The 56,439-nt window shown below is 68.1% G+C and carries 44 protein-coding genes and 15 pseudogenes (1 of these 59 running past the window's edge); 25 read left to right on the plus strand and 34 right to left on the minus strand.

What is annotated here, in order from left to right:
• Positions 1-144: 144 nt before the first annotated feature.
• Complete coding sequence (locus ACWD26_RS19950; RefSeq protein ID WP_451271779.1) at positions 145-492, minus strand: hypothetical protein; 348 nt, start codon at positions 490-492, stop codon at positions 145-147.
• Positions 493-583: 91 nt separating this feature from the next.
• Positions 584-946: a DUF6479 family protein gene (locus ACWD26_RS19955; protein ID WP_451271781.1), complete on the minus strand. Its 363-nt coding sequence runs from the start codon at positions 944-946 to the stop codon at positions 584-586.
• Between the two features lie 176 nt (positions 947-1,122).
• Here ACWD26_RS19955 and ACWD26_RS19960 point away from each other — a divergent pair, with 176 nt between their 5' ends.
• Together ACWD26_RS19960 and ACWD26_RS19965 are read left to right on the plus strand one after the other, a co-directional pair.
• Positions 1,123-1,500 (plus strand): four-helix bundle copper-binding protein, encoded by a 378-nt coding sequence (locus ACWD26_RS19960; RefSeq protein ID WP_451271783.1) that lies wholly within the window; start codon positions 1,123-1,125, stop codon positions 1,498-1,500.
• Between the two features lie 87 nt (positions 1,501-1,587).
• A complete protein-coding gene (locus ACWD26_RS19965) occupies positions 1,588-2,766 on the plus strand; it encodes an acyl-CoA dehydrogenase family protein (protein WP_451271785.1) in 1,179 nt (392 codons plus the stop codon).
• Positions 2,767-2,834: 68 nt separating this feature from the next.
• Here the strand turns inward: ACWD26_RS19965 and ACWD26_RS19970 are convergent, their stop codons facing one another.
• Entirely contained in the window at positions 2,835-3,437 is a 603-nt protein-coding gene (locus ACWD26_RS19970) for a hypothetical protein (RefSeq protein ID WP_451271787.1), read from the minus strand.
• Between the two features lie 249 nt (positions 3,438-3,686).
• Between ACWD26_RS19970 and ACWD26_RS19975 the strand changes: the two are divergent.
• The 3 genes and pseudogenes from ACWD26_RS19975 to ACWD26_RS19985 all read left to right on the plus strand — a co-directional run bounded on the left by ACWD26_RS19975 (position 3,687) and on the right by ACWD26_RS19985 (position 6,978).
• Positions 3,687-4,904: pseudogene (locus ACWD26_RS19975) on the plus strand (IS256 family transposase).
• A gap of 611 nt (positions 4,905-5,515) precedes the next feature.
• The gene (locus ACWD26_RS19980) at positions 5,516-6,391 is read left to right on the plus strand and encodes a dioxygenase family protein (RefSeq protein WP_451271789.1); all 876 of its coding nucleotides are present in this window, start codon (positions 5,516-5,518) and stop codon (positions 6,389-6,391) included.
• Between the two features lie 215 nt (positions 6,392-6,606).
• Complete coding sequence (locus tag ACWD26_RS19985; RefSeq protein ID WP_451271790.1) at positions 6,607-6,978, plus strand: nuclear transport factor 2 family protein; 372 nt, start codon at positions 6,607-6,609, stop codon at positions 6,976-6,978.
• Between the two features lie 528 nt (positions 6,979-7,506).
• Here ACWD26_RS19985 and ACWD26_RS19990 read toward each other — a convergent pair.
• The 5 genes and pseudogenes from ACWD26_RS19990 to ACWD26_RS20010 all read right to left on the minus strand — a co-directional run bounded on the left by ACWD26_RS19990 (position 7,507) and on the right by ACWD26_RS20010 (position 11,313).
• A complete protein-coding gene (locus tag ACWD26_RS19990) occupies positions 7,507-7,758 on the minus strand; it encodes a hypothetical protein (protein ID WP_451271792.1) in 252 nt (83 codons plus the stop codon).
• A gap of 252 nt (positions 7,759-8,010) precedes the next feature.
• Positions 8,011-9,195 (minus strand): annotated as a pseudogene (locus ACWD26_RS19995) (LLM class flavin-dependent oxidoreductase).
• Positions 9,165-9,536, minus strand: a complete 372-nt coding sequence (locus ACWD26_RS20000; protein WP_189943513.1) for a DoxX family protein — start codon at positions 9,534-9,536, stop codon at positions 9,165-9,167. The pseudogene ACWD26_RS19995 and the gene ACWD26_RS20000 overlap by 31 nt, the downstream one beginning before the upstream one ends.
• Positions 9,537-9,636: 100 nt before the next feature.
• Positions 9,637-10,320, minus strand: a complete 684-nt coding sequence (locus ACWD26_RS20005; RefSeq protein ID WP_451271794.1) for an SDR family NAD(P)-dependent oxidoreductase — start codon at positions 10,318-10,320, stop codon at positions 9,637-9,639.
• 48 nt (positions 10,321-10,368) lie between these two features.
• Complete coding sequence (locus ACWD26_RS20010) at positions 10,369-11,313, minus strand: NADP-dependent oxidoreductase (protein WP_451271796.1); 945 nt, start codon at positions 11,311-11,313, stop codon at positions 10,369-10,371.
• 144 nt (positions 11,314-11,457) lie between these two features.
• Here ACWD26_RS20010 and ACWD26_RS20015 point away from each other — a divergent pair, with 144 nt between their 5' ends.
• Positions 11,458-12,156 (plus strand): TetR/AcrR family transcriptional regulator, encoded by a 699-nt coding sequence (locus ACWD26_RS20015; RefSeq protein ID WP_189944439.1) that lies wholly within the window; start codon positions 11,458-11,460, stop codon positions 12,154-12,156.
• Positions 12,157-12,456: 300 nt separating this feature from the next.
• Positions 12,457-12,966 (plus strand): hypothetical protein, encoded by a 510-nt coding sequence (locus tag ACWD26_RS20020; protein WP_451271895.1) that lies wholly within the window; start codon positions 12,457-12,459, stop codon positions 12,964-12,966.
• Between the two features lie 157 nt (positions 12,967-13,123).
• Here ACWD26_RS20020 and ACWD26_RS20025 read toward each other — a convergent pair whose 3' ends face one another.
• On the minus strand, positions 13,124-13,435 hold the full coding sequence (locus ACWD26_RS20025) for a hypothetical protein (protein ID WP_451271901.1): 312 nt from the start codon (positions 13,433-13,435) through the stop codon (positions 13,124-13,126).
• Here ACWD26_RS20025 and ACWD26_RS20030 point away from each other — a divergent pair.
• A pseudogene (locus ACWD26_RS20030) lies at positions 13,332-13,610 on the plus strand (transposase family protein); the annotation flags it as partial. The gene ACWD26_RS20025 and the pseudogene ACWD26_RS20030 sit on opposite strands and share 104 nt — an antisense overlap.
• Before the next feature lie 455 nt (positions 13,611-14,065).
• Here ACWD26_RS20030 and ACWD26_RS20035 read toward each other — a convergent pair.
• The 4 genes and pseudogenes from ACWD26_RS20035 to ACWD26_RS20050 all read right to left on the minus strand — a co-directional run.
• The gene (locus ACWD26_RS20035; RefSeq protein ID WP_451271798.1) at positions 14,066-15,418 is read right to left on the minus strand and encodes a serine hydrolase domain-containing protein; all 1,353 of its coding nucleotides are present in this window, start codon (positions 15,416-15,418) and stop codon (positions 14,066-14,068) included.
• Between the two features lie 229 nt (positions 15,419-15,647).
• Entirely contained in the window at positions 15,648-16,331 is a 684-nt protein-coding gene (locus ACWD26_RS20040; protein WP_451271794.1) for an SDR family NAD(P)-dependent oxidoreductase, read from the minus strand.
• Between the two features lie 376 nt (positions 16,332-16,707).
• The gene (locus tag ACWD26_RS20045; protein WP_451271800.1) at positions 16,708-17,766 is read right to left on the minus strand and encodes a lipocalin-like domain-containing protein; all 1,059 of its coding nucleotides are present in this window, start codon (positions 17,764-17,766) and stop codon (positions 16,708-16,710) included.
• 147 nt (positions 17,767-17,913) lie between these two features.
• A pseudogene (locus ACWD26_RS20050) lies at positions 17,914-18,273 on the minus strand (SDR family NAD(P)-dependent oxidoreductase); the annotation flags it as partial.
• A gap of 140 nt (positions 18,274-18,413) precedes the next feature.
• Here ACWD26_RS20050 and ACWD26_RS20055 point away from each other — a divergent pair.
• Complete coding sequence (locus ACWD26_RS20055; protein WP_451271802.1) at positions 18,414-18,992, plus strand: acyl-CoA-like ligand-binding transcription factor; 579 nt, start codon at positions 18,414-18,416, stop codon at positions 18,990-18,992.
• A 260-nt stretch (positions 18,993-19,252) separates the two neighbouring features.
• Here ACWD26_RS20055 and ACWD26_RS20060 read toward each other — a convergent pair.
• Positions 19,253-19,577, minus strand: a pseudogene (locus ACWD26_RS20060) (transposase family protein); the annotation flags it as partial.
• Between ACWD26_RS20060 and ACWD26_RS20065 the strand changes: the two are divergent.
• A pseudogene (locus tag ACWD26_RS20065) lies at positions 19,575-20,254 on the plus strand (Tn3 family transposase). The pseudogenes ACWD26_RS20060 and ACWD26_RS20065 sit on opposite strands and share 3 nt — an antisense overlap.
• A 319-nt stretch (positions 20,255-20,573) precedes the next feature.
• Here the strand turns inward: ACWD26_RS20065 and ACWD26_RS20070 are convergent.
• From ACWD26_RS20070 to ACWD26_RS20085, 4 genes and pseudogenes are all read right to left on the minus strand, one after another.
• Positions 20,574-21,206, minus strand: coding sequence for an NAD(P)-dependent oxidoreductase (locus ACWD26_RS20070; protein ID WP_189943813.1), 633 nt, complete (start codon positions 21,204-21,206; stop codon positions 20,574-20,576).
• A 5-nt stretch (positions 21,207-21,211) separates the two neighbouring features.
• Positions 21,212-22,762 carry an MFS transporter gene (locus ACWD26_RS20075; RefSeq protein ID WP_451271804.1) on the minus strand — a complete coding sequence of 517 codons (1,551 nt, stop codon included), beginning with the start codon at positions 22,760-22,762 and terminating at the stop codon, positions 21,212-21,214.
• 275 nt (positions 22,763-23,037) lie between these two features.
• Positions 23,038-23,274 carry an SDR family oxidoreductase gene (locus ACWD26_RS20080; RefSeq protein ID WP_451271897.1) on the minus strand — a complete coding sequence of 79 codons (237 nt, stop codon included), beginning with the start codon at positions 23,272-23,274 and terminating at the stop codon, positions 23,038-23,040.
• 44 nt (positions 23,275-23,318) lie between these two features.
• Positions 23,319-23,916: pseudogene (locus tag ACWD26_RS20085) on the minus strand (SDR family NAD(P)-dependent oxidoreductase); the annotation flags it as partial.
• Between the two features lie 209 nt (positions 23,917-24,125).
• Here ACWD26_RS20085 and ACWD26_RS20090 point away from each other — a divergent pair.
• Complete coding sequence (locus ACWD26_RS20090) at positions 24,126-24,737, plus strand: TetR/AcrR family transcriptional regulator (RefSeq protein WP_229911513.1); 612 nt, start codon at positions 24,126-24,128, stop codon at positions 24,735-24,737.
• Positions 24,738-25,286: 549 nt separating this feature from the next.
• On the opposite strand, the gene ACWD26_RS20095 is transcribed toward ACWD26_RS20090, so the two are convergent.
• A complete protein-coding gene (locus ACWD26_RS20095) occupies positions 25,287-25,970 on the minus strand; it encodes a TetR/AcrR family transcriptional regulator (RefSeq protein WP_189943816.1) in 684 nt (227 codons plus the stop codon).
• Positions 25,971-26,302: 332 nt separating this feature from the next.
• Here ACWD26_RS20095 and ACWD26_RS20100 point away from each other — a divergent pair, with 332 nt between their 5' ends.
• From ACWD26_RS20100 to ACWD26_RS20120, 5 genes and pseudogenes are all read left to right on the plus strand, one after another.
• Complete coding sequence (locus ACWD26_RS20100) at positions 26,303-27,046, plus strand: NADPH-dependent F420 reductase (protein WP_451271807.1); 744 nt, start codon at positions 26,303-26,305, stop codon at positions 27,044-27,046.
• A 259-nt stretch (positions 27,047-27,305) separates the two neighbouring features.
• On the plus strand, positions 27,306-28,250 hold the full coding sequence (locus tag ACWD26_RS20105) for an NmrA/HSCARG family protein (protein ID WP_451271809.1): 945 nt from the start codon (positions 27,306-27,308) through the stop codon (positions 28,248-28,250).
• A gap of 298 nt (positions 28,251-28,548) precedes the next feature.
• A pseudogene (locus ACWD26_RS20110) lies at positions 28,549-28,857 on the plus strand (NADPH-dependent F420 reductase); the annotation flags it as partial.
• 110 nt (positions 28,858-28,967) lie between these two features.
• Positions 28,968-29,336: pseudogene (locus ACWD26_RS20115) on the plus strand (zinc-binding dehydrogenase); the annotation flags it as partial.
• Positions 29,337-29,841: 505 nt separating this feature from the next.
• The gene (locus tag ACWD26_RS20120) at positions 29,842-33,036 is read left to right on the plus strand and encodes a glycosyl hydrolase family 95 catalytic domain-containing protein (protein WP_451271811.1); all 3,195 of its coding nucleotides are present in this window, start codon (positions 29,842-29,844) and stop codon (positions 33,034-33,036) included.
• Positions 33,037-33,452: 416 nt separating this feature from the next.
• Here the strand turns inward: ACWD26_RS20120 and ACWD26_RS20125 are convergent, their stop codons facing one another.
• From ACWD26_RS20125 to ACWD26_RS20145, 5 genes and pseudogenes are all read right to left on the minus strand, one after another.
• The gene (locus ACWD26_RS20125) at positions 33,453-34,202 is read right to left on the minus strand and encodes a dienelactone hydrolase family protein (RefSeq protein ID WP_375803630.1); all 750 of its coding nucleotides are present in this window, start codon (positions 34,200-34,202) and stop codon (positions 33,453-33,455) included.
• Between the two features lie 284 nt (positions 34,203-34,486).
• Positions 34,487-35,400 (minus strand): annotated as a pseudogene (locus tag ACWD26_RS20130) (SDR family NAD(P)-dependent oxidoreductase).
• 119 nt (positions 35,401-35,519) lie between these two features.
• A complete protein-coding gene (locus ACWD26_RS20135; RefSeq protein ID WP_451271813.1) occupies positions 35,520-36,746 on the minus strand; it encodes a cytochrome P450 in 1,227 nt (408 codons plus the stop codon).
• A 41-nt stretch (positions 36,747-36,787) separates the two neighbouring features.
• Entirely contained in the window at positions 36,788-38,278 is a 1,491-nt protein-coding gene (locus tag ACWD26_RS20140; protein ID WP_451271815.1) for an FAD-dependent oxidoreductase, read from the minus strand.
• A complete protein-coding gene (locus ACWD26_RS20145; protein ID WP_451271816.1) occupies positions 38,275-38,901 on the minus strand; it encodes a TetR/AcrR family transcriptional regulator C-terminal ligand-binding domain-containing protein in 627 nt (208 codons plus the stop codon). The genes ACWD26_RS20140 and ACWD26_RS20145 overlap by 4 nt, the downstream gene beginning before the upstream one ends.
• 264 nt (positions 38,902-39,165) lie before the next feature.
• Here ACWD26_RS20145 and ACWD26_RS20150 point away from each other — a divergent pair, with 264 nt between their 5' ends.
• Complete coding sequence (locus tag ACWD26_RS20150; protein WP_451271818.1) at positions 39,166-39,747, plus strand: TetR/AcrR family transcriptional regulator; 582 nt, start codon at positions 39,166-39,168, stop codon at positions 39,745-39,747.
• Positions 39,748-39,770: 23 nt separating this feature from the next.
• Here the strand turns inward: ACWD26_RS20150 and ACWD26_RS20155 are convergent.
• Positions 39,771-39,977: pseudogene (locus tag ACWD26_RS20155) on the minus strand (hypothetical protein); the annotation flags it as partial.
• 28 nt (positions 39,978-40,005) lie between these two features.
• Between ACWD26_RS20155 and ACWD26_RS20160 the strand changes: the two are divergent.
• Both ACWD26_RS20160 and ACWD26_RS20165 read left to right on the plus strand, forming a co-directional pair.
• On the plus strand, positions 40,006-40,152 hold the full coding sequence (locus tag ACWD26_RS20160; protein WP_451271820.1) for a hypothetical protein: 147 nt from the start codon (positions 40,006-40,008) through the stop codon (positions 40,150-40,152).
• A 293-nt stretch (positions 40,153-40,445) separates the two neighbouring features.
• A complete protein-coding gene (locus ACWD26_RS20165) occupies positions 40,446-42,500 on the plus strand; it encodes an alpha-L-fucosidase (RefSeq protein WP_451271822.1) in 2,055 nt (684 codons plus the stop codon).
• Between the two features lie 566 nt (positions 42,501-43,066).
• On the opposite strand, the gene ACWD26_RS20170 is transcribed toward ACWD26_RS20165, so the two are convergent.
• Positions 43,067-43,489, minus strand: coding sequence for a DUF6069 family protein (locus ACWD26_RS20170; protein ID WP_451271824.1), 423 nt, complete (start codon positions 43,487-43,489; stop codon positions 43,067-43,069).
• Positions 43,490-43,520: 31 nt separating this feature from the next.
• Complete coding sequence (gene lgt / locus ACWD26_RS20175) at positions 43,521-44,387, minus strand: prolipoprotein diacylglyceryl transferase (protein ID WP_451271826.1); 867 nt, start codon at positions 44,385-44,387, stop codon at positions 43,521-43,523.
• A gap of 178 nt (positions 44,388-44,565) precedes the next feature.
• On the opposite strand from lgt, the gene ACWD26_RS20180 reads away from it, so the two are divergent.
• Together ACWD26_RS20180 and ACWD26_RS20185 are read left to right on the plus strand one after the other, a co-directional pair.
• Complete coding sequence (locus tag ACWD26_RS20180) at positions 44,566-45,789, plus strand: sensor histidine kinase (protein ID WP_451271828.1); 1,224 nt, start codon at positions 44,566-44,568, stop codon at positions 45,787-45,789.
• Entirely contained in the window at positions 45,786-46,433 is a 648-nt protein-coding gene (locus tag ACWD26_RS20185) for a response regulator (protein ID WP_451271830.1), read from the plus strand. Before ACWD26_RS20180 ends, ACWD26_RS20185 begins: the two co-directional genes overlap by 4 nt.
• Before the next feature lie 176 nt (positions 46,434-46,609).
• Here the strand turns inward: ACWD26_RS20185 and ACWD26_RS20190 are convergent, their stop codons facing one another.
• The 5 genes and pseudogenes from ACWD26_RS20190 to ACWD26_RS20210 form a co-directional block, all read right to left on the minus strand.
• On the minus strand, positions 46,610-46,975 hold the full coding sequence (locus tag ACWD26_RS20190) for a thioredoxin family protein (RefSeq protein WP_451271831.1): 366 nt from the start codon (positions 46,973-46,975) through the stop codon (positions 46,610-46,612).
• Positions 46,976-46,991: 16 nt separating this feature from the next.
• Positions 46,992-47,141 (minus strand): annotated as a pseudogene (locus ACWD26_RS20195) (thioredoxin-disulfide reductase); the annotation flags it as partial.
• A 62-nt stretch (positions 47,142-47,203) separates the two neighbouring features.
• Positions 47,204-47,692 (minus strand): tyrosine-type recombinase/integrase, encoded by a 489-nt coding sequence (locus tag ACWD26_RS20200; protein WP_451271833.1) that lies wholly within the window; start codon positions 47,690-47,692, stop codon positions 47,204-47,206.
• Entirely contained in the window at positions 47,677-48,162 is a 486-nt protein-coding gene (locus tag ACWD26_RS20205) for a helix-turn-helix domain-containing protein (protein ID WP_451271899.1), read from the minus strand. The genes ACWD26_RS20200 and ACWD26_RS20205 overlap by 16 nt, the downstream gene beginning before the upstream one ends.
• 168 nt (positions 48,163-48,330) lie before the next feature.
• Positions 48,331-49,125, minus strand: a pseudogene (locus ACWD26_RS20210) (ISAzo13 family transposase); the annotation flags it as partial.
• Positions 49,126-49,589: 464 nt separating this feature from the next.
• Between ACWD26_RS20210 and ACWD26_RS20215 the strand changes: the two are divergent.
• Positions 49,590-50,131, plus strand: a pseudogene (locus ACWD26_RS20215) (transposase).
• Between the two features lie 1,265 nt (positions 50,132-51,396).
• Here ACWD26_RS20215 and ACWD26_RS20220 read toward each other — a convergent pair.
• Both ACWD26_RS20220 and ACWD26_RS20225 read right to left on the minus strand, forming a co-directional pair.
• Positions 51,397-52,060 (minus strand): annotated as a pseudogene (locus ACWD26_RS20220) (SGNH/GDSL hydrolase family protein); the annotation flags it as partial.
• A gap of 423 nt (positions 52,061-52,483) precedes the next feature.
• Complete coding sequence (locus tag ACWD26_RS20225; RefSeq protein ID WP_451271835.1) at positions 52,484-53,605, minus strand: DUF418 domain-containing protein; 1,122 nt, start codon at positions 53,603-53,605, stop codon at positions 52,484-52,486.
• A gap of 247 nt (positions 53,606-53,852) precedes the next feature.
• Here ACWD26_RS20225 and ACWD26_RS20230 point away from each other — a divergent pair, with 247 nt between their 5' ends.
• From ACWD26_RS20230 to ACWD26_RS20240, 3 genes are all read left to right on the plus strand, one after another.
• Entirely contained in the window at positions 53,853-54,548 is a 696-nt protein-coding gene (locus ACWD26_RS20230; RefSeq protein WP_451271837.1) for a response regulator, read from the plus strand.
• Positions 54,545-55,657: a sensor histidine kinase gene (locus ACWD26_RS20235; RefSeq protein WP_451271839.1), complete on the plus strand. Its 1,113-nt coding sequence runs from the start codon at positions 54,545-54,547 to the stop codon at positions 55,655-55,657. Before ACWD26_RS20230 ends, ACWD26_RS20235 begins: the two co-directional genes overlap by 4 nt.
• A gap of 309 nt (positions 55,658-55,966) precedes the next feature.
• Positions 55,967-56,439, plus strand: partial view of a lytic polysaccharide monooxygenase auxiliary activity family 9 protein gene (locus ACWD26_RS20240; protein ID WP_451271841.1) — the 5' portion only. The gene runs 133 nt beyond the window's last position; 473 of the gene's 606 nt are visible here — the first part of the coding sequence; the start codon lies at positions 55,967-55,969; its stop codon lies beyond the right edge, outside the window.

The following is a 56,439-nucleotide window of genomic DNA, read 5'->3' on the forward strand; positions in this document are numbered from 1 at the left end:
CCGCCCGCCGAGCGCGCGCCCCCGGGGGGGGGGGGGGCCGCCCCCCCCCCCCCCCCCCCCCCCCCCCCGCCCCTCGGTGTCTTCGTACGGTGGCCCTTTCGGTGTCTTCGTACGGGTGGCCTTCAGTCCGTGTGGCCCGGAGTCCTAGGGTCGGTCGCCCTTGGGCCTGCCACGCTGGTCCGGTGTCCCGTGCGGCGGCGGGCTCATGGGCTGCGGCGAGGTCGCCGGTGACACCGGGGAGCCGGAGCTGCGGCCGTGCTGCTCGGGCCGCAGTGCGTCAGGGTCGCCGGACGTGGGCTCGGCGCCCGCACGCAGCTGGTCCAGCCGAGCCGTCAGCAGCTGGGTCACCGGCAGCCGTCCGGCGTGGGCGCGCTCGTAGGCCAGGACCTTCTCGACCTCCTTGGCGCTGAGCGCCCGGACGCGGCTCTCCAGACCGCCGAGTGGCAGGTGGTCGTAGTCGGGCAGCGGCAGGGTGTCGCGCTGATCTGCCATGGGTCTCGTTCCCCTTCTTTCGCGCGGCGCGGCACAGCACCGAACACACGGTGGTCACACGTGGTGATCACGCGTGGTGTCGGACGTGCTGTCAGTGGGCTCCGAGGCCGCCGCTGCCGAAGGAGCCGCTGCCGCCCTTGCTCCAGCGCGGCCGGTCCTGCTCCTCGCTCGGGCGGGAGCCCTTGTTCCCGTGCACCTCGTACGGTGTCAGCCGGTAGTCGCTCTTGGGGATCTCGTCCGGCTCGCGGTTCGCCTGCTCCTCACGGACAGGCCCGCCCTCCGGCATCCGGGGCTGCTCCTCCGGGCGCGGCCGACGCGGCTCACGAGCGCGTACGCGGGCGCCCAGCCAGATGGCGCCGATCAGCATGGCCACCACGACGACGCCTGCCAGGAACGGTGCGATACCGCCCAGTACGCTTCGTTCTGCGGCTATATCAGTCCATTCCATGTTCATAAGGGATGAATACCCCCAATATGTCGAGTGAACCGACCCACTCCGTACAGTTCGCCGACGGGGTCGGAGTGCACGGGTGCCCGTCCTGCGGCGCCGGAAACGGAACCCGGGAAACCGTCCGGGACGCGGATGGCACCCGTGTGTTTGGTCGGATCGCCTCCGGCTACCCGCCCTTCGTGACCTCGACGACGACATCCCAACAGGAACTCATCCGGTTCCTCGAGGACCGCTTCGCGTGTGCGCAGGCGTGCACCGAATGTGCACGTGCGTGCGCGCTGCGGGCGAGCCTCGCCGATCCGGACGGGCCCGAAAGTCAGGAACAGATGCGGCGCAAGGGCATCATGTGCGCGGAGGTGTGCGACGCCACCTGCAGGGTGCTCTCCGATCAGCCCGGCCTCGACGAGGCGGGCATCCGCGTCCAGGTGGAGTGGTGCCGGACCGTCTGCCTGGAGTGCGCCCGTGTCTTCGACGACCACCCCGGCGCCGAGGAGGGAGCCAAGGCCTGCCGGGAGTGCGCCCAGGCCTGCACGGACTTCCTGGCCACCCTCGGCTGAACCGCCTTGTTCCCGTGTGTTCCCAATTACTGGAACACGTTCTAGCGTGTGCGCCGTCAGGTCGGCCTTGGGGAGCCTGGAGGCGCCGTGCACCTCGAATACACGCCCGAGCAACAGCGGTTGCGCACCGAACTGCGCGCCTACTTCGCCGAGTTGGTCCCTGAGGGTGCCTACACCCGGCACGCCGACCCGGCGGCACAGAAGCGCTTCTACCGCGAGACCATCCGCCGCCTCGGCACCGACGGCTGGCTCGGCGTGGGGTGGCCGAAGGAGTACGGCGGCCGCGGCCTGACCTCCATGGAACAGTTCATCTTCTTCGACGAGGCCGCCCAGGCCGGCGTCCCGCTGCCGCTGATGGCGCTCAACACCGTCGGCCCGACGATCATGCGGTTCGGCACCGAGGAACAGAAGTCGTACTTCCTGCCGCGCGTCCTCTCCGGCGAGATCGACTTCGCCATCGGCTACAGCGAACCCGACGCGGGCACCGACCTGGCCTCGCTGAAGACCCGCGCGGTGCGGGAAGGCGACGAGTACGTCGTCAACGGGCAGAAGATCTGGACGACCAACGGCGACACGGCGGACTGGGTCTGGCTCGCGGTCCGCACCGACCCCGACGCCCCGCCCCACAAGGGCATCACCATGCTCCTCGTCCCGACCACGGAACCCGGGTACTCCTGCACCCTCATCAACACCCTCGCCTCGCACGACACCACGGCCAGCTACTACGAGAACATCCGCGTCCCCGTCTCCCGGCGCGTCGGCGAGGAGAACAAGGGCTGGCGCCTGATCACCAACCAGCTCAACCACGAACGCGTCACCCTCGCCGCCCACGGCACCATGGCCATCCGCTCCCTGCACAACGTCCAGCGCTGGGCCGTGGAGACGAAACTCGCCGACGGCCGCCGCGTCATCGACCTCCCCTGGGTACGCCGCCGCCTCGCCCAGACCCACACCAAACTCGACGCGCTCAAACTCCTCAACTGGCGCATGGTCAGCGCCGTCCAGGACGGCACCCTCACCCCGCAGGACGCCTCCGCCGTCAAGGTCTACGGCTCCGAGGCCCGCCGCGACGCCTACGCCTGGCTCATGGAGATCGTCGCCACGGCCGGCGCCCTCAAGGAGGGCTCCGCGGGCGCGGTGCTCCACGGCGAACTCGAACGCGGCTACCGCTCGGCCGTCATCTTCACCTTCGGCGGCGGCAACAACGAGATCCAGCGCGAGATCATCTCGTGGATCGGCCTGGGGATGCCCAGGGTCCGGCGCTAACGAGTTTGTGACGAGGATTTTTAGTTGGCACAAAAGAGGGATAGCTGGCACCAAGATCACGGGTGTTCTCAGAGGTGCCGGCGCATCACATCGATGCATGTGGCTCGGGCCGCGTTCGATCGGTCCCGGGGGTAGGGGACTCCGAGGTTCATGCCGCTGTCGGTGGTGATCGGTGGTTGCTGCCACGCGAGGCTCATCTGCGCGCCGGCTTCCGCTCGCGCCGTGGCCACGAGCGTTGCGTAGGGGCCCGCGACGGTTGTGGCCTCGATCTGGAGCCATGCCTGGTGAAAGGCCATTCGCGCCAGCAGACTACTGACCTCGTCGGTGAGTTGCTGTCGTGTGGCGGACGAGGACTCGGGGCGGCGCCGTATGCGGTACGGCATCTCCAGGTACTCGTCAACGGCCGTCGGGGCCTCGGCGAAGGTCTTGGCCCGGCGTTCCCTTCGGACGGCCCGCTGGTTGAGGGCGTAGGTCCGAAAGGCGCCGAAGAGGGCGATACACGGGACGATCAGTGCTGCTGTCTCAGCCCAGGTCCATTTCGTCGCTCGTCGCCTGTCCCGCCGCGAAGACCTCCACGCACCACTCCCCGGCATGCCGTGAGGCGCATCCTCCACCAACCACCGGCCGCCGTGCTCACCGCCGGTGAGCCGCCAGTAGTGTTCGAGGAACAAGTGTGTGCGGATTATCTCGATGAGGTCCAGAAGGCCCTTGGCGCTGGTCCAGCGTCGCTCTTGAGGGTCGAGTGGGTGCCAGAGCAGAGGATGGCGTCCCGCGGAGTGGTGTAACGAATCTTGGCCGGGAAGTGCGCCGTTTCCGTGCCCTCGCGTGCATCGACTGCCGGTGAACGCTCCCTGAGAACGGGGCAGGCCACCGTGCAACTGTCCTTGGTGAACTGCCAGTTCGGTCCATGGGGGTGCCCGGTGGCCTTGTCCCAGCGTGACCGACTACGCCTGCTTGAGTCACTACGTTCGGCAGACGGTCTTGAACTCGTCCGCGAGGTCGCTGAACGGCTGCTGCAGGAACTGATCGAGGCCGAGGCCACCGCCCGGATCGGTGCGGAGTGGGGCGAGAGGACCGACACCCGCACCACCTGGCGCAACGGGCACCGGGAGAAGACCGTGACCACGCAGGCAGGCGACCTGGAGCTGGCGATCCCGAAACTGCGGGCCGGCAGTTTCTTCCCGAGCCTGCTCGAGCGCCGGCGCCGGATCGACCAGGCCCTCTACGCGGTCGTCATGGAGGCATACGTCCACGGCGTCTCCACCCGCTCGGTCGGCGACCTGGTCAAAGCCCTCGGCTCGGACACCGGCATATCGAAGAGCGAGGTCTCCCGGATCTGCGCGGACCTCGAGGAACAACTCGACGCGTTCCGCACCCGGCCGCTGGATCACACCCGCTTCCCCTACGTCTATCTCGACGCCACCTACGTCAGGGCCCGCGTGAACCACCAGATTGTCTCCCAGGCCGTCGTCATCGCCACCGGCGTCACCGAGGACGGCGGCCGTGAGGTCCTGGGCGTCATGGTCGGCGACAGCGAAACCGAAGCGTTCTGGACCGAGTTCCTGCGCTCGTTACGGGAACGCGGCCTCACCGGCGTCCGTCTCGTCATCTCCGACAGCCACAGCGGTTTGGTCAAGGCCATCCGCAAGGTCATGCTCGGCGCCGCCTGGCAGCGCTGTCGTGTCCACTTCGTCCGCAGCGTCTTCTCGGTGATCCCGAAGGAAGCCGCGGAGATGGTCGCCGCGACGATCCGCACGCTCTTCGCCCAGCCCACCGCCGAAGCGGTCCGGGCCCACCTCGACACCGTCGCGGACATGCTCGGCGAACAGTTCCCCAAGGTCAAAGAGATGCTCCTCGACGCGAAGGACGACCTGACCGCGTTTGCGGACTTCCCTCACCAGCACTGGTAGAAGATCCAGTCGACGAACCCTCTGGAGCGGCTGAACCGGGAGATCAAGCGACGCTCCGACGTCGTCCAGGTCTTCCCGAACACCGCCGCCGTCACCCGCCTGGCTACCGCCGTCCTCGTCGAGCTCCACGACGAATGGACCGCCTTCCCCCGCCGCTACCTCTCCATCGAGAGCATGGACAGCCTCTATCCAGACGACACCACCTGCCTGCCCAGCACCGCCGAATGATCAGCTACACCACACCAAGGGACATGACCGTCTTCCCCATGCAACGCGGATGTCACGCTGAGCGGGCGTTGACGCGGCAAGGCTGTGCCGAGGCAGTTCTTCGCCCACGGCCACCCGCGTCCCTCTTTGACGCGCCCTTATGAACACGATCTCCTACATCGCCGTGCTCGGCTGCGGACTCATGGGTCCGACGAGGTCGATCAGTGGGATGGAGGAGGTTTTCCCGGCCGGGACGCGCCGCCATCGGTGGGCTCGGTGAGGAGTTTGTCGACGTCGCGCAAGAGGGTCAAATCTGGGCGTTTCCATCGGCAACCTGCTGCCTGCCGAACGACCCGGCCTCCTCGCCCGCATGCGGTCCCTGCTTCGGCCCGGCGACGTTTCCCTCCCGGGCGCGGACGTACGCAACAAGGTAGGGGGACGCGGATTCAGTGCCGTGAACGGGGTTTCCAAGACGGCTCCGACGCCGAGTTGGTCACATTCTGTGACCAGCAGTTACGGGACAAGATTTATTGGATAAGCCACTCCAGTTGATGTAACCTCAACTGGAGTGCCATATCCACTTATGAGATCCGGCGTCGCGGCCCGACGCCCACCACCGGCAGGGGACTTTGATGAGCACGTCGGAAAGCACCAGGCTTCAGGTCGTCTTCGACGACCTCCAGTCGACGATCGCGGATCTGATCATCAAGCACGGAGTGACCGAGCAGGAGTTCCAGCGAGCCATCGCATGGGCCCTGGAACTCGCCGAAGCCGGCGAAATGCCCATGACGATCTATCAGTTCTTCATGCATCCGGTACTGGAGGCCAACCTGGGCGCCGCGTATGCGAATCCGGAGAAGGACGGTGCGAGCCCCTGGGTCGGCAGGGGGCCGGCCTATGTGCCCGAGGCGCCGGTCCTGGAACGCCCGTACGCGCTGCCCATGCGCCCCGACGAACCCGGCGAGGCGCTCTTCGTCTCGGGACAGGTGCGCTCCACGAGCGGCGAGCCGATCGCGGGCGCGGAGCTCGACATCTGGATGACCAACGCCAAGGGCGACTACTCGAACTTGACCGCGGAGATGATCCGGCCTCTGGTCATAGACATTGACGGGAGCCTGCCCCCGTTCAACCTGCGCGGAAAGCTGCTCACGGACGACGAGGGTCGCTTCGAGTACCGGACAGTCATGCCCGGCATCGAGGTCATGGGCATCGCCGAGGACGGCCCTCTGGGCAGGCTCATCAAGAAACTGGACCGGGTCGACATCCGCCCGCTGCACATCCACACGATCGTCACCGCCGCCGGCTTCCACACGCTGACCACGCAGTCCTACTTCGAAAGCGACCCGATCGTCTACAAGACCCTCGAACCCCGCACGACGCCCGAGTCCAGCGTGCACGTCACACAGCTCCATGACGACCCGGCCGACTTCAAGGCGCGCGGCCTGGATGCGCCCTACCACACCGTGACCCACGACTTCGTACTGCGCCCGGTGACCCCAGCAGCCTGAGTGAACCGGATCCAGGAAGCTCGGCGGAGTGCGGGGCGCCAGACCGCGCTCCGCCGCAGCCCAGGGACTGGCGGCGATGTCCCTAGTGGGGCGGACATCCATCGCGCCGGCCCGATTTCGCAACGTCCGTGCGTCGACACCTCCCGTCCACGCCCGGACCGGACGCGATCAAGCTCACAACTCTGTGCTGCACGGAGCGATCAAGGAGGATCTACGTGCCCGACAGTGTCGCTGACGAGTTGGCCATCCGTGGCCTCACCGCACGCTTCAATCACATGGCCGACCAGCTGCGCGGCGCCGATTGCGCCGCAGCCTTCACCGAGAACGGTGTACTCGAGGCGGCCGGGCGCCTCGAGGGCAGAGCGGCCATTGCGGCCTTCTTTGACGCCCAGGCGCATGGAGAGCCTATCTACATTGGCTTCGGAATGACGGGACATCTCTTCTCTACCGTGCATGCCACCACCGACAACGTAATCACCATTGAGGGTGACAAGGCGACCCAGATGTCGTACATCCTGGTGTTCCGCCAGGTTCCGCGTGAACTGGCAACGGGACGGGCTCTACGTCATCACTCACCGCTGGCATGATCGACTTGTCCGGACGGACGCCGGTTGGCTGTTCGAGCACAGGATCATGAACGTTCTCCAGACGAACGCGAACCCCGACGCCACGGCGCAGAATCTCAGGCTGCCGACGAATCCCTGACCACCGAAACCGCCGAGTTCAACGTGAGCGCGGCGTGTGTGATGCGGTGTGGGAGCGCGGCCCCGGCGGGAACGCCGCGTAGCCCGTCCGGGTCCAGACAGGTGCGGGCGGCGATCTCGCGGACCATCCCGGCTCGCGCTCGAGTCGAGTACGCGGGATCGGCCGCCTCCGGGGTCAGCTGGTAGCGGCTTATCAGCGCCCCGCTGATTCGAGTGGGTCACGATGCGTCGGCACGACGGTCTCGCGCAGCCCGCAGCCCGCAGCCCGCAGCCCGCAGCCGGCTTCGGCATCTCGGTCGGCACCGCGGCCCCGATCCTGCTCAGGACCGGTCGTCAGGTTGCAGTGCCAACCGCAGCTCGGCGCGCGTGGCGGGGGCATCGATGTCGCAGCCCTGTCGCTGTCGGACACGCTCAGGTCGAGTTCCGCCCGGGGTCGTAGAGCTCGCCGTGGACGGGGGCATGGCGGGCGAGTAACTCGTCGTACTCGGCGAGCAGTGCCTCGCTCAGCGCCTCGGCGTCCACAGAAGTCGACGCCCCGTCCATCCGGGTCAACAGCACCACGCACTTCGTTGCCTCGACGCGGGCCGCGTCACCCTGCACTGTGACACGACCGCCGGTGACGACGACCCGGGTCACGCCGACGAACTCCGCTGCACCGGGCATACCGGTGACCGCTGGTCCGGCGACTGCGCGGATGCTCGATGCCCGGCACCGGAAACCACGTCAGCGTCCTGCGTGTGCTGCGACCCCGCAGAAGGAGTTGAGCGACCAGGTTGTCCCACGTAGACCGGGCGTTGGTCAATCCCCACGCCGCAACCCTCGTCGAGGCTTTCAGGTCGGTCGTCGTTTTCGAACAGGGTGCGCATGTCGCAAGATCGTGGCCGCCGACGTCCGTGACGCCGGTTCAGCTGTTCGTCAGGCTGCGGCAGGTCCGGCCGGCGGCGCGAGTTCCCTGCGGATGACGGGGGCGATCTCGGTGGCGAGAAGTTCGATCGAGTCGTGGACCATCCCGGCGGGCATACCGCCGAAGTCGACCTGGCCCATGTAACGGTCGAAGCCGAGCACTTCGCGTTCGGCGAGGATCTTGTCGATGATCTCCTGGGGACTGCCGACCATCAGTGCGCCGAACGGTACCGCCGCGGCGTCGAATTCGGCGCGTCCGATGTGAAAGCCGCGTCCGGTGGGCGGCTTGGGGCGGACGTATTCCTTGTAGAAGGGGAAGACGTCGTCGCGTGCGCCCTGGGAGGTGCGGCCGACGTAGAAGTGGCCGGATCTGCCGAGCCGCAGCCGTTCGGCGGGGTGGCCGGCTGCTGTGCCGACCGCGCTGTAGTGCTCGACGAGGGGGCGGGCACGTCGGATGTCCCCGCCGATGAGGCCGAGCGCCATGGGCAGGCCGAGGCGTCCGGCGCGTTCCGCGCTGGAGGGGGTGCCGCCCACGCCGAGCCACAGCGGCAGCTTCGCCTGCTGGGGCGGGGGCTGGACGGACAGGCCGTTCATGGCCGGGCGGAACCGCCCGCGTCAGGTGACGTGTTCGGGGTTCTCACGGATGGTGAGCAGCAGCCGCAGCTTCTCCGGGAACACGTCGTCGTAGTCCTCGAGGTCCACGCCGAACATGCGGAACGCCTCGACGAACGCACTGCGCCCCGCGATGATCTCGGTGCGGCCGTCGCTGATCAGGTCGAGGGAGGCGAAGTCCTGGTGCAGCCGGACCGGATCGGCGGTGGACAGCACCGACACGGCACTGGCCAGCCGGATGCGGCTGGTGGCCTGGGCGATCGCGGCCAGCGGGACGGCGGGGTTGGCGACTGCGAAGTCCCAGCTGTGGTGCTCGCCGAGACCGAAGACGTCCAGGCCGGCCTGGTCGGCGGCGATGGCGGAGGAGACGATCTCGCGGGTGCGGCGCCCCGGGTCGTGCAGTTTTCCTGTGGCGGGGTCGGTCTGCAGGTCGGACAGGGAGATGATGCCCAGTTCCACGGTCGTCTCCGGTAGGCGGACAGGGGTTGAGAGGGAGCGGCCCGACCGGCGTGGTCGCCAGCCGGGCCGCTGTGAAGGGGCGGGGGACCGGGTGGTCAGAAGGAGTGGGGCCCGAACCGGCCCCACATGATGACCGCGGCGACGATGAGCAGGATCGCGTTGAACCCGATGGCCTGCGGCTCCTTGCGGCGGGCGTGGAGGCCCATGGCCAGGACCATGATCACAGCCAGGCCGGTGGCGGCCAGCGGGGTGAGCACCGTGGCGATGTCGAAAGCACCCGGCAGGATCAGCCCGAGGCCGCCGGCGAGTTCGGCGACGCCGATCAGACGCACCACGGGTGTCGAGACGTCACTGACCCACGGCAGCTGGGATATGAGCTTTTCGCGGGGCTGGGTGGCCTTGGTGACGCCGGCGGCCACGAACAGCGCGGCGAGGACGCCCTGCAGGATCCACAGGAACACGTTCATCGGAGCGGAAACCTTCGTCTTCGGTCCCGCCGCGGCGGGGATTGCCGCGGCGGATGAGGAGTGAGCGGGTCAGGATTCAACGGGGGAGAGCTGGGAGGCGTCAGGCGGTGAAGACGCGCTCGGCTTCGTCGCGTTGGGTGTGCAGGTCCCAGTAGAGAGGGGCGATGTCCTCGGCCTCGGCGGTCGGGATTTCGGGAGGGCCGCCCGCGCCGATCCACGCGCCGATGGCGACGTGCGCGGCCTGGATACCGGTGCCGGCCAGCTCCTTGTGCAGGTTGAGCACCCAGTTGCGCAGCGCCGCCTGGGCGGGGTTGACGTTGCCGAGCATCGGGGTGGGGTCGACCGAGCCGGCGCCGTTGGTGAAGAGCAGGGTGCCCGTGCCGGCCTCACGCATCGCGGGCAGGACGGCCTGGGTGGCGGTGATGGCGCTGTGGAGCAGGAAGTCGATCCATCCCTGCACATCGGAGGGGCTGGTCTGGGACGGGGAGGTGAGGTTCATGGAGCTTATGGACCCGTTGCCCGGAGAGGGGGAGTGCTCCAGGACGTCGATGCCGCCGAAGCGGGTGGCGGCGTCCTTGAGGGCCTGGGTCAGCGCGTCGTGGTCGAGCACGTCCGCCGGGAACGCGGCGGCGGTGATGCCCTCGGCGGTGAGCCGGGCGACGAGGTCGTCGAGTTTGGCGCGGTTGCGGGCGATGAGAGCGACGTCGTAGCCGCGGGAGCCGAAGGTGCGGGCGATGGCGAGGCCCATTCCGGGGCCGGCTCCGACGATGGCGATGCTGGGCATGGTGAAGTCCTTTCGTGTTGTGGGGGAAGCGTCTGGGGTACGGACTGGTCAGGCGACGGTGATGGCGATCTTGCCGACGGTGCCGGCGCCGAACGAGGCGAACGCCTCGGGGGCACGCTCCAGGTCGAACTCTGAGTTCACCGACACCTTGAGAGCGCCGGAGGCGACCTGCCCGGCGAGGGTGGACAGAGTGTCGGCGGTCGGGTTGGACCGGAGCACGGCGGTCTGCAGCTTGCGGTCCTCCGAGGCCTCGGGGACTGGGGCGAGGGTGAGGGCGGAGGCGACGGTGCCGCCGTCGCGGGTGAGCGCGGTGAGCTCGGCCAGGTCGCCGGCGAGGTGCAGCACCGCGTCCACGCCGTCAGGGGCGATCGCCCGGACCTGCGCGGTCATGTCCTGGGTGTAGTCGATGACGGTCACCTCGGCGTCGGTCAGCGCTGAGACGAAGCCGCTCTCGGAACCCGGCTTGGCCGTGGCGATCACCCTCGCGCCCCGGGCCGCGGCCAGCTGCACGGCGATGGCACCCACGCCGCCGGTGGCACCGGAGATCAGCACCGTGCTGCCCTCCAGCGGGCCGAGCAGGGCGAGACCGTCGAAGGCGGCGGTGCCCGCCAGCCCGAGCGCGCCGGCGTCACGCACGGAGACCCCGTCGGGTCGGTGGGTGATGCCGATGGCAGCGGGAACCGCGACGTACTGCGCCATCGAACCGGCACCCAGGTACGCCTTGGCGTCCACGCCGAACACGGCGTCGCCGACCGCGAAACCCTCGACACCCTCACCGACCGCCTCGACGGTGCCGGCGAAGTCCTTGCCGAGGATCAGCGGGAAACGGTGCTCCATCATGCCCTGCAGGTATCCGGCCACCGTGCCCAGGTCGAACCCGTTCACCGAGGACGCGGCCACCTTCACCAGCACCTCACCGGCCTCCGGGCGGGGCACCTCCACCTCGGTCACCTCGGGGCTGCCGGGTACCTGCGCCAGTGTCACAGCGCGCACTGATCATCAACTCCTTGACATGGGTATCGCCCGATTCGGAAAGGGCTATCTGATTCGCGATCCGGAAGGGTCTGTCCGGTTCCGCCGGTACCCACGATAGCAGTGAAAGTGGACTGGGCATTCCGATTCGGTAGACTGAGTGTCATGAACCTTGGCGCCCAATCCAGTGATGACCCTGCCGCACAGCCTCTCCGCAGCGACGCCGAGCGCAACCGCGCGCGGATCGTCGCCGCCGCGCGCACGGTGTTCAGGCGTGACGGCCTGAATGCCTCCATGGCTTCCGTGGCCCGCGAGGCGGGGGTGGGCATCGCCACTCTGTTCCGCCGGTTCCCGACAAAGGAGGAACTGGTCGCCGCGGTCTTCGCCGACCGTATGGACGCCTACGTCGACGCGGTCGGCGTCGCCCTCGACGACCCCGATCCCTGGCGAGGTCTCGCGGGGTTCATCGAAACCGCCTGCGCGATGCAGGCCGCCGATTACGGCTTCGCCGACGTGCTGACCATGACCTTCCCCACGGCCAAGGCTCTGGAGCAGCGCCGAGACCAGGCGTACGAGGGCGTTGTCCAGCTCATCGGCCGCGCCAAGGCCGCAGGACGTCTGCGTGAGGACTTCAGCCCCGAGGACCTGGTGCTGGTGCACATGGTCACTGCCGGCGTCGTCAACGCCACCGGCGACTCCGCTCCCGACGCCTGGAAACGCGTCGTCGCCCTGATGCTCCAGTCCTTCGAGGCTCCCGCCCGCGGTCCCCTGCCCGACTCGCCCGAGCCCCGCGCACTCTATAAAGCCATGCTCCGTGCCGGTCAGGCGTGCTCTACCTCGCCGGAACCCGGGAGGAAGGACTGAGAGGTCACGTGCGCCCGGATGCGCATCAGCGGCTCGGCCCGGTGGCCGGCACCCTCGGTCCGAGGCGCCCAGGCCGACAGCCAACGCATCTATCAAGCTCACGGGATGACTGGCAGCGCAGGTACGACTGATCTTCCGGGAGGGTGATGACGCCGCCCGCCGGCCTCGCGCTGCTCGGTTACCACTTGAGCTGAGCCAGCAGCTGTCTTGCTCTGATGTCAGGGCCTCTCGCTGGGGTACCGCAGCATCGCCTGCTCGGGAGCACGGGCCGTGACGATACGGACTGGATCGGCGAAACGCATGTACGCGGCGGTGGCCGCGGAGCTCGGGATCACCGGGGAGACGCTGCGCACGTGGGTCCGTAAGGACAACACCGGTCAGCAGGCGCCGGTCACGCGAAATGGCAGCGGGCCAGAGAGCCCAACCGAAGAGCTGGTCCAGCTGCGGGACGAGAACGCCCGGATGCCCAGGGGCGACAAGGAGTCATCACAGTGCGGGGCAGAGTCAGCCGCTGCGGGCACGGACCGTGCGCTGAGTGCCCTGGCGTTTCTCTTCCACTTCCGTACAGGTCATTCGTACATGCGTGGGTGCCTCTTTGTCGGGCGTGGTGCGCGTACGGGGCGCACCCGTGGGGGGAGTTCTGGAGGTGCGCCTTTGGGGCTACGACAGCGGCTGCCGACGGCAGGTCCGCGGGAAGGAGGGCATCCTCTTCAAGTTGGCGACGACCGCGGTCGACAAGCCCGACGAGGTTGGGCGCCGGGCCCTGTTCCCGGTGGTTGGGGAGAAGACGCTGCGCGAGCTGGTGGCTGAGGCGAAGGCGAACGAGAAGGTCTTCAAGGCCAAGGTCCGCACCACCCTGCGCTCCTCGTACAGCTCGTACTACCGGCAGATGCTGCCTCCGCTGCCGAACACGCTGGGCTTCAGGTGCAACAACACCGCCTACCGGCCGGTGATGGACGCGATGAAGCTACTGAAGAAATACGCCGACGTCGACGGCAGGACCCGCTTCTACGACGCTGGCGACGCAGTGCCCATGGACGGCGTGGTGCGCAAGGACTGGCGCGAGGCGGTCGTTGACGACAAGGGCAAGCTCGAGCGCATCCCCTATGAGCTGTGCGTTCTGGTCGCGCTGCGGGACGCTGTACGGCGCCGCGAGATCCACGTCGACGGCGCCGGCGTCGGCTGCCCTGCCCGGCTCCGTCCACGACCTGACCGCCGCCCGCACCCACGCCATCATCGACGCGTTGACCACGGCAAAGGTGATGACCTTCGCCGACAAGGCCTACCAGGGCGCCCGCGGCAGCATCCGGACCCCGGTCAAACGCCACCGCTACCGGCCGAAACTCACCGCCTGGCAGAAGAAGGTCAACCGCGCTCACGCCCGGATCCGGGCCATCGGCGAACGGGCCAACGCCACCCTCAAGACCTGGAAGATCCTGACCCGGCTGCGCTGCAGGCTCGACGGCAATGTACGAGATGCGGCCCCGCTACCTCATGCGGAGCACTGCCTCAACGCGCAGCAGCCGACCGCGTTCCAACAAGTGTGCAACCCGGCTGACCCGCCGCCGGCAATCACGGTCCACGTCGTCGCCGGGTTGGCACCTGGGTTCCTGGTTGAGATTGACGCCGTCGCGGTCGTGTGACGCCCGCCGGGATTGTGCCCGGCGGCTTCGGGCGTACTGGGCCATTACCGGACGGCGGCGGCAGGTGACGACTGTTCACTCCTGGGTCAACGACGCCCGCGGCAACTACGAGGGCGCTCCAGCGGCCGGCTCTACCTGCCGTCCGGCCAGGAGGCCTTCTACTGGACGCAGCACCGTTGCCATCCACGCGGGCGCCCGGACCCCGGCAACGACCCGAAGGACGTCGCCGGGGTCCGAAGTGTCGGTCGCAAGCCGTGACGCCTGCCCTACCGCGGAGTGTCGACCGCCGCGGCCAATCGCTGGAACTCGTCGTAGACGCCGTTGGACCAGAAGTCGACGGTCTGCGTCATGGCGATCGCGGTCAGGTCGCGGTGTGGGTCGTTGAACCAGCTCGTGCCGTAGCCACCCTCCCAGCCGTAGCGGCCCGGCTGCGAGACCTCGTCGGGTGTGACGCTGACGGCCATGCCGTACCCCCAGCCGCGACCGGTGAGCGGGAAGGGGCCGGCATCGGCGAGCTGTTGCGGCGTCAGGTGGTTCATGGTCAGCAGCCGGATCGACTCGGCGGAAAGCAGGCGCCGGCCATGGTGGACGCCCTGGTTGAGTAGGAACCGGCTGAATGCCAGATAGTCGTCTATGGTTGAGGCCAGCCCTCCGGCACCGGAGGGAAACGCGGGCGGCCGGGTCCACTCCTCCGGCCGCGAGGAGGGCTGGAGCTCCAACTGTCCCGTCTGCGGGTTTGCCATGTACAGGCCGGGCAACCGCGAGGCATCGGCGCGTGACAGGGAGAATCCTGTGTGGTTCATGCCCAGCGGCCGGAAGACACGCTTGCGGAGAAGCCTCTCCAGCGGTTCCCGCGCGGCCCGGGCGATCAGCACGCCGAGCACGAGGGAGCCGGTGTTGTACTGCCACCGCTGGCCGGGCTGGTCCATCAGGGGCAGGGTGCCGTACCGCCGGATCCACTCGTCCGGGTCGTGCGGCGTGCCTGGGTCTGGCCGACCCATCACCAGCTGCAGCTCGTCGGCCGCGGTGATGATCGGGTACGGCGGCTGGAAGCTCGGTCCGAAGATCATGCCGTGGCCCATGCGGAAGGTCAGCAGATCTTCGACCGTGATCGGGCGCGCCGCCGGCACAGTTTGGTCGAGCGGTCCGTCGATCCGGGTGAGCACCCGCCGGTTGGCCAGCTCGGGCAGCAGCCGGTCGACCGGCTCGTCCAGTGCCAGCCGGCCCTCCTCTACCAGCATCATCGTGGCTGCCGCGATGATCGGCTTGGTCATCGAGGCCATCCGGAACGGCGTGCTCCGTCGCATCGGCTCGTGGCCATCCAGCGTCAAGGTGCCGATCGTGTTGACGTGCAGCAGGCCGCGGTGGGCGACGAGGTAGACGATGCCGGGCAGCTCGCGCCGCGCGACGCGGGCCGCCATCGCCTCGTGCAGCCGCGCGAGTCCAGCCCGCCACGACCCGCTGGTGCCGGCCGACGCCGACGCCACCGGACCGCCCGGCACCACACCAGCGGTCAACGCGGACGCGCCGACCGCCGCCGCACCCGCCAACACTGTTCGTCTATCCATGTCATGGTTCCTTCCATCTCGTACCGAAAGCGGATGTTCCGCTTCGCGCATGCTGGGTAAGACGCTTGTCGCCGACCGAACCCATCGGTGGCCGTCACCTTCGCGGCCCGCCCAGAAGCCGCACTGATGGTCGACCGCGAACGGGATGCATCGCGTAGTTGCGCAGTGAGGCGGTGGCGATACCGATGCTGCCGCAGGTGCCTCATCCGCCGCGGCGGGGATTGCCGCGGCGGATGAGGAGTGAGCGGGTCAGGATTCAACGGGGGAGAGCTGGGAGGCGTCAGGCGGTGAAGACGCGCTCGGCTTCGTCGCGTTGGGTGTGCAGGTCCCAGTAGAGAGGGGCGATGTCCTCGGCCTCGGCGGTCGGGATTTCGGGAGGGCCGCCCGCGCCGATCCACGCGCCGATGGCGACGTGCGCGGCCTGGATACCGGTGCCGGCCAGCTCCTTGTGCAGGTTGAGCACCCAGTTGCGCAGCGCCGCCTGGGCGGGGTTGACGTTGCCGAGCATCGGGGTGGGGTCGACCGAGCCGGCGCCGTTGGTGAAGAGCAGGGTGCCCGTGCCGGCCTCACGCATCGCGGGCAGGACGGCCTGGGTGGCGGTGATGGCGCTGTGGAGCAGGAAGTCGATCCATCCCTGCACATCGGAGGGGCTGGTCTGGGACGGGGAGGTGAGGTTCATGGAGCTTATGGACCCGTTGCCCGGAGAGGGGGAGTGCTCCAGGACGTCGATGCCGCCGAAGCGGGTGGCGGCGTCCTTGAGGGCCTGGGTCAGCGCGTCGTGGTCGAGCACGTCCGCCGGGAACGCGGCGGCGGTGATGCCCTCGGCGGTGAGCCGGGCGACGAGGTCGTCGAGTTTGGCGCGGTTGCGGGCGATGAGAGCGACGTCGTAGCCGCGGGAGCCGAAGGTGCGGGCGATGGCGAGGCCCATTCCGGGGCCGGCTCCGACGATGGCGATGCTGGGCATGGTGAAGTCCTTTCGTGTTGTGGGGGAAGCGTCTGGGGTACGGACTGGTCAGGCGACGGTGATGGCGATCTTGCCGACGGTGCCGGCGCCGAACGCGGCGAAGGCCTCGGGGGCACGCTCCAGGTCGAACTCTGAGTTCACCGACACCGTGAGGGCGCCGGAGGCGACCTGCCCGGCGAGGGTGGACAGGGCGTCGACGGTCGGGTTGGACCGGCACCAACCTCGCCGAGGTACGCCTCCTGCGCTTCAACGGGCTGCCGCAATAGGACCCCTATGGGTCCGGCAACGGGGCAGCGAATTTCACAGCCGACGCGCCTCGTGCGGGCGGCCCGCAGCGCGAAGCTCGGCCCGCCCTCACCTGCGCGCGTGGCTTAGGTTAGGACGTGAAGTCGCCGGCTTCCTCGAGGAAGCCGTATCCAACGACCTTCTGGCCCGCAAAGAACCCGTTGACGGCTGCGGTGGCTTCCACCCGCCCGGGGTATACCTCTTGTTCGCGGGCGCCGGTGACTTTCACCTCGAGCCGGGCGTGGAGCGAGGGGATGTTGACGATCACGCGGTTGGCATAGGTGTTGCCGGACACCGGACTCTTCCAGAAGCTGGAGGCTTCGCCGGCTACGGGCGTCACCGTGGCCAGCTCGTAGGAGCCGTCCGGGTGCTGCACGGTGGCCCAGGAGCTCTCGAAGGTGCTGTTCAGGTTGTCCCAGATCGCGACCTTGTCGCCATTGGAAAGGTTGAGGTTCATCCAGGTCCAACGCGCGGTCGGGGTGAACGTGACTGGGCCCCACTGCCGGTCGAGCCACGCTTCACCTGCGACCTTGGCCGTCTTGCCGTCAACGGTGAGCGTGCCGGCGGCGGACAGGTTGGGCAGCGCGTACTGGTAGTTCGTCGAGCCGAATATCTGGACCATGCCGTTACCGGCGTAGTTGAGGGCTGGTCCGTGGTTCGCGAGCTGCAGGCCGATCACGCCCCACGGCGTTGTGGCGTGGATGGTCATCTGCTGCGCGCTGCCGGACCATGTCAGGCCCGGTGTCTTGATGTCAAGCTTCGTAGTGCTCCAGGCGGCGCTGGGGATGGCAGCGGTGTACTTCTTGTACCAGCCACTTGTCTGGTCGGAGACAGAGACAGCCAGCTTCGACGAGCCGCTGGGGTCTTTCAGTATGGTCACCATGATCCCGTAGTCATGGCCGCCGCCCTTGACCCAGCTGGTGACGAAGATCGAGTCGTACCCTGCCGGCGACCCGGCGGGCCGGGCGGCGAGATCTGCGTCCGGGTCTACGAACGCCGGGATTCCGCTGTTGACAGGGGGCGACGCGGTGGCCGCGCCACCGGGCAGTGGTGCTGCCTGAGCAATCGGTAGAACTGCCGGGCTGAGCAGCGCCACTGCTGCGGCGGTAGCGCCGACGATGCCCTGCGACATGCGTTTGGTCCACTTCATGACGGGTTCTCCCTCAGGCTGACGGTCGGTCAGAAGCTCGGTGGTACTCGGTGATCACGCCGCCGAGGCGTCGGCGTCGGGGGCATCTATCGCGATCACGACGGCCGGGTTGTGGCTGGGGCAGCTGCTGCTGGCCTTGATGCGGGTCAGCTCCGGACTGGGAACGGTGCGGGTCAGCGGGAGCATCATCACGCCTGCGTTGTTGATCAGCAGGTCGAGGGTGGGTAGGTCGCCGGCGGCGAAAGCGCGCACCGAGTCGAGGTCGGCGAGGTCGAAGTGGCGCAACTCCAGGCGGGCGCCGGGGACCTGCGCGCGGATCTGCCCGGCGGCGGCTGCGCCCTTGTCGAGGTCGCGCACCGCCATGGTGACGTGGGCGCCGTGTCGGGCGAGTTCGCGGGTGGTCTCCAGCCCGAGGCCGCTGTTCGCGCCGGTGATGACGGCAGTGCGGCCGGTCTGGTCGGGGATGTCGATGGCGCTCCACCGCGCCGACGCGGAAGTCGTGGTCACGGTCAGAGAATGACTTTGATGTCAGTTACTGTCAAGATGACATTGCATGACTGTGGTGGCGGGCACTGATATGCTCAGGGCTAGGGTGATCTACGAGAGGAAGTCCGGTGGCCGAAGTCCCGGCGAAACAGTGCACCAGCATGGCCGAGCGCAAGCGCCAGCTCGTCCGCGACGAGCTCTCCGAGGCCGCCGTGCTGCTCTTCGCCAAGCAGGGATTCGAGGAGACCACCGTCGACCAGATCGCCGCCGCCGTCGGCGTCTCCCCCCGCACGTTCTTCCGCTACTTCAAGGTCAAGGAGGACGTCCTGGTCGAGTTCCTCGGCCACTTCGGCGAGCAACTCGTCGCCGAGCTGGCCGCCCGCCCCGCCGACGAGCCACAGCTGACCGCCATGCGCCAGGCGCTGACCCCGCTCATCGGTCTGCACCTGGAGCATCCCGAGAAGACCCTCAGACTGACCAGGCTGCTGCTAAGCACCCCCACCGTGCGGGCCCGCTACCTCGACCACCAGGCCCGCTGGCGCGACGAACTCGCCGCCGTCCTCGCCACCCGCACCGGCGCCGGGCCCGACGACTTCCGCCCCGTGCTGACCGCCTCGATCGCCCTCGCCGCCTTCGCCGCCGCACAGGCACGGTGGGCCGACCTCGACGGGGCGCCGTCCTTTGTGGCGATGCTCGACGAGGCCTTCAACGCGGCCCGCGCCGCCGTACAGAACCCCTAGGTGGAGCTATGGAGCCGGGTCGTCGTTCTCCTGATGAACGCATCGGTGAGCTTGCGTGATTGGTCCACCAGCGCCAGCATGTCCCGCTCGTTCGCTGCCTCTCGGATCGCGTTGGTGACATCGACGATCTCAGCTGACAGTGCGACGAGGCCCGGGTCTTCGGCGACGAGATGGACGCGGTACATCGCTGCCCTGGGGATCGGCTGGATCCGTCGCGTTTCCGCTCTTGCGGCGACGAACTCTTCACTGAGCGTTTTTCGTCCTCGGTAGGTCGGGTTCTCGATGTGGTGCAGGACGACGATGGCCTGCACGATCGGGGATCGCCCGGTGCGGGCTGCAGCGCAGCCGGGTCAGGATCTTCCAGGTCTTGAGGGTGGCGTTGGCCCGTTCGCCGATGGCCCGGATCCGGGCGTGAGCGCGGCTGACCTTCTTCTGCCAGGCGGTGAGTTTCGGCCGGTAGCGGTGGCGTTTGAACGGGGTCCGGATGCTGCCGCGGGCGCCCTGGTAGGCCTTGTCGGCGAAGGTCATCACCTTTGCCGTGGTCAACGCGTCGATGACGCCCGCTACGGCGGCAACGGCGTGATGATCTACTGGCACGTCGAGCGGAAGAACGTCTGCATCTACTCCCAGCTCAAGAGCTGCTCGTCGTCCGAGGTGGCGGCAATGATCGGGGCTTGCTGCGGCACTGCAGCGACGCCGAGATCGAGTCGAACTACGTCGACACCCACGGCGCCTCGGTCGTCGGGTTCGCCTTCACCGAACTGCTGAACTACCGCCTGCTGCCGAGGCTGAAGAACATCGGCAGCATCCGCCTGTACCGCCCGGACGACACCCCGCCCGGCTGGCCGGCGCTCGGCGCCTCGCTGACGAGGCAGATCCGCTGGGAGCTGATCGAGCAGCAGTACGACCCGATGGTGAAGTACGCGACTGCGCTCCGGCTCGGAACGGCGGAGGCGGAGCAGGTGCTGCGGCGCTTCACCCGCGGCGGCCCCAAGCACCCCACCTACCAGGCACTTGAAGAACTCGGCCGGGCCGTGCGCACGATCTTTGCCTGCGACTATCTGGCCAGTCCCGGCCTGCGCCGCGAGATCCACGGCGGGCTCCAGCTTGTGGAGAACTGGAACAGCGTGAACACCGTGCTCCACTACGGCAAGGACGGCGCCCTGACCGGCCCCGACAAAGAGCACGCCGAGACGTCGATGCTCGCCCTGCACCTGCTCCAGTCCGCGCTCGTGCACCTCAACACCCTGCTGGTGCAGTAGGTCCTGGCCGAACCGGCGTGGGCATCGAAGCTGAGCGACGAGGACCGGCGCGGTCTGACCGCGCTGTACTGGTCGAACGTCAACCCGTACGGCACGTTCCGCCTCGACATGGACAAGCGCCTCGATCTGAGGTCGGCCATCGCCGCGCCCCGCCCTCGCACACCGACGCATCAGGCCGCCCGATCAACCTCGAAGTCACGCTGAGGGACTTCCAGGACCCGGCCGACTTGGGAACCATCGGCGAGCCACCCCCGGCTGATCGGAATGTCCGGGAGTGGCCAGGCGGCAGCCGCGTTCTGTGGCATGGCCGACGGTGTGCCTACTTGTCGGTTATGAATGGTGCGCGGCCGATCTGGGAGGAGTCGGTGAGCTGCTGGAGGAAGTACGCGGCGGCGTTGGCCCGAGAGAGGCGCAGTCCTCCCTTGTCGCCGACCTTGCGGACGTTGATGGAGGCGGTCTTCGGGCCGTTGGAGAGCCAGGGGATACGGACGATGGTCCACTTCAGTCCGGACTCGCGCACGATGTCGCCGATGGTCACGATGGTGTTGTACGCGTCCGGCGCGAACTTCTTGACGGCGGTGGCTGTGAGGCCGACCTTGAACTCCTTGCTGTCGGCCGGGTCGGGGATGCTGGGCGTGCCCAGCGCCACCAGCCGCTCGACGCCGTGTTCGTGCATGGCCGCGACGATGTGGCGGTAGCCGGTGACCAGCGGCGGGGCGTCGGCCTTTTTGGTGGTCGGACCGAGCGTGCTGAGGACGGCGTCGCTGCCGCGTACCGCCTCGGCGATGGCTGCGGCGTCGTCGAGCTGTCCCTGGACGGCGGTGAGCCGCTCGTGCGTGGGCAGTTTCGAGGGGGTGCGGGCGTAGGCGGTGACCTCGTGGTCCTCGGCCAGGGCCTGGTTGATCAGGAGCAGGCCGGTGGGGCCGGTTCCACCAAAGACGGTGACGCGCATGGGGTTCATTCCTTCACAGCGTGGAGAGGTTGGTTCGGAGGCTCGGTGGTGTTGCCCGCGTGACGTGCCAGTGCGGCGGTGCCGCCCGGGACCGCGGACGGCGTCGCGGACTCGGATGCCGTATCCGCCGTGGCGGTGGCGCGCCGGTCGCGCGGGATGAAGGAGGCCAGGGCGAAGGCGAGGAGGCCGGCGCCGACGCCGACGGCCATGACCGTCTTGAAGCCGTTCTCCGACGGCAGGGCGACGGAGCCGAAGTTCGTGGTCATCTGGGAGAGGATCACGGCGGCGACGGCACTGGCGAACGACGTACCGATGGCACGCATGAGGGTGTTGAGACTGTTCGCGGCACCCGTCTCGGATGCGGGCACGGCGCCCATGACCAGAGCCGGCATGGCGCCGAAGGTGAAGCCGACGCCGGCGCCGATGATGCAGGACACCAGCACGAAGTGCCAGACCGCGTTCATGAGCACAATGTTCAGCCCGTAGCCTGCGGCCACGATCAGAGCGCCGATCATCAGGGTCGTCTTCGGGCCCCTGGCCCTGGTGACGCGGCCGGACACCGGAGCCGTGGCCATCATCACCAGGCCCATCGGCGCCATGACCAGGCCCGCGGTGAGCAGCGACTTGCCCAGACCGTAACCGGTCGCCGCGGGCAGCTGGAGGAACTGCGGCACGATCAGTATCGTCATATACAGGCTGAACCCGACGGCGATCGAGGCGACGTTGGTGAACAGCACCTGGCGACGTGCGCTGGTGCGCAGGTCCACCAGCGGCTCCTTGACGCGCAGCTCGAACAGACCCCACAACAGCAGCACCACGACGGCCGCGGCGAACAGGCCGAGGGTGGTGCCGCTGGTCCAGCCCCAGCCGGCACCCTTGGAGACGGCGAGGAGCAGGCAGACCAGGCCGGCCGCCATGCCGATGGCTCCGACGAGGTCGAAGCGTCCGCCGGAACGCACCTTCGACTCCGGTACGAACACCAGCACCAGGACGGCGGCGAGGGCGCCTGCGGCGCCCGAGGCCCAGAACAGCGTGTGCCAGTCGAAGTTGTCCGCGATGGCCGCGGCGGCGGGCAGACCGAGGGCACCCCCCACGCCTTGAGATGCGCTCATCAACGCGGTGGCGGAGCCGAGTCGCTCCGGGGGCAGTTCGTCGCGCATGATGCTGATGCCGAGCGGGACGACGCCGGCGGCCAGCCCCTGCAGCGCCCGGCCGACGACCAGCGGGACCAGTGAGTCGCTGAGGGCGGCAGTGACCGAGCCCGCCACCAGCAGGACCAGGCTGACCAGGAGCATGCGGCGTTTGCCGATCATGTCTCCCAGTCGGCCCGTCACAGGGGTGGCCACGGCGGCCGCGAGCAGCGTGGCGGTGATGGCCCAGGAACTGTTGGACGGCGAGGCTCCCAGGAGCTTCGGAAGGTCCGGGACGATCGGGATCACCAGGGACTGCATCAGCGAGAACACGATCCCGCCGAAGGCCAGGGCCGCCACGACGGCATTGGCCCTCGGCGCTGTGGCCCTCCCATCGTCACCGGTCCGGGGAGAGGCGTGGGACATGGTCGAGCCTCCGTGAGTACAAGAGGTAATAGGCGATAGAGGGGTGGTGCGATAGGGAAGCCTTGCGGCTTTCACGAACGATCCGGACGTGGTCCCGAGCACGCCGTGGCCTGGTTCGTTGCCGCGCATCCCGTCGACACCATGCAGGAGGAGAGGTGCCAGGAGGCGCTCCACCTCCCCGCGCTCGGCGGGGTGGCTGCCGCTTGCTCGCCGGTGAACTGGATCTGGCCGATGCCGTCGGGCACCCTGGCGCCGCAGGGTGGGATCGTGCTTTCTCAAGCGCCGGGAGCCGGACATCGGGGACCGCCGGGCATGCCGCTACGTCGAGAATGCCGAGCTCGCGGCGGATTCGGCTGGTCCATCGACCCGTACGGTGTACAGGTCCGTCGGTCAAAAGCCGGCGGGGGGAGCTGACTCCCGCCGTCGACTTCGAGGATCTTGCCGGTGACGTAGGCGCCCGCAGGTGAGACGAGGTAGAGAACCGTCGCGGCAATGTGCTCGGGGTCGCCCATGCGCCGCAGCGGGATCGCTCTCTCCAGCTTTTCGATGATCTCGGGGGTGCTCGCACCGTCCAGCGCCGACGTCCGATCGAGCCCGGCTCGATCGCGTTGACCCGGATCCGGGGTGCCAGAACCAGCGCGGCAAGGCGCGTGTAGTGGGAGAGCGCGGCCTTCGCGGTGCCGTAAGCGGCCCAGCCGCGTCCCGCGACGCGGCCGACGAGCGATGAGATGTTGACGATCGCCCCGCCCCCGGCTTCGAGTATGGAGGGCGCCGCCGCAGTGGGGTGTGCGCGCCCGACACGTTGAAACGGAAGGATTCCTCAAGGAAGTCGGTGGTGGTCTCCAGCAGTGGGCGCAGGTGGGTCCCGCCGACATTGTTGACGACGATGTCGAGTCGGCCGAAGACGTCCACCGCCGCGTGCGCCAGGTCTGCCGCCGCTTGTGGATCGCTGAGGTCCGCGGGCACGACGTGGGCCTTGCGCCGGCCTTCGCCACCCGCGCGGCCACCTCGGTCAGATCCTCTTCCGTGCGCGAGGTGATGACCACGTCGGCGCCTGCTTCGGCGAGTGCCACCGCCGTCGCGGCGCCGATGCCCCGGCCGGACCCGGTTATCACGGCGACCTTGTCCTTGATCTGGAAAAGGTTGCTTGTCATGCCGGGACCGTAGCATCGCTCTCCCGCTAAGTGTTAGCCAACTTTCATTTATTTGACGATCAGGTCAGGGTGGAACGTGCGGCTCATGACGCCGGTCTGCGTGCCCGCGTAGCTGTTCCTCCGCTACGGCGATGTTCGCCACGCACTGTCGGATGACTACTGGAGTGCACGCGGTCATGACGCCTGGAAGCGCGTACTACTGTGCAGTCATGGCGACGGACGGAGGGACCTTGAGGGCGGACGCTGCTCGTAACTACCAGCGGATCGTCGGTGTCGCGGTCACGGCGTTCGAGGAACTCGGGCCGGAGGTGACCCTTGAGGAGATCGCTCGGCGCGCGGATGTGAGTGTGATGACGGTCTACCGGCGTTTTCGCGCGCGCGACCAGTTGGTCCGGGCTGTCCTGGACTACGTCCTCACCACAGAGATCCAGCCCATCACAGTGGCACACACCGACGATCCTTGGCGAGATCTCGTCAACGTGCTGGAGGCCAGCATCGATGTGCTGGCTCGACGGCAGGTCATCCTCTCCATCGCCCGGGAGTCCGACGCGTTCGATGTCGAGGGCGTGCGCCACTACCTGTCCTCCCTTGAACGGTTGTTGCGCCGCGCCGTCGAAGCGGGAGTGGTGCGACCGGAACTGGAGGTTCGTGATCTGGCGGCGGTCATCGTCATGGTTCTGGCCACGGTGCGTCCAAGCGATCCCGATGGCACGGACCGCAGACGCAATCTCGCCTTGGTCGTCGAAGGGTTGCGCGTCTCGCCGACCACCCTGCCCCCATCATCTCGGCAGGCCCCTGGGTCTGCTGTCTGCGAGCAGTGACAGGGAGCCCAATTTCCGTGTGGGCACGGCAGGCGTTCGGCCTCCGCCGAGTGTCGCGGTGCGGACTTGCCTCGGCGCCCCTGGTGAGCTCACCTCGGCTCAATCGCCTTCGCGCCCCCAGAAACCGTATGTTGTGACGGATGTCCAGGCCGGGCGTAGAAGGACGCTGGTGTTCAAGGGAACGATAAGGATTGCCCGCATGGTGTACGGCAGCCGGAACTCCTCGAAGACGACCTGTGCAACACGGCCCGCGCTGGTCGCTGCGATCGCCTACCGCACGCCGAATGAGGCACTCGTGGATCGCCTCACGGGGTGACGCGTCTGCGTCACGAGACCGAGACGTCCCTCGGGCGGCGCTCGGCGGTCCACGCCACCCGTCACGCCACTCCTGTGCTGGTGCGCCCATCGGGTCTCGTGCTGTGAGGGGAAGGCCGCCGGGTCGGTTCCGCAGGTCTTCGAGCGCTTGCAGGCGGTGTTGGTGAGCATCACGGCCGAGGGCAGTCACCTGTGCGCAGCGTCACGCGGTGCGCGGTCGCAGAGAACCGTCCTTCACCCAGTGCAGTCGCGATCACCATCGAGTCGGAGCATGGCGCGGTACAACTCGTCCTTGCTCAACGGCGGTTGGGGAAGCGGATGCGCCCGCTCGGCGCGGAATCCGTCGAGCAGCAGGTGCAGGAAGCGGCGCCAAGTCCCCGGTGCGACGTTCTGAGTGGCTTCGGTGACGCTGCCGTTGGCCCAGATCACGAAGGTGAGATCTTCGGGCGTGATGTCGGAGCGGAGCGTTCCCTGCTCCTGTGCGCGCTCCACGATGCGGACGGCGAGTTCATAGATGCGTGACTGCGCCCCCGCCAGACACGCCGTCTCCGGCAGCCGAATGGCAGCCAGGTCCTGGAATCCCCTGTCCCCGACCTGGAGTTCACACATCGTCTCGAGGAAGAGGCACAGCCCCTCCCACGCGTCGTCCATGGTGACGGCCTTCTCTGCGGCCTCCCGCCAGGCCTCGATCTTGTCGGCGAACACCGCCTGCACGAGGTGGAGGCGTGTGGGGAAATGGCGGTACAGCGTGCCGATGGCCAGGCCCGCTCGCTTGGCCACCTGCTCCAGCGAGGCTTCCATGCCCTGCTCGGCCAGACATGCGCGAGCCGCCGAGAGCAGGGCGTCCCGGTTGCGCTGCGCGTCACGCCGCAGAGGACGGCCCGTCGCGGCTTCACCGCGTGCTCGATGAGTGGACATACCTATGAGGATATCCAACGTGAGGCAGTCCTCATGTTTGCTGCTACGATGGGCAACATGAGGGGCTCCTCGACTTGTATGGTCGGGAGTGCATGTCGCCAGTCGCCGGACCAGCGTCCTCCCGCGCAGGTCCTGCCGGCGACGACGTCTCGCGACCGGCCCAGCCGTGGCCGGGAAAGAGTCGAAGGACCGCCGGCGTTTCTGTGGCCCAGCGGATGGCGGCCTCCTCGAATCTGCCCCTGCGTGATCGAGCCTGGCCCACTCGCACCCTTCGAAGCTCTGCCCCAGCGACCTACTACCCAGCTCTGTTGACTTACCAGGAGACATGACCCATGACGAAGACTCTCGGAATCATCGGCGCCGGCGCGATCGGCAGCATTCTGGCCCGCCACGCCGTCGACGCCGGCCTGAATGTGGTCCTGAGCAACTCCCGGGACCCGGAGACCCTCAGCGACCTCGTCAGCGAACTCGGCTCCCGCGCCCGCGCGGCTACCCCGGCCGAGGCCGCCCAGGCCGGCGACCTGGTCGTGGCCACCATTCCGCTGGTCGCCTATGACAAGCTGCCTGCCGCCGCCCTGGCGGGCAAGACCGTGATCGATACGATGAACTACTACCCCGACCGCGACGGCCAGATCAGCGAACTGGACTCCGGCGAGTTGACCTCCAGCGCCCTGGTGCAGCGCCACCTGGCCGACTCCCATGTGGTCAAGGCGTTCAACAACATTTCCTTCCGCTGCCTGCTCACCCTTGCCCGTCCCTCTGGGGCGCCCGATCGCAGTGCGCTGCCCATCGCCGGTGACGAGCCGAGCGCCAAGGCCGAGGTAACCGAACTGCTGGACACCCTCGGCTTCGACACGGTGGACATTGGCACTCTGACCGAGAGCTGGCGCAGCGAACCCAACACCCCGGTCTACGTGTACCCGTACTTCCCGGGTCTGCCGCCGTTCGGAACGGGTCAGGAAGAGGTCATGCGCTGGGTCCGCGAGACTTCCGGAGCCCCGGTGCCCGCACACAAGGTGAAGGAACTGACCGTCGGCGCAGTCCGGGGCCCGGTAGGCGGCCGTTTCTCCTACTAGAGGTGGTCTGCTCCGGCCGGACGCGAATGGTCCGTGACTGGTCCAGAAGCACCGGTCAGGAACGGGACAGCCGGCCGCCGTCCGGGAGTTGGACGAGCCAATCATGCGCCGTGGCCGGAACGTCTCCTCGCGCTGGCCGCAGGGGTGCAGGTCGGCCGGCGCGTGCGGGGATTCCCATAACCAGCGCGGGCACCCCAACTCTCCTTGTCCCGCCCTCGAAAAGGCTGGGCTCATCACCTCAGAAGCCAAGGAATGTCCTTTGTCTGAGAACAAGGTCATTGCGGTCGTCGGCGCGACGGGCGCGCAGGGCGGCAGCCTCGTCGAGGCCATCCTGGAGCACCCCGGGAGCGGCCTGACGGTCCGCGCCCTGACCCGCAACCCCGACTCGGAGAAGGCGAAAGCCCTCGCCTCGCGTGGCATTGAGGTGGTTCGCGGCGACGCCGACGACCCGGGCAGTCTGGAGTCGGCATTCACGGGCGCTCACGGCGCGTTCCTGGTGACCAACTTCAACGAGCACGGCGATGCCGCCCGCGAGACCGCGCAGGCCAAGGCCATGGCAGACGCCGTCAAGAAGGCCGGCGTGCGGCACGCGGTCTGGTCGACTCTGGAGGACACCCGCGGGCTGATCGCCGACGACGACCCGCGCTTCGTCAAGCTCGAGGGCGGCCGTTACCTCTTGAACTCCGACTCCAAGGGCGAGGCGGACGGCTACTTTCGCGAGCTGGGCGTGCCCACCACGTTCATGCGCACCTGCTTCTTCTGGGAGAACCTGTTCGGCCCGATGTTCCTGCGCCGTGGTGACGACGGTGCGCTGCTGCTGACCATCGCCATCGGTGATGCCCTGCTGCCCGGCGTGTCGGTGAAGAACATCGGCCGGTTCGCCTTCGGCGTCTTCACCCACCCGGAGTTCATCGGCCGCACCGTCGGTGTCGCCAACGTGCACCTCACCGGTGCGGACATGGCTGACACCCTCGCCCGTCTCCTGGGCGAGGAGGTCCGCTACGAGCCGTACACGCTGGACGCGCTGCGCGCCCTCGACATGCCCATGGCCGACAACTTCGCCAACCTGATGCAGTTCAAGCAGGCCTTCAACGCAGAGTACGTCGGCGCCCGCGACCTGGATGTGGTACGTGTCCTCAACCCGGAGGTCGAGACGTTCGAGCAGTGGGTGAGTGAGCACAAGGACCAGCTCAAGGCCCGCTGACAGGGCCGCCAGGAATGCCGCCCGCCCGGGTCCCGCTCTGCACCGGCGGGGACCGGGGTGGGTTCGGCACAGACTCTTGCAGGGTGGCGCCATGACCTTGAGGCGTTGATGTCTACTCCGGCGGGGTGCCTTCTGCCGGTACTGCAGGCCCTGCCTGCGAGGACGTCTTCGCGCCCGGCCCGGTCATGGGGGCCGCGTCTGCGCCACGTGCCCGGACGGGCGCCCACCCTGACCTCTCGAAGTACCGCCCAGGCAACTCAGCACCCCTCTCTGCAGACTAACCAGGAGACGTGATCCCGTGACGAAAACCCTTGGAATCATCGGCGCCGGCATGATCGGCAGCACGTTGGCCCGCCTCGCCGTCGACGCCGGCCTGAACGTCGTCCTGAGCAACTCCCGGGACCCGGAGACCCTCAGCGACCTCGTCAGCGAACTCGGTTCCCGCTCCCGCGCGGCTACCCCGGCCGAGGCCGCCCTGGCCGGCGACCTGGTCGTGGCCACCATTCCGCTGGTCGCCTATGAGAAGCTGCCTGTCGCCGCACTGGCGGGCAAGACCGTGATCGATACGATGAACTATTACCCCGAGCGCGACGGCCACATCGCGGAGTCGAAGGAGTCCCGGTGCTCGCACACCGGGTGAAGGAACTGACCGACGGCGCCGTCCGGGGTCCCGCGGGCGGCAAGTTCTCCTAGACGTGCCGTGAGCTCGGAGCCGACCAGGTCCTCGACTACGACTCGATCAAGCCCGGCGCCCTGACAGGGGAGTTCGACGCGCTCGTAGACTGCCACGGAGGCTCCGCGCGTCAGTACCACCGGATGGTGCGCAAGGGCGGCCGCGCCGTCACCATGACCATGAAGGGCCTGCCGTTCGCCCTGCTCTCCGTGCTGCTCCCCGGCCCTCGGATGCGTTTCATGTCGGAAAAGATGCGGCGCGACGACATGGAGGCCCTGGTCGGATATGTGGACCGCGGCGAACTGCGCCCGGTGGTCGAGCAGGTCTACCCGCTGAGCGCAGTCCAGGACGCCCACCGCGCGGTCGAGACCGGCCACGCCCGAGGCAAGCGCGTAGTCGACCCAACTCAGTAGGTCGGCCCTGCTCACCTCGTCAAAGAGTCGTTCTTTGAAGGGCGGGGTCCCTGAAACGCCGACGCCGTCGGTCGCGGGCGCTGTCCCGGCGGTGGTCCGGTACACCGCAGCCACCGAGGGTTCGCACACCCAGATCTCCTCGGCAGTGCCGCGCCGGGGCGGGGCACTCCGGCCCCGGCCATGACCGTCAACGACCGGGAATCTGGAGGGAGTCGCGAGCTCGCCTGACGTTCATTGGCGCGGCCAGTCAAGGTGGCTTACATCCGATGTATTGGGGAGCTCCTCGCTGACTTCTAATGTTTCCGGGTTAGGTCGCCGCGCGGGCAGTTCTTTCCTCATCACGCCATAGTGGCCTGCCGAGTTGCCTTACCTATTTCGCGTGAGTTGGTGCTGCAGCCCTCTAGACATCCGATCTATGCCGCAGCAAAGATGACGTGCCTCTCGGAGGACTCGAAGAGGTTGCACTTCCCCTCGTGTCGAACATCCATGGCTGGGAGATCTTGCCGTGACCCATGCATCTCACCCGCAGCGACGAAGCGTCCTGAGACTCGGGGGCGCCCTCGCCCTCGCACCCCTGATCACTCAGCTGGCCGGCGGCACCCCTGCGGGGCCGGCCTTCGCCGCCACTTCCGCCGCGTCGGCGGCCGTCCGGTGGCCGACCCTGTCGCGCAAGGCGCTGAAGTACTCGGTCCCCGCCCTGGACTGGCAGTCCCAGGCTCTGCCGATCGGCAACGGCCGTCTCGGCGCCATGCTGTTCGCCGACCCCGATCAGGAGCGCATCCAGTTCAACGAGCAGAGTCTGTGGGGCGGGGTCAACAACTACGACAACGCGCTCGCGGGCAAGCCCGACAGCGCGTTCGACACCAGCATGACCGGCTTCGGCTCGTACCGGAACTTCGGCGACGTCGTCGTCACCTTCGCCGACCGTGCGAAGGTCACGGCTCCCGGGGGGCCGTACCGCACGTCCTCGTCGGAGGGCGTGGAGAAGTCGTACGACGGGAACGCGAGCACCAAGTGGTGCATCGAGGGGCCCGGTTCGAGGGTGCGGTGGCAGGTCGAACTCCCCGAGCCCGTCGAGGTCCCTTCCTACCGTCTGACGAGTGCGAACGATGTGCCGCAGCGCGACCCGCAGGAGTGGACGCTGTCCGGTTCCGCTGACGGATCCGCCTGGACCACGCTGGACAGCCGCACTTTGGCGGCGCCCTTCGAGAGCCGTTTCCAGACGAAGGAGTTCACCTGCGCCACCAGCGGGTCGTACCGCTTCTACCGGTTCGACTTCGTTCCCAAGGCAGGGGTCAGCCACTTCCAGGTGGCCGAGATCGGTCTGACCAGTATCGACCTCGGCGGCGCCGCGCTGTACCTGTCGTCGCCGAGCGGGCACTCCGAGGGATCGGGGGCCGGGGCCGGGGCCATGGACATCTCGTGTTCGGTGGACCGCGATCCGGCCACCGTCTGGCGGGTCGACGACGCCGCCCCCACGGTCATCTGGCAGGCCGACCTGCCCCGCGCGGTCGCCGTCACCTCGTACACGCTGACGGCGGCCCCGGACCGTCCGCAGGACGACCCCCGGCGCTGGACGCTGGAGGCGTCGCAGGACGGGCGGGCGTGGGTGACCCTCGACACGCAGAACCCCGGTGCGTCCTTCGCCGACCGCGGTGAGACCCGGGCGTTCCGGATCACCAACAGCACCGCCTACCGCACCTACCGGCTCACGTTCACCCCCGGCGGGTCGACCACCGGCTTCCAGATCGCCGAAGTCGCCCTGGAAGGCAGGGGGTTCGATACACGCACGCAGCGCGCGTTCGTCGACTATCAGCGCGCCCTGGACTTCGTAGACGGTGTCCATGTCACCCGGTTCGGCGCGCCGGGGCGGCGCGTCCTGCGGGAGGCCTTCGCCAGCCGGTCGGCGGACGTCATGGTCTTCCGGTACAGGTCGGAAAGGGACCAGGGACTTTCCGGGGCGATCTCTCTGACGTCCGCGCAGCAAGGCGCCCCGACGACCGTCGACGCCGCCGCCCGGCGGATCGCCTTCGGCGGAGTCATGGGCAACGGCCTCAAGCACGCGTGCACCGTCCAGGTCGTGGACACCGACGGCGACCTCCGCGCCGACGGGTCGATGCTCCGGTTCAGCGGCTGCACAAGCCTGACCCTGCTGCTCGACGCCCGCACCGACTACAAGCTGGACGCCGCCGCCGGATGGCGCGGAGCTGATCCCGAACCGGTCATCACCAGGACACTCGACAGAGCATCCGCCCGGTCCTACAGGGAGCTGCGCGAGGAGCACACCGCCGCGACACGTGCTCTCATGAACCGCGTCTTTGTCGACTGGGGCACCTCCGACGACGCCGTCATCGCCCTGCCCAGCAACGCCCGGCTCGCACGTTACGCGGCGGGCGGCGAGGATCCGACCCTCGAACAGACAATGTTCGACTACGGCCGCTACCTGCTGATCAGTTCCTCGCGCCCGAACGGCCTGCCCGCCAACCTCCAGGGCCTGTGGAACGACAGCAACTCACCGGCCTGGGCCTCCGACTACCACACCAACATCAACATCCAGATGAACTACTGGGGAGCCGAGACGACGAACCTGCCGGAGTCCCACGAAGCACTCATCGAGTTCATCAGGCAGGTGGCGGTGCCCAGCCGCGTGGCGACCCGCAACGCCTTCGGAAAGGACACACGCGGCTGGACCGCCCGCACCAGCCAGAGCATCTTCGGCGGCAACGCGTGGGAGTGGAACACCGTCGCGAGCGCCTGGTACGCACAACACCTGTACGAACACTGGGCGTTCACCCAGGACATGAAGTACCTCCGTACCGTCGCCTACCCGATGATCAAGGAGATCTGCGAGTTCTGGGAGGACCACCTCAAGGAGCGCGAGGACGGACTCCTCGTCGCACCGAACGGCTGGTCCCCCGAACACGGGCCGCGCGAGGACGGCGTCATGTACGACCAGCAGATCATCTGGGACCTGTTCCAGAACTACCTCGACTGCGAGGCCGCGCTCGAAGCCGATCCCGCCTACCGGGCCAAGGTCGCGGACATGCAGGCCCGCCTCGCACCGAACAAGATCGGCAAGTGGGGGCAGCTGCAGGAATGGCAGGAGGACATCGACAGCCCCACCGACATACACCGCCACACCTCACACCTCTTCGCGGTCTACCCGGGCCGCCAGATCACCCCGAAGACACCCGACTTCGCGGCCGCCGCCCTCGTCTCCCTCAAGGCCCGGTGCGGCGAGAAGGAAAGCGTTCCGTTCACGGCCGCGACAGTGTCCGGAGACAGCCGCCGCTCATGGACCTGGCCCTGGCGGGCGGCCCTCTTCGCCCGCCTCGGTGACGGGCAACGCGCCCAGATCATGCTGCGCGGGCTGCTGACCTACAACACGCTGCCCAACCTGTTCTGCAACCACCCGCCCTTCCAGATGGACGGCAACTTCGGCATCACGGGCGCCGTCGCGGAGATGCTCCTGCAGAGCCACGACGACGTCATCCACCTGCTGCCCGCCCTGCCCGACCCCTGGAAAGCCAGGGGTTCCTTCACCGGACTGCGCGCCCGCGGCGGCTACGAGGTCAGCTGCGAATGGCGGGACGGGAAAGTCACGTCCTACAAGATCGTGGCCGACCGGGCACGGAACCAGGGGAACATCACCGTACGGGTGAACGGCGCCGACAGGAAGGTGAAGCCGACCAAGTCCTGACGGCGGCAAAGCGGAGACGGCGGCCGCGGGGCCGTGACGGCGAACACCGATCCGTTCTCGTCCCGCGCCGCCGCTGCCGTCGGCACGGCCGGTTTCGCGACCGCGTCCTGACGACCGGTACAAGACACGTCGCGTCCGGCAATCGTGCTCGTTGCCGGCAAGGTCGGAATCAGCCAACAGGATGCCGTGAAGCAACCGCCACAGAGCGGCCGGGTCGGACGAATCTGACGTTCGTCGGGTTGACCGAACGAGACGCCGACCGGGTTCCTGCGCGGCGTCACGCGGTGTGTGGTTGCCGAGAGCCGTCGTTGCCGACCTCGGCCACGGCGAACGAGCCATGGTCCGCCACCGACTGATGGCCTCTGGGGCCGATCTCGCTGATGAACTGCGAGGCTTTGGGGCATCTTGAGATGGTTTCAGGCCTTGGTCGTGTGCTTGAGGTGGGTGTCGAAGAAGGCCTCAATGCGTAGCCATGCGTCAACAGAGGCTTCTGGGACAGGTCCGAACCCGGCGACGCGGTACAGCGGGTGCAGCAGGCGCGGGCCGAATTGTTCGTCGTTGAGGAAGGCGTGGCCTGCCTGTGGGTACTCCTTCACGTCGTGTACGACGCCGAGCCTGTCGAGGGCGGAGTCGAGCTTCGCCGCCGCGCCCTTGAGCGGTCGATCGCGGCCCCCGTAGCTGGCGACGATGGGGCAGGCGTCGGCCAGGGCCTGGTCCATGTCCTTGGGGAGCTGGCCGTAGTTGGCGGACGCGGCGTCGAAGATGCCGCTGCCTGCCCCCATGAGGGCGAAGGACCCGCCCATGCAGAAACCGATGATCCCGACCGCGCCGGTGCAGTCGGGGTCATCGACGAGGTAGGTTCTCGCGGCGGCGATGTCCTGGTAGGCGCGGCCGTGGCCGGACAGCGCGGCCCGCATGGTGGGTATCAGGCAGCGGCGTGCGCCTCCGTCCGTGTACAGGTCGGGCATCAGGGTCAGATATCCGGCGCTTGCGAGCCGCCGCGCCTGTCGGAGCATCTCGTCATTGGCACCCATGACCTCGTGCGCGACCACGACACCGGGCCATGGGCCAGGTCCGTCCGGCCGGACGAGATGCCCGGTCAGCCGCTTGGAACCGCCGGCCGGGGCGCTGAGGTGGGTCAGGGTGACGGAAACGGGATCTGGCATGGCATCCTCCGGACGACGATATGGGGTGGTGTGGTGTGGGTGTGGCAGATGGGTCTCGTGGCAAGGGAAGGAACTGTGCCGAGTCATGGTGGATCCACTCCCAGGCGCACCACAGCCCTGTGAAGAGTCCAGGACTGGGGTTCATACCTGGGCGGTGGTGACACAGTCGTACATGTGCGATTGCGCAAGATCGGCCATCTGCTTGTTGCTCTCTCTCCGGGCAACCGTGAAGGGCGCTGGTCCCCATTGCGCAGATGCGAGGCGCCGGTCGCCCCACGGCTGGATCAGGGGATGAGTCCGGCCTCCTCGATCAGAGAACCGGGGACGTGGTAGCCGTCCTGGTCGCGGATGCGGGCGATGTGCCTTCGCACGTCGTCCGCGGTGGCGAGAGGCTCGTCGGCGGCGACGTGCCAGCCCTCGGTGACCCCGATGAAGGCGCGGGCGTAGCGGCCGCGGGCGATGGAGAAGACCTCGTGGGTGTACGGGTTCTCCTCGCTGGCCAAGTAGGCGACCATCGCGGTGACCATCTCGGGCTCCGTGTGCGCCGGAGTGGTGGGTAGTGTCGCCATCATGTCCGGGTTCATGTCCGCGCCCATCCGGCTCTGGGCCATCGGCAGAACGGTGTTGACCAGGATGCCGTGAGAGGCGCCCTCGAGGGCCACCACGTTGGCCAGGCCCAGGACGGCTCCTTTGGCGGCGCCGTAGTTGGCCTGCTCGGGGTTGCCGAACACGCCGGAGGCGGAGGAGGTGAACACGATCCGGCCGTAGCCCTTGTCGCGCATCACGGCGAGGCGGGCTGGGTGACATAGAAGGCACCCTTGACGTGTACGGCGAGCAACGCCTCGATCAAATCGGGGGTGAGCTCGGTGAAGGGGGCGTTGCGGATGTTGCCCGCGTTGTTGATCAGGATGTCCACGATGCCGTAGGCGTCGAGCGCGGTCTGCACGATGGCCTTGCCGCCCTCGGGGGTGGCGACCGAGTCGTAGTTCGCGACGGCTTGGCCCCCCGCGTCGATGATTTCCTTGACGACATGGTCGGCCATGGCGGTGCCACCGCCGGTGCCCGCGATCGTGCCGCCGAGGTCGTTGACGACGACCTTGGCGCCGCGCGCGGCGAGGTCGAGGGCGTGGGTGCGACCCAGACCGCCGCCGGCGCCGGTCACGATGGCGACCCTGCCCTCGAACGAGATTCCGTCCACTGTCAGATCACTTCCTTACTGTCGTCTGTTGCGGGCAGACAGCCGCGGTCGCTCTGCGCCGATGACGTCGGACGAGGCGCAGCACCAGGCCTCACTCACGTGTGCCGCCTGGGGTTGGGTCAGGCCGGGCGGACGCCGTCCACGGTGATCCGCAGGGCCGACGGGCCACGCAGGTCGGCCATCGGGCGGTAGGGCGGCGGGTCCTGCGACAAGCGAGGGTTGACCAGACGTCGGGTCAGCTCGCGGACCGCGATCTGGCCTTCCATGCGGCCGAGTCCGGCCCCGAAGCAGAAGTGGATGCCGGCGCCGAAGCTGAGGTGGCCGGTGTCGGGACGAGTGATGTCGAAGGTGTCCGGGTCGGGGAAGCGGCGCGGATCCCGGTTGGCCGCGGCGAGGGCGAGGATGACCGTGGAACCCTCGGCGATGGTGCGGTCGCCGATGACGATGTCGTCGACCGCGACACGCGGCCGCAGATGCACGGAGGGCTCCAGGCGCAAGGTCTCCTCGATGGCACCGGCGGCGAGGGAGGGGTCGGCCTGGAGCCGGGCCAACTGCTCGGGGTGACGCAGCAGCAGGAGCATGCTGCTGCTTATGAGGTTGACGGTGGTCTCGTGGCCGCCGATGAAGAGCATGATGGCGGTGCTGAGCAGTTCCGGCAGGCTCATCGGGCTGCCCGGGCCGTCGTCGTGGATCATGCGCGACAAGATGTCCTGCCCCGGCTTCTTGCGAAGCCGCTCGATGTGGGCGAGGAAATACTCGGCCAGTTCCTGCTGGGCATGGTTCCTGGCCGCGGCGGCCTCAGGGTCGCGCGGGTCGACCAAGAACTCCGGGCTGCCGGCCCCCTCCTCAGCGAGAGGGGCCAGTGTGAAGGCGTCTTCGGGCGGGACACCCAGGAGGTGGCAGGCCACGCGGACGGGGATCGGGTGGGAGAACTCCGAAACCAGGTCGAACTCGCCGCGCCCGGTCAGGTGGTCGATGTGGTCGCGGATCAGCTCTTCCACCATCGGCCGTAGGCTCTCGACGAAGCCCGGACGTGCGGGCGGGCCGAAGTGGCGCTGGGCCAGGCCGCGCAGCTGGTCGTGGGTGGGGTTGTCCCGCACGAGGAACGACGGAGCAGTACCGGGAGCCGGAGCGTCCACGCCAACCCGGCTGTCCGGGGTGGCGTTGCCGCGGTCGGCGGAGATGCGTGGGTCCCGGAGCAGCGCACTGACCTCGTCGTATCCGCTGACGACGCAGGTTCCGTCGTCCTGGACGGAGACCGCCTCTTTGCGTAGTTCGGTGTAGAGAGGCCAGGGGTGAGGGCGGCTGTCAGGGTGAAGAACCTGCTTGTACAGGGTGGACGCCATGGGGGTGCCACTCGCTTTCATGTGAGGGGGGAACGGGGGGATCAGCGGCCGACCGGCCGAAGGGCGCGTGCGGTGTTCTCGTCGCAGGCGACGAACTCGGCCGGGAAAGGCGCACCTTGGCGGACGAGGGATTCGTAGTAGTGCAGGTAACGCCCGTTGTCGAAGGTGACCGCGGCGACCGTGCGGTCTTCGCGTCCGTACAGCACGCTGAAGGAGCCCTGGCCGAGGGTGCCCTGGACCACCGCGATGCGGTCGGCGATGCCGGGGTGGCCGACGCCTTTGATGTTCACGCCGAACTGGCTGGACCAGAAGGCCGGCAGACCGGTATGGGGGATCGCAGCCTGGCCGAGCGGGCGCGTGATGTTGTGGGCGACCGTGCGGGCCTGGGTCACCGCGTTGCCCCAGTGCTCCACCGACAGCCGCTGGTCCGGGAGTAGGGGATGCGGTGCGGCGGCGACATCGCCGGCGACGTACACGTCGGGCAGGGGCTGCCCGTCGTGGCCGAGTGCGTGGCACTGGTCGTCGCAGTGCACCCCGCGGCTGTCCGTCCGTACGGCGGAGCCATTCAGCCATTCGACGTTGCGCTGGGCGCCGAGCGCGACGACGGCCAGGTCCGCGTCGACGGTGTCGCCGTCTGACAGCACGATCTGCCGCAGCGCTCCGGTCCCGTCCGCCACGAAGCGCTCGACGGTGGTCCACATCCGCACGTCCACGCCCTTGTTCCGGGCCAGGTCCGCCACCACGCCACCGATCACGCTTCCCAGCGCTCCCTGCAACGGCGTGGCCTGTGCCTCGACGAGTGTGACGTCGAGGCCGAGTTCGCGGCAGCCGGAGGCCAGTTCGCCCCCGAGGAAGCCGGCGCCGATGACGGCGACGCGACGCGGCGGACGCGCCAGGCGCCGCTGAAGTTCCTCGGCGTCGTCGCGGGTGCGGACGGTGAGGACACCGTCGATGTCGTTGGCGGCGCCACCGGGGAAGGGACGGGCCCGGGTACCGGTGGCGATGACCAGGGTGTCGTAGCCGACCGTGCCGCCGTCCGCCAGCCGGACCAGGCGGTGGTCCGTATCCAGGCCCGTCGCCGGGACACCCAACCGGAAGCGTGCGTCCAATGGCCGCGTGACCGGCAGTTCGAGGCGATCGGGCGGCAGCTTCTCGCTCACGCACGCCTTGGTCAGCGGAGGGCGGTCGTACGGACGATGGGGCTCATCACCGATGATGGTCAGCTGTCCGGAGAAGCCGGACTCGCGCAGGGCCTCGGCAGTCTTCAGCCCGGCGAGGGAGGCGCCGACGATGACAACGTGGCGGCCGTTCTCCCCGCTGGTCGTGGCGGGTTCGTCCGCGTTGCCCGTACCGACGGTGATGGCGCGCACGGGGCAGGCCAGTGCGGCGCGGTGTACCGCGTCCCGCATCTCGTCGGGTGGGTTCGGTACGTAGGTCAGAGCCTCAAGGCCATGCAGGGTGAAGGCGTCGGGGGCGGCGAACACGCACTGTCCGTAGCCCTCGCAGCGGTTCAGGTCGACACTTACTTTCACTGGGCATCCCCGCTCGGCCGGGACGTGAGCACCGGAAGCAGAACCCGGTCCACCAAGGACTCCACGAAGGCGGCATCGACCTGGCCGTCGGCGACCAGGACCTGGTGCAGGATCGCGGCCCGCGCGAGGTCCGCCAGCAGGACGGGATCCGCGTCATCCCCGACCTCGCCGCGTTCCCTGGCCCAGCCCAGGACGGTCTCCGCCAGACGGGCGTGGTGCAGGCGGACCAGTTCCTTGGTCATGCCTCCGACACTGCCGTCGTCGGAGGCGGCGACCAGGAGGCCGGAGAGGTACTTGGGTGAAGGCTGCACCTGCGCGCCGCCGGTCGGCACCAAGTTGTGCAGCAGATCGCCGCGTAACGATCCGGTGGCGGTCAAGTCAGCGGTCTGGTCGACGGCCCGGCACGCGGCCCGGCGCAGCGCCGCGGCCATCAGTTCGTCCTTGTTCGCCCAACGGCGGTACATCGTTTTCGTGCTGGCCTTGGCCCGCTCGCACACAGCGGTCAGGGTCAGCCGCTCGTAGCCGACCTCGGCCAGCAGGTCCAGCGCGGCGTCCAGCAGCGCGGCCTCGCGGTGGATGTCCATCGGGCGGCCTGCTGATTTGGCTGGGGTCGGCGTGGTCATGGACGGCTCCAGAACATCAGGAAACGCCATGGGTTCCTTTTCTAATTGCCCAGACGTAAGGCGGACAGAAAGTTGATCTTGTGGCATGAGCGTCTCTCTGGGAGTGGTGACTGTGACGACTGTCGAGGCGGATGTGCGCCTGCTGCCCAGTGGCTCAGGGTGTCCAGGCAGGGTGGGGGAGCCCCACCCCGCTATAATCGGAAAGCGCGTTCCAGTTAACGGTACGGGACGGCGGTCCCGGATGTCGAGTCGGAAGGTACCTCGATGCGTTCTGACGTCCAGCGCAATCGCAAGCGCGTCCTGGAGGCGGCGATGGAGACGTTTGCCGCCGAGGGCCTGTCGGTGCCTGTGGCCGAAATCGCCCGGCGGGCAGGGGTCGGCACCGGTACCGTCAGTCGCCATTTCCCGACGAAGGAATCCCTGCACGAGGCGATCGTGCTTCACCTGGTCGGTGGCATCGTCGACAAGGCCCGGGACCTCTCCGCACAGAATGATCCGGGCAGCGCGTTCTTCCAGTTCCTGGCCCACATGGTCGAGCAAGCGGCGGTGAACCGCGGTCTTGCCGAGGCGATGAGCGGCGCCGGTTTCGATGTCGAGGCGGTCGCCTTCCGTCCCGAGCACAGCCTTGAAGCTGTGGAGAGCGAACTGCTGACGAGAGCTCAGCAGGCGGGTGTGGTACGGCGGGACATCACTCGCGCCGATGTGAAAGCGCTCCTGGTCGGCTGTCTGGCCCGAGAACGTCAGGGCTGCGACCCGGAAGCCCGGCAGCGCGTGATCGACGTGGTGTGCACCGGCCTGCGAGCCGAACCGGGCACACCAGTCGGCGACCGGGGGCTTGTCGGCTGAGCGGGTCCTTCAGTGACTTGTTTCTACTTCTTGGACGGCACCTTCGGCACTCCCAGGAACGGCAGCCGCAGCGCACCGAAGGCCTCCGCCGGGACCGCGGTCTCGCAGGAGGAGCCGATGGGGCAGCCGCCGAGGAAGTGAGCCGTGAGGGGAGTCCCCACCAACTCGCCGACGTGCGACCCCGCGAACCCATTGATCTCGGCCGCGATGGCCGACGAGCCCTCCGAAGCCTCCCCTGTCAGGTACGCCCAGGAGCTCGTGGCGGGCATCGCTCACGCCACCCTGGAGATGCTCGATACCGCCCATCTCGCGGTCGAGAATCCACGAGCCCTGAGGGCGGTGCTCCAGGCCCGTCTGGACAGGGTCGACACCCGGGCCGCTTCAGGGGTTCCGCCGCTCGACTGAGCCGGTCAGCCTGGGCTCTGGCTCGGATCGGGAATTGTGGAACTTCAAGAGATCCGATGTGTGGCGGTCGCTGAGGCTGGAGGGTGGCCTTCCAAGAGGTGGCCGGGCCTCTAGAAATAGCCTGTCCAATGTGCTGATTTGGTTGAATCTCGTCTCAGCTATAGACGCGGCCGCCGTTGTGCTCCTATAGATCCATCCGATGTATTCCTTAGGGTGACGCGAAGCACGGCCGTCATGTCGGCGTTCCGCTCCTGACGCCCTGTCATCCCCCTCTTGACACATGGAGCCGCACCATGTCCTCTGCCTCCCTCAGCAGACGCTCTCTGATGAAGGCCGCCGCCCTTGCCGGAGGAGTGGCGGCCTTCGGGCTGCCTCAGGCCCTGTGGCCCTCCACCGCCGAGGCATACACCGTCCCCTCGAAGATGGACTGGTGGTACCAGGCCAGGTTCGGGATGTTCATCCACTTCGGGTCGTACTCGTACCTCGGCCAGGGCGAGTGGGCGTTCGACAGCCAGCAGTGGAGCAAGGCGGACTACCAGACCCAGGTCACCAAGAACTTCAACCCGACCCAGTTCAACGCCGCCACCATCGCCGAACTGGCCAAGAACGCCGGCATGAAGTACCTCGTGATCACCGCCAAGCACCACGAGGGCTACGCGATGTGGAACTCCGACGTGGCGGGCTTCACCGACACCACGGGTACCAAGCAGTACAACCTGCGCGACTACAACGGCATTCAGACCGACCTGCTCATGGACCTCAAGACGGAATGCGAGAGCCGTGGCATCAAGTTCTGCCTGTACTACTCGATCCTCGACTGGAACCACCCATCCCAGACCGACCGTCACGAGAGCGGTCTCACCACGATGTCCTCGCAGGCCGCCCGCACCGCCTACATCGCCGACATGAAGGCACAGCTTCAGGAACTGCTGGACCGCTACGACCCGGCACTGCTGTGGTTCGACGGCGACTGGTTCGACGAGCCCTCCAGCCCCACCCTGCAAGACTGGTGGCTGACATCGGACGGCGAAGACCTGTACGACTGGCTGATCGCCCGCAAGCCCGACCTCATCGTCAACGAACGGGTCAAGCGGGACCACGGCCTCGGCGACTACGCGGTCGCGGAGTTCGGGATACCCAGCGCACCCATGAGCCGGCCGTGGGAGCGGTGCGCAACCATGAACGGCTCCTGGGGCTACGACGCGTCGAAGGAGAACTCCTACAGATCAGTCACGGACATCGTTCGAGAGCTCGTGACGGTCGTCTCCCGGGACGGCAACCACCTGCTGAACATCGGCCCCAAGGGCGACGGCTCGGTCACCGCAGGAACCCAAACCGTACTGAACGGCCTGGCCTCATGGATGTCGACGTACAGCGACAGCATTCACGGCACCAGCGGCAGCCCGTTCGCCACCGAACCCGCCTGGGGGAAGGTCACCAAGAAGAACGGCAAGCTCTTCGCCCACGTCTTCACCTGGCCCACGAACGGGCAGCTACGGATCCCGGCGATCGACAACACGATCAACCGCGTCTATCTGCTGAACAACCCCTCGGTCTCGCTCCCGTACACGGTCACCGACCAGATCAACATCACCGTCCCCGCCACCGCGCCGAACGCCATCGATTCCGTGGTGTGCGTCGAGGTGCAGGGCATGCCCGTGAGGGTCTCGGCGACGGTATTCCAGAACGTCAACTACGAAGGTGCCCGGGCCGTCCTGCCGCTGGGCGGCTACACCTCCTCCCAGCTGTCCGCCGCAGGCCTGGGACCTGCCATGACCTCCTCCCTCCTGGTGCCCGACGGCTACCAGGTGACGGGCTACTCCGGCGACAACTTCACCGGCACCGCCTGGACGTTCACCTCCAACACCCCCGACCTCCGGGTGACCGGCAACAACGACGTCATCGCCTCGCTGAAGGTGACGTTCAGGCCCGACAAATACTTCAGCCTGACCAATGTCACGAACCACCTGGTGCTGGACAGCGGCGGCAATGTCGCGAGCGGCTCGCCCCTGAAGCAGTGGGAGTCGATAGACAACGCCAATCTCCAGTGGCAGGCCATCGAACTCGGGAACGGCTACTACAGGCTCGTCAACCGCACCAACGGCATGGTCGCCGACGGCTGGGGCGCCACCCGCAACGGCGACCCGGCCCGGCAGAAAGCCTGGGACGGCAGCAACACCCAGCAATGGCAGATCGTCCACCGAGGCCAAGGCCAGTACTCCATCGCCAACCGCAGCACGGGACTGGTCCTCGACGGCGGCGGAATGGTCGCCTCAGGGTCCGTGACCAAGCAGTGGACGTGGCAGCAGAGCACCAACCTGCTGTGGACGATCAGGCCAGTCGGCTGACTGGATCGGTGGCTGCACAAGCGACTCAAGAACACAGCTGAGCGGTCACATCGGATGCGGCGGCGCTGAGGAGCGCCGCCGCACAGGGAGCTTGTCGGTCAGCACCCTCCACTTGCCTGCGCACGCCATACGTTGGGGTCCGCTCGGCTTCGCGCTGTCCACCGGCGGGCCGCTACGCGTCCTGGATCACGACGAGCAGCCCGCGGATCCACTTCGACAACCTCAATCTGACCGGCGAGTACGCCCCCATGAAGGCGTACAGCCAGTCCAAGCTGGCCCTGCCGTTCACCTTGGGACTCCACCGCAGGCTCATCGAAGCGGGCTCACCTGTGTGCGCCCTGGCCGCACATCCCGGCGCGGCCAAGAGCAACCTCAGCAGGCACAGCATGCAAGACTCCCGCGTCCTCATGCGTGTCGGCAGCCGGTTGGCCCAATGGTTGCTCGCGCAGGAGACCCAGGCCGGCGCGCTGCCCACCCTGTATGCCGCCGTCGAGGACCTGCCCGGCGCCAGCTACACGGAGCGCGTGAGCGCGACCAGCGGGGCCCAGGTGCCGACTGGCGCCTGGTCACCGAACCGAGCTCAGTGGCACGACCCTGTAGTACGTCGGCACTGCGATCACCGCGACCGCGATGTGCATCAGGAGCAGCGCCACCACACCGGTCACCTCGCCCCTGCCGAACAGGAAAAAGTCCGGCACGAAGGACAACACGACGACCGACGGGACGAGTCGGCGGAGCAGCCGTTCGGGATCGGGGGAGAACCTGCGGACGAGGGTCCACCCGACGGAACCTCCCAGCACTCCCAGCGCGGTCAGAAAGACGTACGACGAGGGCTCCAACGGGCCGAAGTCCTCCGGTGCACCGAGCGCGTGCGCCAGTACGGCGATCAACGCGTTCACCAGCGAGGACAGCAGGAAGGCGACGAACACACCTCCCGCCACCATGATCGGACCCCGACGGGAGGGGAGCGTCTCAGAGACACGGGACATGGCAACTCCAAACAGCTGCGAGGGACATTGGTCAGTTCTCGGGGCTACTGGGGGCATTCACTTGTTGAAAGGAACGGCCGACGTCGACGCCGTCACGCCTGCCGGCTGCGCGCCGTGTCGTAGCCACGAGGTAGTGGACGGCAACGGCGAAAACCAGCAGCGCGGTCCAGTCGTTCAGGCGCAGGCCGAGGATGTGGTGGGCCTCGTCCACCCGCAGGTACTCGATCCAGAAGCGACCTGCGCTGTACGCGGCGGCGTACAGCGCGAACGCCCGCCCCCGGTCGAGACGGAAACGGCGATCCGCCCACAGGACCAGGGCGACCACGCCGAGACACCACAACGACTCGTACAGGAACGCCGGGTGATAAGTGGCCAGGTTCGGGGTGTCCTCAGGCCGGTGCGCGGGGTCGATCTCCAGGGCCCAGGGGAGGGGGGTGGCCCGCCCGTAGAGCTCCTGGTTGAACCAGTTGCCCCAGCGGCCGATGGCCTGCCCCAGTGCGATGCCGGGAGCGACGGCGTCGGCGAACGCGGACAGCGGAACGCCGCTACGGCGGCAGCCGATCCAGGCTCCGACGGCACCGCCGGCGATGGCGCCCCAGATACCGATACCGCCGTCCCAGATGAACAGGGCCTTCGCCGGATCACCGCCCTTGCCGAAGTACGGCTCGCTGGAGGTGATCACGTGGTAGAGGCGGGCGCCGACCACGCCGAAGGGAACCGCCCACAGAGCGACGTCCGTCACAACGGTCTTCTCTCCGCCGCGTGCGGCCCATCGACGGCCACCCAGCCACACGGCGGCTGCGATGCCGAGGATCAGCATGAGTGAGTAACCGCGCAGCGGCAGCGGCCCCAGCTGCACCTCACCGACGGACGGGCTGGGAATGAAGGCCAGGGTCACGGGTAGTTCCTCACAAGGGGTGGTGGAAGAGCAGGCCGTCGGCTGCGGGGCCGATCGTCGCCGCCTGCGCCCCTCCCGCACATCGACCGATCGACGCGTCCTTCGTCCACCGATCGGTGGACCCGCCCCGCTGGTCGGCTGATTCTGCCGCTACGCGGCTGCACCTACTCTGTAGGCCATGGCACTGCAACAGGCGTGGGACCGGCAGCGGTGGAAGACCATGGGGCAGCACGCCTTCTTCGTCACCGTGCTCGCCCTGTCCGTGCCGGGTGCGCTGGCCGGGGCGAACATGACGACCGGCGCCGCACTGTCGCGGATCGGCCCGGCAGTGGGGCTCGCCCTTTGGTACGCGTACTGGATCGCGCTGCGTGGTGGCGCCGACCGCCCGCCGCTGCCTTACCTCGTCGGGGCCTTGTCCGGGTGGGCGGTCATGACCGTAGTGGACCCCGCGTTCCTCCCGGTCGCGATGGCGGTGCTGAGCCCGTACTTGCTGCGGTGGGCCTGGTGGTCGGCCGGCGGGGTGCTGGTGCTGGGCGCCGCCTGGTCGTGGCAGAGCCTGACCACGGACGGCTCCGTCGACGTGCGGGCGCTCACGGGGTGCGTACTTGGTACCGCCGTGGCGGTCACGATCACCTGTTACGTCGCGACCCTCGATCACGAGAGTCACAAGCGGCAGCGGCTCCTCGACGAGCTCACCGCCACCCAGGCCGAACGCGCGGCAGCGGAACGCCAGGCGGGCACCCTTGCCGAACGCCAGCGCCTGGCCCGCGAGGTCCACGACACGCTCACCCAGGGGTTCGCCTCCATCGCCATGCTTCTGGACGCCGCACGCGACGACCTGCCACCCGACTCCCCTGCGGCCCGCCGCGTCGAGCAGGCCATGCGCACGGCCCGGGACAACCTCGCAGAGAGCCGCCGCCTCGTGCACGCTCTTCGCCCGGCGCCACTGGACCGCACGCACCTGGCAGAGGCGGTCCGTGAACTCACCGCCCGGCTCGCGGAGGAGACCGGCACCGAGGCCTACACGGTTGTGACCGGCCGCCCGGCCGCCCTGCCTCCCAGTACCCAGGGCGAGTTGCTGCGGGTCGTGCAGGAGGCACTGACCAACGCCCGGCGGCACGCCCGCGCGATGAGTGTCTCGGTCACGCTGTCGTACCTCGGCGACGTCCTGGCGATCGACATCCAGGACGACGGCACCGGGTTCGCACCGGTTGCCCGGCATACGGGCGTTGGCCTGATCACCATGCGGGAGCGCATTGCCGCTTTGCACGGCACGTTCGCGGTCGAAAGCTCCCCCGGCGAGGGTACGACCGTCGCCGTCACGGTGCCACTCCCGGTCGAGCCTTCCGCCTCCGACCCCTCAGCCGTGTCGGGCACCAAGCGGATGGCCCCGGCGTCATGAGGACGTCGGCCGGTCCCACGACCCGAGTCCTCCTCGCCGACGACCACCCCGTGGTCCGTGACGGGCTTGCCGCCATGCTCTCCACCCAGCCCGATCTCACGGTCGTCGGCGAAGCCGCCACCGGCGCCGAGGCACTGCGCCAGACCGCCTCACTCGCACCCGACGTCGTGCTGATGGACCTGCAGATGCCCGGCATGGACGGCACGACCGCGACCGCCGCCATCCGTGCCGCCCACCCCGAGGTGCGGGTACTCGTCCTGACCACCTACGACACGGACGCCGACATCACTGCCGCCGTCGACGCCGGCGCAGTCGGCTACCTGCTCAAGGACACCGGACGACACGAGCTCTGCGAGGCGGTTCGTACCGCGGCTCGGGGAGGCGCGGCACTGTCGCCCACAGTGGCCGCCAAGGTCCTCGCCCATATGCGCGGCGACCGGGGCGCCGGCTTGTCCGGCAGGGAGCTCGAAGTCCTGTCCGCCGTGGCCCGGGGGCAGAGCAACAAACAGATCGCCCGCGCCCTGCGCCTGTCGGAGGCCACTGTCAAGACCCATCTGCTGCACATCTACGCCAAGCTCGACGTCCGCGACCGGACCGCCGCCGTCACCGCCGCACTGGGCAGGGGAATCATCCGCATGGACTGAAGGCCTTGCTGAAGGCACAGGGGCATGGGGCAGTCCGGTGGGAGAGAGGCCGAGGAGGTCGCGGCGTCGCGCCGCCCGGGAACACGAAGCACCCCACAATCGTGGGCTCGGCAGCCGGGCTGGCGAGACCGAGCAGAACGCCGGAGACCAGCGGCCGTATGGTGACGATACTGTCTTCACCGACTGGTGACGCAATTACCCCAGTTGACTTCCTGCGCCTCGGTATCCCACCAACACTCAGGACAAGCACGGCGATGAACCGCTCGTCGTCGCCGGTCTGTTGGACACAGGAGTTGCACCGGTCCAGGAGCGTCCCGTTGAGCCAGGATGGTGGCGTACGGCCAGGGCAGGGCCGGGTTCTTGGCGATGTTGAGCTTGACGATGTTGATCTTGTCGCCGTGCTCGGCGGCGATCGCCTCCAGCGAGGGGGCGAGCTGTCGGCAGGGGCCGCACCAGGCAGCCCAGAAGTCCACCAGGACCGGCTTTTCGCTGGCGAGGACGTCCTGCTCGAAGGAGTCGTCGGTGACGTTCTTGAGAGCCATGATGTGTCTCCGGGCGTCAGACGGCGGCTACGGCCGGTTCGCCCGCGGTGTCGATGTCGCTCAGGGCGGCGAGATAGCGCTCGGCGTCCAGGGCAGCCGCACAGCCAGAGCCGGCCGCGGTGATGGCCTGGCGGTACCGGTCGTCGGATCGACCGCCCTGCTTGTACCACCGGAAACGGAGCCGCTGAGCCATCGCCCGGACAGCGCTTAGGCGAGCCGACCTTCCCGTCAGTCTGCGGCTTCAGGACACGTCGGACGCCCGAGCAACAACGGTTGCCCATTCCGCAGTGCGCCCGCCGGTGTGTTGATGTGTGAGAACGCGGTCCCGAACACGGTGACCGTGACCTCCTCCGCAGCGAGGGGTGGGTGGGCGTAGGTATCCCAGGTCTCAGAGAATTTGGCATGCCGGGAGAGTGCTTGCACGGTCTTCGGGTCGTGCTTGCCGGAGCCGCCGAGCGTGGTGGTGTAGAAGTGCTTGAGGTCGTGGAAGCGGGTGCGTTCCGGAAGCCCGGCTTGCTTCACTGCCCCTCGCCACTTCTGATGGAAATCGGTGTGCAGGACAGGGCGGCCGTAGCGGTTCGTGACAATCAGCCCCTCGTCCGGCGGCTCGACGTAGCCGCGTGCCCGGCGCCGGCGCTCGGCGCTTGGCGAGATGGGCTCCGGCTCGGAGAAGCGTGACGTGTGCTGTGTCAGCCGCTCGATCAGGAAGTGATCCACCGGCAAGGTCGTCCGCGGCTACTTCGGCGGCCCGCACGTTCGCTACATCCTCGAATAGAACCCTTTGAGTTCGGATCAATAAGGGCTTGCCGGGAATCAACACGTTGGTTTGATCTTGGTTTTGTCGGGGTCGAGGAACCTGGCGAGGTCTTCCCGCGTGCGGAAACGGGCAGTTGAGCTGGGAGATGAACACCATGGGCTTCCAGGAGCGGGCGGGCGTCTTTCACTGCGCGGCTGATGGTCATGGCAGTGGTGTTGAAGAGCTGGCCCAGGAGGTCCGTGGTCGCAAGTTTCCGCAGGTGGAGCAGGGTGACCAGGACCCGGTCGGCTGAGGTGAGCTTGGCTTTGGCACCTGCGCCAGGGGCTACCAGGCGCTCGTGGCCTCGACGTGTGCGGAGCACTTGCTCACGTTGAACCTCCATCGCTGGAGTCAACGAGTCGATGAGCTCGCTGAGCTGCCAGCGGGTCATCCCGGTCAGTTCCGGATCCTGGAGCGAACGCCGCGTGAGGCGAGTCGGTCTGTCAGCCAGGGCCTCGTCCGGTCTGCTGCCGGCAGTCGCCGCGTCCGTCGGACGCTGGGGGTGGAGGGTGTAGTTCCAGTCGCCGTGGAAGCGATGGCGCGTGATGGGCAGGGCGGCGATCTCGTCGTCGGTGACGCGGATACCGGTGGGGTACTCACCGCTGTCGAGTTCGGCATTGACGATAAGGCCGGTGCGGCTGGTGGTCGCGGCGATGGTCTGGAACATGACTTCATGGCTGGTCAGGGGTCTGCCGCGCCAGTTCATGGTGATGTGGGAGAACAGCCGGTGCTCGATCTTGTTCCACTTCGAGGTGCCGGGCGGCAGGTGACGCACCGTGATCTCAAGGCCGGTCTCAACAGCGAGGTCGGCGAGCCGGGTCTTCCAGCCGCGGGTGCGGTAGCCGTTGGAGCCCCCGCCGTCGGCGGTGATCAGCAGCCTGCGGGCGCAGGGGTAGTCGTGCCGGCCGCGGGCCTGCCACCAGCGTCGGATCAAGGCGACGGCGAACGCCGCGCTGTCGTGATCGGTGCCGATGCTGACCCAGCGCCGGTGTTCGCCGCCATGTCATAGATTCCGTATGGAATCGCCTTCTCGGCCTGGCACGGGCTGCCCTGCGGGCCGCCATTCGTGCCCGGCGTTCTTGTACTCGCCGATCAGCTCCTTCTTCTTGCTGTCCACGCTGATCACCGGGTCACCGGCGTCCCTGTGGTCTGGTGCCTGCTCATTGAGGTAGCGGAACTGGGCGTCCCTGTCGGGGTGCTGAGCACCCTCGATGGTCTTGGCGTTGGCCTGCAGACTGAAGCCTTCCTCCCGCAGCAGGCCGGCGACCGTGTCGGCGGAGACCCGGTGGCCCTGCCGGGTCAGCTCCGCTGCCAGCTTCCGGGTCGACTTCGTCGTCCACCGCAGCGGCGACATCGGATCACCTCGCTCGTCGGGCTCGACCAGCGCAAGTAGCGCGGGCCGCAGCCCCGGATCAAGGTCCACAGCCTTCTTCCGGCCCCCACCAGGACGACGGACCCGCCCAACAGGGCCTGACCGGACTCCAGTTCAGCCGCTCCGCGCGAGACCGCGCCCTCCCGAACCCCGGCCGCGGCAGCGACGAGCCTGATCCCACCATGCCCCAGCTGCACCGGATGGGCAACGGAGCGAGAGGACCGAGCCTGAGGTTGCGTCGGCGACTTCACTTGTATGCCGAACGCCTCGCGACTTCTTGTGACCAGAACCATGAACCGGCGGTCTCAGTGCGTGAGGTCATCCGTGACGAAGAAGCTGTAGCCGCTGGTGTCATCCAGGAGGGGCCACAGACGAATCTCGATGCGACGTCACGTGTTGCAACACTGAACCGTAGAGTTTGCGAGTTGACGGACCCCGTAGGGCAGATGGCGCCGGACCATCTGTGGGAGCTGATCCAACGCGTGGTCCCGTCGGCATCCGACAAGGCACGCAAGGCGACATCCCGACGCATCGGCAACCGCGAGGCCCTGGCCGCGATTGTGTTCGCTTCGACCTCAGGGTGCGCGTGGCCACTACTCCCATCCGGATTCGGGCTCTCGGGCGGAACCGCTCTCAAGAGGTTCATCGAGTGGTCCGAAGCCCATGTGTGGACGGAACTGCGTCAACTACTCCGTGACGCGACTGGAAGTCAGGGTGACCTGGACTGGTCGCGACACGCCATCGACGCCGTGAGCACGCGAGCAAGCAAGAGAGAGCGCAGACGGCAGTGAATCGTCTCATTTCTGTCAAAATAATCCGGAAATCGGCTCGGCCGGCACCGCTGGGTGGTCGAGAGAACGGTGTCCTGGCTGGCTGCCGGTGCCTCCACCGCCGCTACGAGCGCAAGGTCGAACACTTTCTCGCCTTCGTTGGTATCGCCTCCGCCCTCATCGGCTACCGACGATTGGTCGCCCTGTTCAGGGCGTGAGCCGGTTCTGCTGCACGTCAAACAGACCACCCCATCGAGTTCGCCAGGTATGTCGCGTAGGTCGACGCTTCCTCGGCATGCTCCAGCTCATCCCGAAGTAGATGACCGGGCCACTTGCATTGCCGATCAGAGGACCGCTCGACCAGGGCGAGGTCTCTTCCTCGTCCTCGGTGATGTCGCACCACCGCTCAGGAAGCGCGGCAACGTAGGAGCGATGCGTTCGGACGGAGACTCCTCAACCTCACCGTCGTCCGTGACGCCCAAGGCCCCGGCGCCGCGCTGGAACGCCGGTTGCTCGACCATGTCCGACGGCTGATGTCCACGAAGCTGCGCATACTGGCGCGAGCGGTACGGCTTGCCGTCCAGCACAGCTTCTCGCCTCGCAGGAACACGGCGATGTGGCTGCCGCGTTCACATCAAGGCTGTTGCCGCCGAAGATCTCTGGCCCCGCTATGGCGACACACGCCTCATGACCTGCGCTGTACCAAAGTGCCAACTATTTCGCTGATTGTGCGGCTCCGGCCGCTGAAGATACTTGGCATCAGTGCAGGTCGTGAACGTGGCCTGGTGCCAACTAGCTAGCCCGGTCACAAGCTGTGACCACCGATGCTAGTTGTCACATACCGAGGATGGTTGGCACCGAGAACCAACGGGATCCCCATTGCTGCCAAATTGTGAAATGACAGTGGGCACTTTGCCACGAGGACTGGAAATCGCCGTGGACACGGACCCCGCCGCGAGGGGTACCGCTTCAAGAGCGAGTGGTTGCCGCCTTCCGGGCCGCGAGTTCTCCGCTGGCGTCGCGTCCGAGGTTGCCTGTGGATGTACACCAGCGGCAGCGGGCGTTCTGGCGGGGATCGTGGAGATGCCGTTCGCGGGTTCGCGGGTGGTGGATGACGGATCCGAGATCGTCGTCGCTCTCGTGCAAGCTTGCGGATGCGAGAAGGAAGTGGGTCACGGCCTCGCCGACGGCGAGGAGAGGGCGAACAGCCAGGACAGGGCTGCTGGGAGCCGGTGGCGCGCCGCACCTCGTCCGGCAGGGCGAGGAAGCTGCGGTTGCGCAGCAGTGCGCGCGTGCCGCCCCGCTGTCGGGTGCGCACTACAACCGGCCGCGGGCAGTGCGGCGTTCGCCGGGCAGGACGGCAAGCTGGGCGAGCGCGGCGGTGTGCGCCACGTCGGCCAGTGGCTGTGCGGTGGTGATCTTGGCTCCGTGTACTGTCGGTGTAGAGCGACCAGGCCTGATTGGCACTGCCGCTGCAGCCCTAGACCTGGACGGTGGTCCCCGTCGGCGGTGCCGGCACCGTTGAGATCCATTCATTTGCCGGCGATGCCGGACCACACGAGTGCGGATGCGGGGGCCGGGTTCTTCAGCCAACCGGCGCTGCCTGCGGCTTGGACGCCGCGGTGGAAGGCGTCTGCCATTTTCTGATAGCCCGAGTCGTTGGGATGCAGAGGATCAGCCAGGCCGGCCGTGGTCAAGCCGCTCATGTCAACGTATGCGACGCGCTTGCCTGCGCCCTGGGCGTCGCTGACGATTTGGCGGACGGCCTGGTTGTACATGCCCCGCCACTGCTCCTCCGTGCTGCTGGTGGAAACGACGAGGGAAGCGACGAGGACGGTTGCGTCGGGGACATCGGCGGTGATCTGGTTGACCAGCAACCTCAGCCGGGTGATAGCGGTGTCGACCTCCCAGGCCCCTCGGAGGTCGTTGGTACCGATGTGCAGTGTCACGACGTCGGGCCGGTAGCGCGTCAGCGAGGCGTCGGCGAGTGCGGCAATCTGGTCAATGCGATATCCGGAGTGGCCTTCGTTGCCGGGGTCGGACATCGAACCGTTGCGCACCGAGCCCACGAAGTCCAGCGGATGGCCGTCCGCAGCAAGCTTGTTCCACAACAGCCCCCGGTAGCCGTTGCCTGTACTGCTCCCCACCCCCCACGTTATCGAGTCGCCCAAAGGCATGACCCGCAAAGGCGTGTCGGAGGCGACGAGGACAGGGGCCACACCTGCCGCTGTCAGCCCGAGGGTGGCGGCGACAAGCGTGATCAAGGGGAGAACCCAACACTTTCTCATGGAGTTTCCTCCCTTTCGCGAGTGATTGCTGAATCAGCGGGGCTGCGACGAGGCCTCTCTCGGCTTCCAGTTCTGCGCACACGAGGGCGCCGTGAGGCCGTTGCCCCTCAAGGATCCGCCCTCCCAGCAGGCGGGCGGGATGGCTCCGGCGTGCAGTGGTGTTCACGCCCCAACCGGTTGACCGGCCCGACCGCCTGCTCGGACCACAGACTGTTCGTGAGGCCCGCAACGCGACCGCCCCACCCGGGCGAGGGGCTCCGGGCACGCTTCTCCGGCTGCGCTTCATCGAATGCGTCGGGCGATCCCGGTCGCCTTGCCCATCAGCCATTCGAGTGGCCCGCGCTGGAAGAAGCGGGACCAGAGGGTGGCGAGGAGGGTGATGGACGCGATGAAGCCGAGCAGGACGTACAGCGGCGGGATGGCCGATTGCTCGGTGTCCAGGAGCCAGATGGCCACGATGTGGTAGACGTACGCGGTCAGTGACATCGAGCCGACCGCGATGACGGGCTTTGCCAGGCGGCGCAGCCGGGGGAAGGCGTCCATGGCGGCCAGGCATGCGGTGATCACCAGGATCGCCACACCCGTGGCGGCCATGATGGACAGGGTCGCCTCGCTGTGCGGGGCTGAGGCCAGCATCCCGGCCGGGGTGTCGCCGAAGATGCCGATGCTGTCGGGCGATACGGACGACACGGACGACATACCCGCCCCCTCTTCGGCTTTCCGGACGGCTTCGGCGGCACCGGGTACGAGACGCACCGCCAGCCAGGAGCCGCCGTAGCCGGTGACGGCGAGGGCCACGCCGATGAGGGCGAGGCGTATCCGGACGGCCGTGGCAGTCAGGTCCCAGCGGGCGAGGGCCATACCGGCGATCACAAACGGGACCCAGGTCAGGGCCGGATAACCGCCGGTGAAGAACAGTGAGACGGGGCCGTCGGCCTGGCCGTAGGAGAGGAACACGCGGCCGCCGACCACCGGCTTCAGCGCGTACAGCAGCTGCGGACCCACCAGGGCCCATCCCGCGGCGATCAACGCCAGTGGCTTGGCGCCCAGCCGGTACAGCGGCAGCACGAGCAGGAAGAACAGCCCGTAGAAGGCGAGGATCGGCACGACCGGGGTGCCGGTCATGGTCAAGGCGGTGCCGAGGGCCAGCAGGATCACGGCCCGGATGATCACCTTGGCGACGGCCTGGCGGCCGGCCAGGCCGGTCTTCGGTGTGCGGCGGCCGGTGATGAGGGTGACCGCGAAGCCGGCCAGGACGGCGAACAGGGCGGAGGAGCGGCCTTGCGCCAGCTCCATCAGGAAGCCGATGACCCCGCCCTGATCCGGGGCGGGGCCTACGTGGACCGCGTACATGCCGAACACGGCCAGGCCGCGGGCCAGGTCCAGCCCGATCAGCCGGCCCACGCCGGGCCCGCCGGTCGAGGGCCCGCCACGCTCGCTTTCAGGCGACGCGGTATCGGCCGGGAGAAGCGCGGAGTCTGGGTCATGACCCCCAGGCTGGAGAACGGGCCGATCATGGACTATCCGGCAGAAGGCTGCCGTGGCCCTGCCGACTGGTGGGTGCTACCCCGCCATGTGGCTGGAGCTGCCGTCCGCCGGGCCGCATGAGCTTCACGTGGCTCTAGGGTCGAGTCGGCATGGGCCGGACGGCATGAACGAAGGTGAGGCGGAGCGCGTGATCCGGGTAGTTGTGGTCGACGACGAGGCACTGGTCCGCTCGGGCTTCGAACTCATTCTGGGCGCGTCCGAGGACATCGAGGTCGTCGCGACCGCGAGCGGCGGCCACGCGGTGGAGACCGTCCGGCGGGAGCGGCCGGACGTGGTGCTGCTGGACATCCGGATGCCGGACGTCGACGGGCTCACCGTCCTGCGCGAGCTGCGCACGATGCCGGATCCGCCGGTGGTGGCGATGCTGACCACGTTCGACGCCGACGAGTACATCCTGACCGCGCTGCACTCCGGCGCGGCCGGCTTCCTGCTCAAGGACACCGAGCCGGAGCAGCTTGCCCACCTGGTGCGGACCCTGGTCGCGGGCGGTGTGGTGCTGTCCCCCAAGGCGTCGCGGACGCTGCTGCACAGTCACTCCGGTACCGAGGCGGCTGTCGACGAGGAGGCCGCGCGGGTCCGGCTGCTCACCGCGCGGGAGCGTGACGTCCTCGTCCTGGTGGCGGAAGGGTTGTCGAACGCGGACATCGGGGCGCGCGTCCACCTGGGGGCGGGCACGGTCAAGGACCACGTCAGCGCGATCCTGACGAAGCTGCGGGTGGCGAGCCGGGTGCAGGCCGCGCTGCTGGCGCAGCGGGCCGGACTGCTCGACGAGCACCCACGGCCGGAGGTCGGCCGATGAGTCGTGCACGTGCCGTGTGGCACCGGGTTCCCACACCGGTCATCGACATCGTCCTGGTGGCGGTGGCGGCCGTGGACGTACTGGTGGTGAACATGTGGGAGCACACGCGTCCCGAGGTCGCGCTGGCCGCGGTCGGCTGCGCCGCGTTGGCCTTCCGGCGCAGGTTCCCGCTCGGCGTGTTCCTGCTCACCCTGCCCATCGCCCTGATGCAGGAGGTCGCCGTCGCCGTGCTCGCGGCGCTGTTCACCCTGGCCGAACGCTCCCGCAACCGCCGTCTCCTCGCGGTGTGCGTCGTCCTGGCCGCCGTCGCGAGCAGTACTCCCTGGCCCCTGGCCGAGGCGGACCGGACCATGACGCTGGTCTTCTTCGTGTACGGCCTGGCAACCAGCGCCGCCCCGGTCCTGTTCGGCCAGCTTCTCCAGGCGCAGCGGGACCTGGCGCGGCGGCTGGCCGAGGTCCAGGAGGCCAGGGAGCACGAGCGGGCCCTGCACGCCCAGGCCGTGCTCGCCCGTGAACGCGCCCAGCTGGCCCGCGAGATGCACGACGTGGTCTCCCACCAGGTGAGCCTGATCGCCGTATGGGCCGGGGCGTTGCAGGTCGCCGCCCGGGACGTGGACGCCAAGGAGGCCGCTCGCACGATCCGTTCGCTGAGCGTCACGACCCTCGACGAGCTGCGCACCATGGTCACGTTGCTGCGGGCCTCCGGCGGCAACGCCACCGAGCTGACCCCGCAGCCCACCCTGTCCGATCTGCGCAAACTCGTGGAATCCAGCGGCACTCACGCGGAGTTGTCGGGCGAGCTGCCGCCCGCCGTGGGCTCGCCCGCCCAACGGGCCCTATACCGCACGGTCCAGGAAGCGCTGACCAACGTCCGCAAACACGCACCTGGCGCCACGGCCAGCGTCGCATTGTGGCAGGACGGCGACGCCATCGGAGTGACCGTCACCAACACCCCGTCGACGCGTCCTTCCCTGTCCCTCCCCGGTTCCCAGCAAGGCCTCGTCGGTCTGCGGGAACGCGCCGACATCCTGCACGGCACCCTGGACGCGGGCCCGACCACGGAAGGCGGCTACCGGGTGCGGCTGCGTATCCCGCTCAGCGCGGACTGAGCTGTTACTCAGAGGTCGTTTGATCTCGATATTTTATCCCGGAATGAGTGGTTCATCCCCGGTGTCGGGTCGCGCCAGGAGAGGGTGGCATCGCCGGCCAGGCACACCGGTCCAGCCCGCATCCTCGTTTTCCGGTCCCGCGAACAATCAACTCCGTCTGTTTCATTGACATCTCACTCAGCAGACCTGACTTTGGGAGCGCTCCCATAACAGCCTTGCAACTGGAAGGAGTCCCCCCACATGCGCAAAAACAGTCCCTTAACCGGGCGTTCGCGGGCGTCCCTCCGCCGGCCTCTCCAGGCGCTCGTCATGCTGTTCGCCGTGACCGTCGGCGCCCTCGCCTGGTCGACCCCCGTCCAGGCTCACGGCACCGTCGTCGGCCCCGCCACTCGCGCGTACCAGTGCTGGAAGACGTGGGGCAACAACCACACGAACCCGGCCATGCAGACCCAGGACCCCATGTGTTGGCAGGCCTTCCAGGCCAACGCCGACACCATGTGGAACTGGATGAGCGCGCTCCGCGACGGCCTCGGAGGTCAGTTCCAGGCACGGACCCCCGACGGGACACTCTGCAGCAACAACCTCTCGAGGAACGCCAGCCTGGACAAGCCCGGACCGTGGAAGACCACCACCATCGGCAACAACTTCTCGGTCCAGCTGTACGACCAGGCGTCCCACGGTGCCGACTACTTCAAGGTCTACGTGAGCAAGCAGGGCTTCAACCCCAAGACCCAGACCCTGGGCTGGAGCAACCTCGACTTCATCACGCAGACCGGCCGCTT

This window comes from Streptomyces sp. NPDC002787, assembly GCF_053592095.1.

What these genes read in the sequence shown, in the direction of transcription:
- ACWD26_RS20170 (WP_451271824.1), bottom strand. Translation starts at nt 43,489, where the DNA reads ATGTCCCGTGTCTCTGAGACGCTCCCCTCCCGTCGGGGTCCGATCATG.
- ACWD26_RS20205 (WP_451271899.1), bottom strand. Translation starts at nt 48,162, where the DNA reads ATGACCCGCTGGCAGCTCAGCGAGCTCATCGACTCGTTGACTCCAGCG.
- ACWD26_RS20080 (WP_451271897.1), bottom strand. Translation starts at nt 23,274, where the DNA reads ATGGGCGACCCCGAGCACATTGCCGCGACGGTTCTCTACCTCGTCTCA.
- ACWD26_RS20070 (WP_189943813.1), bottom strand. Translation starts at nt 21,206, where the DNA reads ATGCGCGTCACCGTCTTTGGTGGAACCGGCCCCACCGGCCTGCTCCTG.
- ACWD26_RS20185 (WP_451271830.1), top strand. Translation starts at nt 45,786, where the DNA reads ATGAGGACGTCGGCCGGTCCCACGACCCGAGTCCTCCTCGCCGACGAC.
- ACWD26_RS20055 (WP_451271802.1), top strand. Translation starts at nt 18,414, where the DNA reads ATGGCCGAGCGCAAGCGCCAGCTCGTCCGCGACGAGCTCTCCGAGGCC.
- ACWD26_RS20135 (WP_451271813.1), bottom strand. Translation starts at nt 36,746, where the DNA reads ATGGCGTCCACCCTGTACAAGCAGGTTCTTCACCCTGACAGCCGCCCT.
- ACWD26_RS20145 (WP_451271816.1), bottom strand. Translation starts at nt 38,901, where the DNA reads ATGACCACGCCGACCCCAGCCAAATCAGCAGGCCGCCCGATGGACATC.
- ACWD26_RS19955 (WP_451271781.1), bottom strand. Translation starts at nt 946, where the DNA reads ATGAACATGGAATGGACTGATATAGCCGCAGAACGAAGCGTACTGGGC.
- ACWD26_RS20125 (WP_375803630.1), bottom strand. Translation starts at nt 34,202, where the DNA reads ATGCCAGATCCCGTTTCCGTCACCCTGACCCACCTCAGCGCCCCGGCC.
- ACWD26_RS20190 (WP_451271831.1), bottom strand. Translation starts at nt 46,975, where the DNA reads ATGGCTCTCAAGAACGTCACCGACGACTCCTTCGAGCAGGACGTCCTC.
- ACWD26_RS20095 (WP_189943816.1), bottom strand. Translation starts at nt 25,970, where the DNA reads ATGTCCACTCATCGAGCACGCGGTGAAGCCGCGACGGGCCGTCCTCTG.
- ACWD26_RS19980 (WP_451271789.1), top strand. Translation starts at nt 5,516, where the DNA reads ATGAGCACGTCGGAAAGCACCAGGCTTCAGGTCGTCTTCGACGACCTC.
- ACWD26_RS20040 (WP_451271794.1), bottom strand. Translation starts at nt 16,331, where the DNA reads ATGCCCAGCATCGCCATCGTCGGAGCCGGCCCCGGAATGGGCCTCGCC.
- ACWD26_RS19990 (WP_451271792.1), bottom strand. Translation starts at nt 7,758, where the DNA reads ATGCCCGGTGCAGCGGAGTTCGTCGGCGTGACCCGGGTCGTCGTCACC.
- ACWD26_RS20235 (WP_451271839.1), top strand. Translation starts at nt 54,545, where the DNA reads ATGAGTCGTGCACGTGCCGTGTGGCACCGGGTTCCCACACCGGTCATC.
- ACWD26_RS20045 (WP_451271800.1), bottom strand. Translation starts at nt 17,766, where the DNA reads ATGAAGTGGACCAAACGCATGTCGCAGGGCATCGTCGGCGCTACCGCC.
- ACWD26_RS20230 (WP_451271837.1), top strand. Translation starts at nt 53,853, where the DNA reads ATGAACGAAGGTGAGGCGGAGCGCGTGATCCGGGTAGTTGTGGTCGAC.
- ACWD26_RS20100 (WP_451271807.1), top strand. Translation starts at nt 26,303, where the DNA reads ATGACGAAGACTCTCGGAATCATCGGCGCCGGCGCGATCGGCAGCATT.
- ACWD26_RS20150 (WP_451271818.1), top strand. Translation starts at nt 39,166, where the DNA reads ATGCGTTCTGACGTCCAGCGCAATCGCAAGCGCGTCCTGGAGGCGGCG.
- ACWD26_RS20090 (WP_229911513.1), top strand. Translation starts at nt 24,126, where the DNA reads ATGGCGACGGACGGAGGGACCTTGAGGGCGGACGCTGCTCGTAACTAC.
- ACWD26_RS20000 (WP_189943513.1), bottom strand. Translation starts at nt 9,536, where the DNA reads ATGAACGTGTTCCTGTGGATCCTGCAGGGCGTCCTCGCCGCGCTGTTC.
- ACWD26_RS20020 (WP_451271895.1), top strand. Translation starts at nt 12,457, where the DNA reads ATGTACGCGGCGGTGGCCGCGGAGCTCGGGATCACCGGGGAGACGCTG.
- ACWD26_RS20035 (WP_451271798.1), bottom strand. Translation starts at nt 15,418, where the DNA reads ATGCGCGAAGCGGAACATCCGCTTTCGGTACGAGATGGAAGGAACCAT.
- ACWD26_RS20015 (WP_189944439.1), top strand. Translation starts at nt 11,458, where the DNA reads ATGAACCTTGGCGCCCAATCCAGTGATGACCCTGCCGCACAGCCTCTC.
- ACWD26_RS20180 (WP_451271828.1), top strand. Translation starts at nt 44,566, where the DNA reads ATGGCACTGCAACAGGCGTGGGACCGGCAGCGGTGGAAGACCATGGGG.
- ACWD26_RS20075 (WP_451271804.1), bottom strand. Translation starts at nt 22,762, where the DNA reads ATGTCCCACGCCTCTCCCCGGACCGGTGACGATGGGAGGGCCACAGCG.
- ACWD26_RS20165 (WP_451271822.1), top strand. Translation starts at nt 40,446, where the DNA reads ATGTCCTCTGCCTCCCTCAGCAGACGCTCTCTGATGAAGGCCGCCGCC.
- ACWD26_RS19950 (WP_451271779.1), bottom strand. Translation starts at nt 492, where the DNA reads ATGGCAGATCAGCGCGACACCCTGCCGCTGCCCGACTACGACCACCTG.
- ACWD26_RS20005 (WP_451271794.1), bottom strand. Translation starts at nt 10,320, where the DNA reads ATGCCCAGCATCGCCATCGTCGGAGCCGGCCCCGGAATGGGCCTCGCC.